The following is a 47,689-nucleotide window of genomic DNA, read 5'->3' as shown; positions in this document are numbered from 1 at the left end:
CACTCTTCAAGACTTGATATTTTTTCGAACCCGAAGGTTCTGGATATCGTCTTGTGGAGTGCCCACACAGATTGTCTGATAAATTGTTAAAGAGCAGTGAGTTAGCCGCCGTAGCTTGCTATCTCGAGGTGGCGTATATTACGCTTTCCTCTTTCAGAGTCAACCCCTAATTTTCAGGATTTTTTCTCTTTCTTCCCGGCCGCTATGTGAAGTGAATCACTTGCGCCGTGTCGATGGAGGCGCATTATAGGGAACCGAGTTTTTTGCACAACCCCTTTTTTGATCTTTTCTTACTGTTTGCACACTTTTCGGCCCTTTCGGGTGGATCTTGCGCGATCAGGGCCGTTTTCCGCAGGATCCATCACTTCAGTTGGTTGTAATTCCACCGCCAACGTCTAGTATTGCCGGTAAATATGATCCCGATGCGAGGCTATTACCATGTCTGATGCAGTACGTTCTTATCTTCATTACTCTCCTAAACTGGGCCTGCGCGTCATGATCGACCCTTCCAGTGTAGTGATCGGTAACGTTGAGCTGGCCGATGACGTCAGTATCTGGCCGTTGGTTGCTATCCGCGGAGATGTGAACGCAGTAAAAATCGGTGCACGCAGCAATATTCAGGATGGCAGCGTGTTACACGTAACCCATAAGTCTGAATATAACCCTGAGGGTTACCCATTATTGATCGGTGAAGACGTTACTGTTGGGCACAAGGCCATGTTGCATGGCTGCGCGATTGGCAATCGGGTGCTGGTAGGTATGGGATCGATCCTGTTGGATGGTGCAGTAATAGAAGATGATGTGATGATTGGTGCCGGCAGCCTGGTTGCACCGGGTAAACGCCTGGAGAGTGGTTATCTCTATATGGGCAGCCCGGCACGCCAGGTTCGCCCATTGACCGCTGCGGAACGGGAAGGGTTGCTTTACTCTTCTACTAACTATGTACGTTGGAAAGACGAATATTTGTCAGAGGATATCTGACAGGCGCCCGTTCCCGCTCAGGGGAACGGGCTCAGAGTTACACTGCCAGTTCGTGACGCAGCTGGCGTAATACCGGTTCGATCTCCGGCATCACACCATGCCACAGCAGGAACGCATGCGCGGCCTGCCCCACCAGCATCCCTAAACCGTCGGCATATTCTGTGGCACCCTGTTGCTGCGCCCAGGCCAGAAACGGAGTTAATCCCTGCTGATAAAACATGTCATAACAACGCGTATGGCCATTGACCGTACCAACCGGTAGCGCCGGGATGTCACCGCTGATACCGGATGCCGTAGCGTTAATCACTAAATCAAACCGCTGTTGATCAAGTTGATCCAGGGGTAACGCGGATATTTCACCCAGATGCTGGAACACCTGCGCCAATGTCTGCGCACGGCTAAAAGTACGGTTGGTGATCACCACTTCACAACCAAAAGACAGTAGCGGCAAGATAGCGCCACGTGCCGCGCCACCAGCCCCCACCAACAGGATACGATCCTTGGGTTGGATCAACCCCTGACGTTCAAGATCGGTCAGCAGGCCGATCCCGTCAGTGTTGTCACCCAGTAACCCACCGTCTGGCAGTATCTTCAAGGTATTTACCGCACCGGCCAGCGAGGCTCGTTGACTCAGTTCGGTCGCCGCTTCATAAGCATTTTCTTTAAAAGGGACCGTGACGTTCGCTCCCTTGCCACCCGCCTGAATGAACGTCTGCAAAGTGGTTTCGAAACCATCCAGTGGCGCCAGCACAGTGCCATAGGGATGTTCTATCCCTGTTTGCGCGGCAAATAGCGCATGAATACGCGGTGACTTGCTGTGGCCGATAGGGTTACCGAATACTGCAAACTTCTCCATGCACGTTGCCTCTAGCCTTGACGGATCTGCTCACCGGTCAGGACATCTCTGATTTCGGAAGGATTAAGACGGCCACCGACGCTACCGGCCAGCACCGGGAAAGCGGCACCAAACTGCTGCTGCACTTCATCGGCACTACGGCAAGGCTCTTGCCCGCTGAGATTGGCGCTGGTCGATACCAGCGGTTTGCCAAACTGCCGACAAAGTTGCTGTACCAACGGATGATCGCTAACACGTACCGCCAACGAATTGAAACGGCCGGTCAGCAAACGCGAGGTTTCCGACCGGGCAGGGATCACCCAGGTCACCGGCCCCGGCCAGCTGGCAAACATCGTAGCGCGTTGCTGTTTGTTCAACGCGGTGTCATCTATATAAGGTGTTAACTGTGCGTAATCCGCTGCAATCAGGATCAATCCTTTTTCCCATGGGCGCTGTTTCAGTGCCAATAAGGCATTAACCGCCTGCTCGCTGTCGGGATCGCAACCCAGGCCAAACACCGCCTCGGTCGGATAGGCAATGACCTGTTGATTATGCAGTGCGTCAATAATTGGCGTGAAGATGGCTGTGGATTCTGAGCTCATGATGTCATTATTCTGTGGTTACTACGGGTTTCCCGCAAAGTTTACTGGCACAGCAAAGGGTTGGACCTTTCGCCGTGCGCTTTTCCATCAGCAACGGATAGTGGCAGTACTCACACTCACCGGCAACGGGTTTGAAATTGAGAACAAACTGGCATTCCGGGTAGCGATCGCATGAGTGGAACACTTTGCCATAGCGCGATTTCCGCTGCAGCAATTTGCCCTGTTCGCACTGCGGACAGCTGATACTGGTTTCGTCAGGTTTATCGATAACCTCGGTGTGGTCGCACTCCGGGTAGTTACTGCAAGCGATAAACATGCCGTAACGTCCCTGGCGCAAGGCCAGCGTCGCCTGGCATTTTGGACATTCCTGTCCATCCAGCATTTTGACGATATGGCCATCGGCCTGCGCTTTCAGCGGCCGGATATGTTGGCATTCAGGGTAACGGGTACAGCCGAGGAAGGGGCCGTGGCGACCACTGCGGATCACCAGCTCGGCCCCGCATTCCGGACAGGGTTCATTTTGCCTGGCGGCAAAAATCGCGGCTTTTGTCATAACTTCTTCTATGCATGTTATCGGCTCAGTGCAGATAACCTTCGTTTACTTCAAACAACAGTTCTTCCATTTGCTGATAGGCACTTTCATATCCGGGAATATTAAACAGCACCATCAGCACCACCCATTTCAGATCTTCGAGATCGAATTCCGTGTTATCCAAAGCCATAACACGATCGATAACCATTTCACGGGTTTCGAGGTTCAATACCTGAATCTGCTCCAGGAACAGGAGGAAACCACGGCAACTGGCATCCAAACGCACGCCTTCTTCTTCGGTGTAAATCCGCATTGCCAGCGGATCGGCATCCATAAAATACGGCGCATTTTCGCCTTCCTGCAGGTCGGCGAGTTTTTCAAGCCAATTCAACGCGTTGTAGATATCATCCCGATGAAACCCCGCCTGAGCGAGATCATCAGTCAGTTGATCCTGATCGACGCGCATCTCTGGTTCATTGTGGATATAAGTTTCAAACAAGTACATCAGTACGTCGAACATGGCCTGCCCTCCTTATTCGGACATAGCCGCCGGGTACAGCTGCGATCCACCCTGCTAACTCCAGATCGAGTAATTTGATTACCACCTCTGGCACAGGTTGGCCGGCACGTTCAGCGACGACGTCAACAGGTGTCACCTCATCTCCTACGTTAGCCAACACATCGGCAAATGGCAATTCAACTTCGGCCTCTGACGCACAAATAGTTGTATTTTCGTTCAGTGACAGCCAATGCAGCCCACTTCCCAGTTGTTCAGCGATCTCTTTCGGGCCAGTTACCAGATAGGCTCCCTGTTGGATCAACCAATGCGTGCCCTCGCTCATCGGGTTGCCCAGCGCCCCAGGTAAAGCGAACACTTCACGCCCCTGCTCCAGCGCATAACGCGCGGTAATCAGCGTTCCACTGCGCAAAGAGGCTTCAATCACCACCACACCCAGACTCAACCCACTAATGATACGGTTACGACGAGGAAAATGATCCGGCATCGGCAGATCGGTGACCAGATATTCAGAGATCAACGCCCCACCGTTCTCGACAATTCGTTCTGCCAGACGGCGATGTCGGCGCGGATAGATGTTATCCAAGCCGCTGCCTAATACGGCGACCGTTCCTCCTTCCGCCGCCAGCGCCGCGCGGTGGCAAATACTGTCAATGCCAAGCGCCAGCCCACTGGTGATGGTAAACCCGCAGTGCACTAATCCGGTGGCAAAGTAATTAGCCCAGTGTTCACCGTAATGACTAAACTGACGGCTACCTACCATGGCGATTTGCGGCTGCTGCGCAGCAGCCGGATTCCCCTTTACCAGCAGCAACAGCGGAGCATCATCGATAGGGAGCAATAGTTCTGGGTAACCAACCTCACCGTAGACCCACATCAAGTTGCCGGGCTGTTCCAACCAGGCAAGCGTAGCCGCCAGATAGCGCGGATCGGCCTGACGAAACTGGGCCTGCTGTCGGTCATTCAACCCCAATTCCCGTAACAGGAGATAAGGCTCTCCTCCCGTCGCCACCATCTGCCGTATTATCTGGCTGGCCTGCGCCGCCCCCAGCCCGGTGACCCCACGCATCCGTAAGCCGATTTCCTGTGCCTGCATCGCCTGTTCCCTCGCAGAAAATGGTGGTATTACCAATTCGAGCAATTGGTGCGCAATGCTGTCAATCAGGCTGGGAAATGTCTAGAATAGAAGCTAAACCTCGTTTATCACTCGGATACAGATCTCAAGATATATGTCAGTATTGCAGGTATTACATTACCCAGATGACCGGCTGCGCAAAGTCGCGGCCCCGGTAAAAGAAGTCAATGCGAATATCCAGCGCATCGTGGATGATATGTTTGAAACCATGTACGCAGAGGAAGGCATTGGCCTGGCTGCGACACAGGTGGATATCCATCAGCGCATTATCGTCATTGACGTTTCTGAGAACCGCGATCAGCGCCTGGTGCTGATCAACCCGGAACTGCTGGAAAAAAGCGGTGAAACCGGGATTGAGGAAGGCTGCCTTTCCATTCCTGAACAACGAGCTTTAGTCCCGCGTGCCGCTGCTGTGAAAATCAGAGCGCTGGACCGTGACGGCAAACCTTTTGAGCTGGAAGCCGACGACCTGTTGGCCATCTGTATCCAGCACGAGATGGACCACCTGGTAGGCAAGCTGTTCGTCGATTACCTGTCGCCACTCAAGCGCCAGCGTATCCGTCAGAAACTGGAAAAAATGGCCAAGCTTAACGCCCGCGCCTAACCGATCAGGAAATCAACGTGTCTGACTCTTTACGGATTATTTTCGCCGGAACTCCAGACTTCGCAGCGCGTCATCTTGACGCGCTGTTGTCATCTGGGCACCAGATTGTCGGGGTTTTCACTCAACCCGACCGCCCTGCGGGTCGCGGCAATAAGCTGACGCCCAGCCCAGTCAAGGTTCTGGCCGAGCAGCACCATTTACCGGTGTTTCAGCCCAAATCACTGCGCCCGGAAGAGAATCAGCACCTGGTTGCCGATCTCAACGCCGATGTCATGGTGGTCGTGGCTTATGGTCTGATTCTGCCCAAAGCGGTGTTGGATATGCCGCGACTCGGTTGCATTAACGTCCATGGTTCACTGCTGCCTCGCTGGCGTGGAGCCGCACCGATCCAACGTTCACTGTGGGCCGGCGATCATGAAACCGGCGTTACCATCATGCAGATGGACGTGGGTTTGGACACCGGCGATATGATGCACAAGATTGCCTGCCCGATCGAAGCCGATGACACCAGCGCCAGCCTGTACGATAAACTGGCGCAGCTCGGCCCGCAGGGCATGCTGACCACGTTGCAGCAGATGGCTGCAGGTACGGCGAAACGTGAAGTGCAGGATGAATCGCTGGTCACCTATGCCGAAAAGCTGAGCAAAGAAGAAGCCCGCCTGGACTGGAACCTGCCCGCCGTGCAGCTTGAACGCTGCGTTCGTGCCTTCAACCCGTGGCCAGTCAGTTACTTCACCATTGACGATCAACCGGTGAAAGTGTGGCAGGCAACGGTGCTGGCACAAAATGCGGATGCAGAACCTGGCACCATCATCCATGCCGACAAGCACGGTATTCAGGTGGCGACCGCCGAAGGCATTCTTAACCTGACTCAACTGCAGCCGGCAGGCAAAAAACCCATGTCTGCTCAGGATTTGCTGAACTCACGTCGTGAATGGTTTACGCCGGGCAACCGGTTATAAACCGCCCCCACTGCCCGGCCAATAATCGCCGGGCTGTTTCTTTCTTAATGCCGATCGTTATCAGCTTTAGCCTATGAAAAACAATTACAATCTCCGCAGCATCGCAGCCATTGCCATCGGTCAGGTGTTGGATCAGGGCCAGTCACTCAGTACTGTCCTGCCGTCACTGCAAAAAACCATTTCTGACAAGGATCGTGCTCTGCTGCAGGAACTGTGCTTTGGCACCCTGCGCGTCCTGCCACAGTTGGAATGGTGTATTCAACAATTAATGGCCAAGCCAATGACCGGCAAGCAGCGCACGCTGCACTATTTGTTGATGGTCGGCTTATACCAACTGCTGTATACCCGTATCCCCGCTCATGCGGTGCTGGCGGAAACCGTAGAAGGCGCAGTAGCGCTGAAACGCCCGCAGCTTAAGGGCCTGATCAACGGCGTATTGCGCCAGTTCCAACGCCAGCAGGAAGAATTACTGCAACGTGCTGCCAATAATGACAGCAGCTATCTGCACCCGAGCTGGCTGTTGAAACGTATCCAGCAGGCCTATCCCGCACAGTGGGAGCAGATCATCGATGCCAATAATCAGAAGCCGCCAATGTGGCTGCGCGTCAACCGTTTGCATCATACTCGCGAAGACTACTTGCAGTTGATGGAACAGGCGGGCATTGCCGCGGAACCTCATGCCGAATATCGCGATGCGGTACGTTTGCTGGCACCCTGCGCCGTTACCGACCTGCCAGGCTTTGCCGACGGCTGGGTCACCGTGCAGGATGCCTCCGCGCAGGGCTGTGTCGATCTGCTGGATCCGCAAGACGGGGAACAGATCCTCGATTTGTGTGCGGCTCCCGGTGGAAAAACTACCCATATTTTAGAGGCGGCACCCAAAGCCCATGTGATGGCCGTCGATATCGATGAACAGCGCCTGAAGCGGGTCAAAGAAAACCTGCAACGTCTGCGTTTACACGCCGAAGTAAAGCAAGGCGATGGCCGCACTCCGCAACAATGGTGCGGCGACAAGCAATTCGATCGCATTTTGCTGGATGCTCCTTGCTCTGCCACCGGTGTGATCCGCCGTCACCCAGATATTAAATGGTTGCGACGCGACAGTGATATCGCTGAACTGGCCGCACTGCAGGCCGAGATTATTGAGGCCATCTGGCCGCATCTCAAAAGCGGAGGAGTGATGGTGTATGCCACCTGCTCCATCTTGCCGGCAGAAAATGCTGAGCAGGTTAGCGCCTTCCTCCAGCGTCATGCCGATGCCCGTCTGGTTGAGACCGGCAACCAGCAGCAGCCTGGCCGACAGAATCTTCCGCATCCAGAGGATGGGGATGGCTTCTTTTACGCTAAGCTGATTAAAATGTAGCTGTTCAGTACTCTGGGCGCGGCTGTTGCGCCCTTTCAGATAATCTTCAGCGGTTTCAGTGTGAAGCAGAGAAGCGAATGAAAATAATTATTCTTGGCGCGGGTCAGGTTGGCGGGACACTGGCAGAAAACCTGGTGGGTGAAAATAACGATATTACCGTCGTGGATACCGATTCCGGCCGCCTGCGTCAGTTACAGGATAAGTTCGACCTGCGGGTCGTTCAGGGCTACGGCTCTCATCCACGTGTACTCCGGGAAGCGGGGGCGGAAGATGCCGATATGCTGGTTGCCGTCACTAATTCGGACGAAACCAACATGATTGCCTGTCAGATTGCCTACTCACTGTTTAATACACCTAACCGAATCGCCCGTATCCGTGCGCCAGAATATATCCGCGAGTCAGAGAAGCTGTTTCACCCTGAAGCGGTACCCATCGACCACCTGATCTCACCAGAACAGCTGGTTATCGACTACATCTATAAATTGATTGAGTATCCGGGTGCGCTGCAGGTGGTCAACTTTGCAGAGGGCAAGGTCAGCATTGCCGCGGTAAAAGCCTACTACGGTGGGCCGTTGGTGGGTAATGCCTTGTCTTCAATGCGCGAGCATATGCCGCATATTGATACTCGCGTCGCCGCTATCTTCCGTCAGGATCGACCGATTCGTCCGCAGGGCTCCACCATTATCGAGGCTGGCGATGAAGTGTTCTTTGTAGCTGCATCACAGCATATCCGTGCGGTAATGAGTGAGTTGCAACGACTGGAAAAGCCCTATAAACGCATCATGATTGTTGGCGGTGGCAACGTCGGCGCAGGCCTGGCGCAAAGGTTGGAGAAATCTTACAACGTGAAGCTGATTGAACGTAATCAGCAACGTGCCGCAGAGCTGGCCGAACAACTGCATGACACCATCGTATTTTATGGTGATGCTTCTGACCAGGAGCTGCTGGCAGAAGAACATGTTGATCAGGTGGATGTTTTTATCGCCATCACCAACGATGACGAAGCAAATATCATGTCCGCCATGCTCGCCAAACGTATGGGGGCCAAAAAGGTAATGGTGCTGATTCAGCGTCGTGCCTATGTTGACCTGGTACAAGGCAGCGTCATCGACATTGCAATTTCTCCACAACAAGCCACCATTTCAGCGCTGTTGGGCCACGTGCGGAAAGCAGATATCGTCAGCGTTTCCTCACTCCGTCGCGGCGTCGCGGAAGCCATCGAAGCCATTGCGCACGGCGACGAAAGTACTTCAAAAGTGGTCGGCCGCACCGTTGAAAATATTAAATTGCCGCCAGGTACTACTATTGGCGCCATTGTGCGCGGTGATGACGTTATTATTGCCAACGGTAACAGCAAAATCGAACAGGGCGATCACGTCATTATGTTTATAACCGATAAAAAGTTCGTTCCTGACGTTGAGCGGCTGTTCCAGCCAAGTCCTTTCTTCCTGTAGAACAAATGTAGTAATGAATGGTCTATAATTGCGAGGTTGTTCTCTGCCATAGAAAGAGATAAAACTTTTCGCTCCTTTTGTGGCAAAGGGAAATTGCTTTGTTAAACTTGAGTTATTAAATTCTGCAAGGGGTGCGTTCTATGAGTATGATGAAAGAGTTCCGCGAATTTGCCATGCGTGGCAACGTGGTTGATTTGGCAGTGGGTGTAATTATTGGTGCGGCGTTTGGTAAGATCGTATCGTCTTTCGTTGCAGATATCATCATGCCACCGCTAGGCTTGCTGATCGGTGGTGTTGATTTCAAACAATTCCACCTGGTATTGCGCGAAGCTCAAGGCGCGGTTCCTGCAGTAGTGATGAACTACGGTTCATTCATCCAAACCATTTTCGATTTCGTGATTGTTGCCTTCGCTATTTTCCTGGCAATTAAATTAATGAATAAAGTACGCCGTAAACAGGAAGAAGCGCCAGCAGCGCCGCCTGCGCCAACTGCAGAAGAAAAATTGCTGACTGAAATTCGCGATTTACTGAGCCAACAGCAACAGCCAAAACTATAAAATAGTTTATCTGGGATTACTAAAAAGCCATCTTATTCAGATGGCTTTTTTAATGCCTTAAAACCAGAAGGCCAGTGGTAAATTATCCTTTGATAGTTTACCACTGGCCTCCCAGTTACCGCCTTTTGCGTGTTTGTCTTTACGCCGGTAGCTGCCTTTCCCTTTGGTATTTTTCTCAATCCTTTGGCGGAATAACGGATCGTGCAACAGTGCCTCAATGGCATTGTCCTGTATCTGGCCTTTGGTATGACGGTATTTAGTCATGGTAATTCTCCTTGTTTATGTATGGATATAAATCACGGCGATAATACTGCTGCCCGTGTAAAAATTAAAGAGCCGCCAGCCCTTTCAGGCATCTTTTTTTGCCTTTTCATCACTGGCACCCTGTTCTAGCGCTTCCAAAATCGAGCAATAATTGCTGGTATGCGCGCTACCGCAGCAAGCATCGCTGAGGCGCTTTAGCGACTCACGCATCCGAGTCAGCTCTTTAAGCTTATTCTCTACTTCACTGAGCCGCGCATCGACGATCGACTTCGACTCCCGACAGGTATGATGTACAGGGTCAACCCGGATAGATAATAGTTCAGCAATGGTTTCCAATGTAAAACCGAGTTGTTTGGCATAACGGATAAAACGTAGCCGCTGCAAGTCTTGCTGGCTATACAACCGATAACCGCCCTCGGTACGGATGTTATGATCCATCATTCCCTGCTTCTCGTAGTAACGCACGGTGTCAGGGGTCACGTCAGCAAGCTTTGCCAGTTGGCCAATTTTAAGCATCACTCTTTCTCCGGTGAAAATTTTCCACTCAGTGCACGTTGATATTCACCATGCAAGAAATCGGTACTCATGTTAATAGCGTTAGCATAGCGGATAGAGACGGGGATCTTAAGTCTAGCGGGGAAAGAACGCACGTTTGGCTGACGATAGACGTAAAAAAACCGGGCAAGCCCGGTTTTTTCACGCGTCCACAGATTACTCTGCAGTTGCTACTTCTGCTTGAGACTCAGCACGATCAACCAGCTCGATGTATGCCATCGGCGCATTGTCGCCTGCGCGGAAGCCACACTTCAGAATGCGAGTGTAACCACCGGCACGGCTCGCGAAACGCGGGCCCAGCTCGTTAAACAGTTTTGCCACGATCTCGTTATCACGAGTACGGGCGAATGCCAGACGACGATTAGCTACGCTGTCGGTCTTGGCAAGAGTAATCAGCGGCTCAACAACGCGACGCAGCTCTTTTGCTTTTGGCAAGGTCGTCTTGATGATCTCATGACGAACCAAAGAGCCGGCCATGTTACGGAACATAGCCTGGCGATGGCTGCTGTTACGGTTCAGTTGACGACCACTCTTACGATGGCGCATGACCTTATCCTTCTCAGTAAAACCTTAACCTGTGATCCGGTTACTCGTCAGCAATGCTTGCCGGTGGCCAGTTTTCCAGGCGCATGCCCAGTGACAGTCCACGGGAGGCCAGCACGTCTTTAATCTCAGTAAGAGATTTTTTACCCAGGTTCGGCGTTTTCAGCAACTCAACCTCGGTACGCTGTACCAGATCACCGATGTAGTGGATAGCTTCTGCCTTAAGGCAGTTAGCAGAGCGGACAGTCAATTCCAGATCGTCAACAGGGCGCAGCAGAATCGGATCGAATTCTGGTTTCTCTTCTTTAACTTCTGGTTGACGAACATCACGTAAGTCAACAAAAGCTTCAAGTTGTTCAGCCAGGATGGTAGCCGCACGGCGGATCGCCTCTTCAGGATCGATCGTGCCATTGGTTTCCATTTCGATGACCAGCTTGTCCAGGTCAGTACGCTGTTCTACACGCGCTGCTTCAACATTGTAGGCAATACGCTCTACAGGGCTATAGCAGGCGTCAACCAACAGACGACCGATCGGGCGCTCATCTTCTTCCGAATGAATTCGGGCAGAAGCCGGCACATAACCACGACCACGTTGAACTTTGATACGCATGCTGATAGCAGCGTTTTCATCGGTCAGGTGGCAGATCACGTGCTGAGGCTTGACGATTTCGACATCACCATCATGGGTAATGTCGGCAGCGGTCACAGGGCCAATGCCAGATTTATTCAGGGTAAGGATAACTTCATCTTTCCCTTGAACTCTCACCGCCAGCCCTTTCAGGTTGAGCAGGATCTCCAGGATATCTTCCTGTACGCCTTCTTTGGTGCTGTACTCATGCAGTACACCATCAATCTCAACCTCGGTCACCGCGCAACCCGGCATAGACGAAAGCAGAATACGGCGCAGTGCATTGCCGAGAGTATGGCCAAAGCCACGCTCTAACGGCTCAAGGGTCACCTTGGCGTGCGTCGAACTGACTTGCTCGATATCTACCAGGCGCGGTTTTAGAAACTCTGTCACAGAACCCTGCATTGTGTCCTCTCTTTGGTACTAAGCCTTACTTGGAGTAAAGCTCGACGATCAGGTGTTCGTTAATGTCCGCAGACAGATCGGTACGTTCAGGCATACGCTTGAACACGCCTTCCATCTTAGCAGCATCAACTTCAAGCCAGGTCGGCTTTTCACGCTGCTCAGCCAGCTCCAGAGAAGCTTTAACACGAGATTGCTTTTTAGCCTTCTCGCGGATGCTGACTACGTCATTCGGAGATACCTGATAAGAAGCGATGTTAACAACGCGACCATTTACCATAATTGCTTTGTGGCTAACCAACTGACGTGACTCTGAACGAGTAGCGCCGAAGCCCATACGGTAAACAACGTTGTCCAAACGACCTTCCAGCAGTTGCAACAGGTTTGCACCGGTGTTGCCCTTCAGGCGTGCTGCTTCTTTGTAATAGTTACGGAATTGACGCTCCAGAACACCGTACATACGGCGAACTTTTTGCTTCTCACGTAACTGTACACCATAGTCAGACAGACGCGGTTTACGCGCACCGTGTTGACCAGGCGGTTGCTCAATTTTACACTTGGTATCGATCGCGCGAACGCCAGACTTCAGGAACAAGTCTGTGCCCTCACGGCGGCTAAGCTTGAGCTTAGGACCCAAATATCTTGCCATTTTCTTTCTCCAACAAACCTAAAAGCTTACGTTATACGCGGCGCTTTTTCGGCGGACGACAACCGTTGTGAGGGATAGGAGTCACATCAGTAATATTAGTGATGCGGAAACCAGCGGCGTTCAGAGCACGAATAGTTGATTCGCGGCCTGGACCCGGTCCCTTAACCATAACTTCCAGATTCTTGATACCGTATTCTTTTACTGCGTCAGCACAACGTTCGGCTGCAACCTGAGCTGCAAACGGAGTTGACTTACGAGAACCACGGAAACCAGAACCACCGGCAGTTGCCCAACCCAATGCATTACCCTGACGATCGGTAATAGTCACAATGGTGTTGTTGAAAGACGCATGGACATGAGCCACGCCGTCAGAGACTTGTTTTCTTACACGCTTACGTGTACGAACAGGTGCCTTTGCCATTATTCAATCACCCTGATTATTTCTTGATTGGTTTACGCGGACCCTTACGGGTACGTGCGTTGGTCTTAGTACGCTGACCGCGAACTGGCAGACCACGACGATGACGCAAACCACGGTAAGTACCAAGATCCATCAGACGCTTGATGCTCAGGGTAACTTCACGACGCAAATCACCTTCTACAGTGAATTTGGCGACTGCTTCACGCAGCTGTTCAATTTGCTCTTCAGACAGCTCACTGATCTTAACATGTTCAGCAATACCCGTAGACGCACAGATAGACTGTGAGCGGGTTTTACCGATTCCGAAGATCGACGTTAAGGCGATTACGGTATGTTTATGATCAGGAATGTTAATGCCTGCTATACGGGCCACTATGCACTCCTACTATTTTATACGGCAACACCATTCTGAAAAGCCCGTTTTCAGGATACTCAAATAATGTTGCAGCTACATACAAAAGATTGGCTGGCTAATCTAGCCAGCTCAACCCAACTTTGCAAGAAAAATATGCGAGATAATCAGCCTTGACGCTGTTTATGCTTCGGCTCGGCGCTGCAAATCACACGAACGACACCGTTACGCTTAACGATTTTGCAGTTACGACATAATTTCTTGACGGAAGCACGAACTTTCATTTTTACTCTCCGTAACTTCTCAAACGAACCTGTTAGCGGTTATAGCCTTTCAGGTTTGCTTTCTTCAATGCAGACTCGTACTGACTTGACATCATCAGAGTTTGCACTTGAGCCATAAAGTCCATGATGACGACAACCACGATCAGTAGCGAGGTACCACCAAAGTAGAATGGTACTTTCATTGCATCACGCATGAACTCCGGGATCAGGCAGATGAAAGTAATGTACATCGCGCCCACCAGGGTTAAACGCGTCATTACTTTATCGATATACTTCGCCGTTTGCTCTCCCGGACGAATTCCTGGTACGAAGGCACCGGACTTCTTCAGGTTATCTGCTGTCTCACGCGGGTTGAAAACCAACGCCGTGTAAAAGAAACAGAAGAAGATGATTGCAGACGCATAGAGTAACACATAAAGCGGTTGCCCTGGCTGCAAATACAGCGAAATCGTTGTCAGCCAGTTCCAACCGGTACCGCCCCCAAACCATGATGCAATCGTGGCCGGGAACAGAATAATGCTGGAAGCGAAGATTGCCGGGATAACCCCTGCCATGTTCACTTTCAACGGTAAGTGTGTGCTCTGTGCTGCATAAACACGACGACCTTGTTGACGTTTCGCATAGTTAACGACGATACGACGTTGACCACGTTCGATGAAAACAACGAAGAAGGTTACTGCAAACACCAATACTGCAACCAACAGCAACAGGAGGAAGTGCAGGTCGCCTTGCCGGGCTTGTTCGATAGTATGGGCCACAGCCGGCGGGAGTCCCGCTACAATGCCTGCAAAGATAATGATCGAGATACCGTTACCGATACCACGTTCAGTAATCTGTTCACCCAGCCACATCAGGAACATTGTCCCGGTAACCAAGCTCACTACTGCAGTAAAGTAGAACGCAAAGCCTGGATTTAACACCAGACCTTGCATACCAGGCATATTCGGCAAACCGGTAGCAATACCGATCGACTGGAATATAGCCAACACCAGCGTACCGTAACGGGTGTACTGACTAATCTTGCGACGGCCAGCCTCCCCTTCTTTCTTGATTTCTGCTAACGCTGGATGAACCACCGTTAACAGCTGGATAATGATCGACGCCGAAATATACGGCATGATCCCCAGGGCAAAGATAGAAGCACGGCTGAGGGCACCACCAGAGAACATGTTAAACATTTCAATGATAGTGCCTCTCTGCTGCTCGAGCAATTTGGCAAGCACAGTGGCATCGATACCAGGAATCGGAATAAAAGAGCCGATACGGAAGACAATCAGCGCGCCGATTACAAACAAAAGTCTGCGCTTCAGCTCGCCGAGCCCGCCTTTAGCACTTTGAAAATCTAATCCTGGTTGCTTAGCCATCTGCTACTTATTCCTCAATTTTACCGCCAGCAGCTTCGATAGCAGCACGAGCGCCTTTGGTGACACGCAGACCACGCAGGGTAACCGGACGAGCGATTTCGCCAGAAAGCATAACTTTCGCGAATTCGATCTGGACACCAACAACGTTAGCGGCTTTCAGCGTGTTCAGGTCGATTACGTCGCCTTCAACAAGAGCCAGTTCAGACAGACGAACTTCTGCCGTGATCATAGCTTTGCGAGAGGTGAAGCCGAATTTCGGCAAACGACGATATAAAGGCATCTGACCACCTTCAAAACCACGACGTACGCCACCGCCAGAACGTGAGTTCTGACCTTTGTGACCACGACCAGCGGTTTTACCCAGGCCAGAACCAATACCACGACCTACACGCTTAGGCGCATGCTTGGCACCTTCAGCCGGAGACAGAGTATTTAAACGCATCTGTTACTCCTCAACCTTAACCATGTAGGAAACCAAGTTGACCATACCACGTACAGCAGGAGTATCCTCACGCTCTACAGTATGACCAATACGACGCAGACCTAAACCGAGCAAGGTTGCCTTGTGCTTTGGCAAACGGCCGATGCTGCTTTTTGTTTGAGTTACTTTAATAGTCTTTGCCATGGTTATTTCCCTAGAATTTCTTCGACGGACTTACCACGCTTGGCAGCGACCATTTCTGGGGATTTCATATCTTCCAAAGCAGCAATAGTTGCACGAACCACGTTGATCGGGTTAGTAGAACCATATGCTTTAGCTAATACGTTATGAACCCCTGCAACTTCCAGGACGGCGCGCATTGCACCACCGGCGATGATACCGGTACCTTCGGAAGCTGGTTGCATGAACACGCGAGAACCCGTGTGAGCACCTTTAACAGGGTGCTGCAGAGTACCGCTATTCAAAGCAACATTAATCATAGCGCGACGGGCTTTTTCCATCGCTTTCTGGATCGCTGCCGGAACTTCGCGTGCTTTGCCGTAGCCAAAACCAACGCGACCGTTACCATCACCAACTACTGTCAGTGCGGTAAAGCTGAAAATACGGCCACCTTTTACGGTTTTAGATACGCGGTTTACCGCGATCAGCTTTTCCTGCAGTTCGCCAGCTTGTTTTTCGATGTGAGCCATCTTAAACCTCTTCCTTAGAACTGAAGGCCAGCTTCACGGGCAGCATCTGCCAGTGCCTGGACTCGACCATGATATTGGAAACCGGAACGGTCAAAGGATACTTTAGAGATCCCTTTTTCCAACGCGCGCTCAGCCAGAGCTTTACCTACGGCTGCTGCTGCGTCTTTGTTACCGGAATACTTCAATTGCTCTGTGACAGCTTTTTCTAAAGTAGAAGCAGCTACCAGTACTTCAGAACCATTTGGAGCAATTACCTGTGCGTAAATGTGACGCGGGGTACGATGTACCACCAGGCGGGTTGCACCCAGTTCTTTGATCTTACGGCGTGCGCGGGTCGCACGACGGATACGAGCAGATTTCTTATCCATAGTGTTACCTTACTTCTTCTTAGCCTCTTTGGTACGCACGACTTCGTCGGCGTAACGGACACCCTTGCCTTTGTAAGGCTCAGGACGGCGGTAGGCACGCAGATCTGCAGCAACCTGGCCAATAACCTGCTTATCAGCGCCTTTCAGCACGATTTCAGTTTGGCTTGGGCATTCAGCAGTAATACCTGCTGGCAGCTGGTGATCGACCGGGTGAGAGAAGCCTAAGGCTAAATTCACCACGTTGCCTTTAACAGCAGCACGATAACCAACACCTACCAGTTGAAGCTTCTTGGTGAAGCCTTCGGTAACACCAACAACCATTGCGTTCAGCAGAGCGCGCGTAGTACCCGCTTGGGCCCATGCGTTAGCAAAACCTTCGCGCGGGGCGAAAGTCAGTGCGTTAGCTTCTTGCTTCACTTCAACGGCGTTGTGGACAGTACGAGTCAGCTCGCCGTTCTTACCCTTAATCGAAATAACCTGACCGTTGAGTTTTACCTCTACGCCGGCAGGAATGACGACGGGTGCTTTTGCAACACGAGACATTCTTTCCTCCCGAATTAAGCTACGTAGCAGATAATCTCGCCACCAAGACCTGCTTGGCGAGCTGCACGATCGGTCATAACACCTTTAGAGGTAGAAATAACAGCAATACCCAAACCAGCCATAACTTTTGGCAGTGCATCTTTTTTCTTGTAGATGCGCAGACCAGGACGGCTAATTCGTTGAATGCTTTCTACCACTGCCTTGCCCTGGAAGTACTTCAGTACCAGTTCCAGAACAGGCTTGGTGTCGCCTTCGATTTTGAAATCTTCAATAAAACCTTCTTCCTTCAGCAGGTTGGCAATTGCCACTTTCAGCTTGGAGGAAGGCATGGTGACCGCAACTTTGTTCGCGGCTTGACCGTTACGGATACGGGTCAGCATATCCGCGATCGGATCTTGCATGCTCATCTGTCTTTACTCCCGTGATTCAATTGGTAATTACCAGCTAGCCTTTTTCAAGCCTGGTACTTCACCGCGCATAGCGGCTTCACGTAACTTGATACGGCTCAACCCGAATTTGCCCACATAACCATGTGGACGGCCAGTTTGGCGGCAGCGTTTACGCTGACGAGACGGGCTGGAATCACGCGGCAGAGTTTGCAGCTTGAGAACAGCATCCCAACGATCTTCGTCGGAAGAGTTCACACCAGAAATGATAGCCTTCAGTTCCTCGCGTTTAGCGCGGTACTTTTCAGCCAGTTTCACGCGAACGACTTCGCGTGCTTTCATTGATTGCTTAGCCATCAGTAACCCTGCCTTACTTACGGAACGGGAAGTTAAAAGCAGCCAACAGCGCGCGGCCTTCATCATCAGATTTCGCAGTAGTGGTAATGGTAATATCCAAACCACGAACGCGATCGACTTTGTCGTAGTCGATTTCTGGGAAGATGATTTGCTCACGCACACCCATGCTGTAGTTACCACGGCCATCGAATGACTTAGCGGACAAGCCACGGAAGTCACGGATACGTGGAACAGCAATGGAAATCAGTCGCTCAAAGAACTCCCACATGCGTTCGCCACGCAGAGTTACTTTACAGCCGATCGGATAGCCCTGGCGGATTTTGAAGCCTGCAACAGATTTGCGTGCTTTGGTGATGAACGGCTTTTGACCGGAGATTGCTGCCAGATCCGCTGCTGCATTATCCAGCAGTTTCTTGTCAGCGATCGCTTCACCAACACCCATATTCAGGGTGATCTTCTCGACCCGAGGGACTTGCATGACAGAGTTGTAATCAAACTGAGACATCAGTTGTTTGACTACCTCGTCTTTGTAGTAATCATGCAGTTTCGCCATCGTATTACTCCAAATTACTTGATAGTTTCGCTGTTAGATTTGAAGAAACGGACTTTTTTCCCGTCTTCGAATCTAAAGCCTACACGGTCAGCCTTACCGGTAGCCGCGTTGAAGAGAGCAATGTTAGAAACTTGAATTGCAGCTTCTTTTTCAACAATGCCACCTGGTTGGTTCAGGGCCGGGACCGGCTTCTGATGTTTCTTAACCAGGTTGATACCTTCAACAATGACCTTACCAGCAGACAGGACATTTTTTACTTTACCGCGTTTACCTTTGTCTTTCCCGGTAAGCACGATAATTTCGTCATCACGACGGATTTTCGCTGCCATGTTTCGCTCCTTAGAGTACTTCTGGTGCCAGAGAGATAATTTTCATGAACTTCTCATTACGCAGTTCACGAGTTACCGGCCCAAAAATACGCGTACCGATAGGTTGCTCGCTGTTATTGTTTAAAATAACGCATGCATTACCATCGAAGCGAATGACAGAACCGTCCGGGCGACGTACACCCTTCTTGGTGCGCACCACTACCGCCTTCAGCACATCGCCTTTCTTCACCTTACCGCGAGGAATTGCTTCCTTGATGGTAATTTTGATGACATCGCCAATGCCTGCGTAGCGACGGTGCGAGCCACCTAGAACCTTGATACACATTACGCGACGTGCACCGGAGTTGTCGGCCACGGTCAGCATAGTCTGTTCTTGGATCATGTTAGTGCTCCGCTAATGTCAACTACAACTTTAGGACCTATTACTAGATCGTTGAAAAGCCCCATAACCAAGGGCGCAGCATTATAACACCGCTTCCAGAGTATGGGTAGAAAAAATAAACGGCTCATTTTCTGAGCCGTTTATAAGTTAGAGCCAGCTACTCTATTACAGAATCGCTTTCTCTACAACGCGAACCAACGTCCAGGACTTAGTCTTGGACAGTGGACGGCATTCGCGGATTTCTACCACGTCACCGATACCACATTCGTTGTTCTCGTCATGTACGTGCAGCTTGGTCGTACGCTTGATGAATTTCCCGTAGATCGGGTGCTTCACCGTGCGCTCGATAGCAACAACCATGGATTTCTCCATTTTGTCACTAATAACACGACCCTGCAGAGTACGGTTAATATCAGTCATTTACACACCCGCCTTTTCAGTCAGTAAAGTCTTAACGCGTGCGACATTACGACGCACTTGTTTCAACAGGTGAGTTTGTTGCAGCTGGCCACTTGCCGCCTGCATGCGCAAGTTAAATTGCTCACGCAGCAGGTTGAGCAGCTCAGTGTTCAGCTCTTCAACGCTTTTTTCACGCAGCTCTTGTGCTTTCATTACATCACCGTCTTAGTTACAAAGGTGGTTTTGATCGGCAATTTAGCTGCAGCCAGCTTGAATGCCTCACGGGCGACCTCTTCTGGTACACCGTCCATTTCGTACAGGACTTTCCCAGGTTGGATCAGGGCAACCCAATATTCCACGTTACCCTTACCTTTACCCATACGCACTTCGAGCGGCTTCTCGGTAATTGGTTTGTCCGGGAATACACGGATCCAAATTTTACCTTGACGCTTAACTGCACGAGTCATTGCACGACGAGCTGCTTCGATTTGACGAGCAGTCAGACGGCCACGGCCAACAGCTTTCAGACCGAAAGTGCCGAAGCTAACATCCGTACCCTGCGCCAGACCACGGTTGCGGCCTTTGTGCATCTTACGGAATTTTGTACGCTTTGGTTGTAACATCAGCGACTCTCCTTACTTGCGGCCTTTACGCTGCTGCTTTTTAGGTTGAGCAGCCGGTTCCGGTTGTTCAACTGCAGCCATACCACCCAGGATCTCACCTTTGAAGATCCATACCTTAACGCCGATTACACCATAAGTGGTGTGCGCTTCAGATGTGTTGTAATCGATATCCGCACGCAGTGTATGCAACGGAACACGACCTTCACGGTACCATTCGGTACGCGCGATTTCAGCACCGCCAAGGCGGCCGCTTACTTCAACTTTGATACCTTTAGCGCCAAGACGCATTGCGTTCTGTACAGCACGCTTCATAGCACGACGGAACATAACGCGACGTTCCAACTGTGAAGTGATGCTGTCAGCAACCAATTTAGCGTCAAGTTCCGGTTTACGGACTTCGGCGATGTTAATTTGCGCAGGAACGCCAGCGATGTTCGCTACGACCTTACGCAGTTTTTCGACATCTTCACCTTTCTTGCCGATAACGATGCCTGGACGAGCAGTGTGAATAGTCACACGGATGCTCTTCGCAGGACGCTCGATAACGATGCGAGAAACGGAAGCTTTCGCCAGTTCCTTAATCAGGAATTGGCGAACTTTAAAGTCGCTGTCCAGGTTGTCAGCGAATTCTTTGGTATTCGCATACCAAGTAGAGTTCCAAGGTTTGACAATACCCAGGCGAATACCATTAGGATGTACTTTCTGACCCATTGCTAGTCTCCAGAGTCTCAGCGATCGGACACAACCACAGTAATGTGGCTGGTGCGCTTCAGGATGCGATCTGCACGACCTTTTGCACGCGGCATAATGCGCTTCATGCTTGGGCCTTCGTCTACGAAGATTTTCGTGACTTTCAGATCATCGATGTCAGCGCCATCGTTGTGTTCTGCGTTAGCAATGGCAGACTCCAGCACTTTCTTAACCAGACCAGCAGCTTTCTTGTTGGTGTAGGCCAGAGTTTCCAGAGCTTGCGACACTTTCTTACCGCGGATCAGGTCTGCAACAAGGCGGACCTTCTGTGCAGAAGAACGAGCGTGGCGATGTTTAGCGATAGTTTCCATCTCTTCCTCCTACCTTAGCGCTTTTTAGCTTTTTTATCAGCCGCATGGCCGCGATAAGTGCGAGTCGGCGCGAATTCACCCAGTTTGTGACCGACCATTTCATCGGAAACGAACACTGGTACGTGCTGACGACCATTATGGACAGCGATGGTCAAACCGATCATGTTAGGAAAGATCGTTGAACGACGGGACCAAGTGCGCAAAGGCTTCTTGTCACCGCTTTCCACCGCTTTCTCTACCTTCTTCAGCAAGTGCAGGTCAATAAAAGGACCTTTCTTGAGAGAACGTGGCATGGCTTATCCTCTAATTATTTTTTGCTACGGCGACGTACGATGAACTTATCAGTACGCTTGTTGCTGCGGGTTTTCTTACCTTTGGTCTGAACGCCCCATGGTGTTACTGGGTGTTTACCAAAGTTTTTACCCTCACCACCACCGTGCGGGTGATCTACCGGGTTCATCGCCGTACCGCGAACGGTAGGACGAATACCACGCCAACGTGCAGCACCTGCTTTACCCAGAACGCGAAGCATATGTTCAGCGTTACCGACTTCACCCAGGGTGGCGCGGCAATCAACTGGAACTTTACGCATTTCGCCTGAGCGCAGACGCAGAGTTACGTAGGAACCATCACGTGCAACGATCTGAACGTAGGCACCAGCAGAGCGAGCGATTTGACCGCCTTTACCTGGTTTCATTTCTACGTTATGAACCGTTGAACCCACTGGGATGTTGCGCATTGGCAGGGCGTTACCTACCTTGATTGCAGCATCAACGCCAGATTGGATCTGGTCACCAGCTTTCAGACCTTTCGGCGCCAGGATATAACGGCGTTCGCCGTCTTTGTACAGAACCAGCGCGATGTTCGCGGAACGGTTCGGATCGTACTCCAGACGCTCAACCACTGCAGCCACACCGTCTTTGTTGCGTTTGAAGTCAACCAGACGATAATGTTGCTTGTGGCCACCACCGATATGACGGGTGGTGATACGGCCATTGTTGTTACGGCCACCGCTTTTGCTCAGTTTCTCAAGCAGCGGGGCATGAGGTTTACCCTTGTGCAGCTCAGGGTTAACCACTTTAACAACGTGGCGACGACCCGGAGATGTAGGTTTACATTTAACAATTGCCATTGTTCTTACTCCTCCGACTTACTCTGCGCCGCCGATGAAGTCCAGATTCTGGCCTTCTTTCAGGGTGACGTAAGCTTTTTTCCAGTCGCTACGACGACCAACACGCTGACCGTGACGCTTCACTTTCCCTTTAACTACCAGGGTGTTAACGTCTTCGACTTCGACTTCAAACAGTTTCTGCACTGCAGCTTTAATTTCTGCTTTGGTCGCGTCTTTGGCAACTTTGAGAACGATGGTGTTAGTTTTTTCCATCGCAGCGGATGCTTTTTCAGATACGTGCGGTGCACGCAGCACTTTCAGCAGACGTTCTTCACGGATCATGCCAGCATCTCCTCAACTTGCTTCACAGCATCAGCAGTCATAACCACTTTGTCGAAGGCGATCAGGCTAACCGGGTCGATACCTGCTACATCGCGCACGTCAACCTTGTACAGGTTGCGAGCAGCCAGGAACAGATTCTCATCCAGTTCGCCGGTTACGATCAGCACATCTTCCAGAGCCATATCTTTCAGTTTCTGTGCCAGCAGCTTAGTTTTAGGCGCTTCTACAGAGAACTTCTCGACAATGATCAGACGATCTTGACGTACCAGTTCGGACAGGATGCTTTTCAGCGCGCCGCGGTACATCTTTTTGTTTACTTTCTGACTGTGGTCCTGAGGCTTCGCAGCAAAGGTCACGCCACCTGAACGCCAGATCGGGCTCTTTACAGAACCTGAACGCGCACGGCCGGTACCTTTCTGGCGCCACGGTTTTTTACCGGAACCAGTTACTTCAGCACGGGTCTTCTGAGCACGAGTACCTTGACGGGCACCTGCTGCATAAGCAACAACAACCTGGTGTACCAGCGCTTCGTTAAAGTCACGACCGAAGGTAGTTTCGGAAACAGTCAGCGCGCTTTGCGCGTCTTTCAATACTAATTCCATTGCTATCCCCTTACGCCTTCACAGCTGGTTTAACGATCAGGTTGCCACCGGTTGCGCCCGGTACAGCACCCTTAACCAGCAGCAGGTTGCGCTCAGCGTCAACACGTACTACGTCCAGGCTTTGAACGGTTACACGCTCGTCACCCAGGTGGCCAGCCATTTTCTTGCCTTTGAACACTTTGCCCGGAGTCTGGTTCTGACCGATAGAACCCGGAACGCGGTGAGACAAGGAGTTACCGTGGGTAGCGTCTTGGGTACGGAAGTTCCAGCGCTTTACAGTGCCAGCAAAACCTTTACCTTTAGAAGTACCGGTAACATCGACTTTTTTAACCTCAGCGAAGATTTCTACGCTGATGTTTTGACCTGCAGTAAATTCTTCACCTTCAGCAGTGCGGAATTCCCACAGACCACGGCCAGCTTCAACGCCAGCTTTAGCGAAATGGCCCGCTTCCGGCTTGGTTACGCGGTTAGCTTTTTTGCTACCGGTAGTAACCTGCACAGCACGGTACCCGTCGTTAGCCAAGTCTTTGACCTGAGTCACGCGGTTCGCTTCAATTTCAATCACGGTTACTGGGATAGAAACGCCATCTTCAGTGAAGATACGAGTCATGCCCAATTTCTTACCGACTAAACCAATCATTGTTTCAACCTCTCAATCGCTCAATGACCTGATTAACCCAGGCTGATCTGCACGTCTACACCAGCAGCCAGATCCAGACGCATCAGAGCATCAACGGTTTTCTCGGTTGGCTCAACGATGTCAACCAGACGCTTGTGAGTGCGAATTTCGTACTGATCACGCGCGTCTTTGTTAACGTGCGGAGAGATCAGAACGGTAAAGCGCTCTTTGCGAGTTGGCAGCGGGATCGGACCACGGACTTGCGCACCAGTGCGCTTAGCAGTCTCGACGATTTCCGCGGTTGATTGATCGATAAGACGATGATCAAACGCTTTCAGGCGGATACGGATTCTTTGGTTCTGCATGAGACCAGAGCTCCAATTATTTATAAACGTAAATAATTACTCCTCACACCCATTTCGATTGATGGGGGAGTGTAATCGTCAACATATAACCCCCATATCGGGAGTATTGTTCGAAGGGCAAAACAAACTTGCCTATCGACTGATTCGCTAAAATCAGGCTTACCAAGATTAGGTAAGCCCGCGCATTATACGCAAAACAGAGCGAGAAGCAAGGCGCAGATGGAAATATGCTCAGGATATCGACATTTAATACAGTTTTAGGTCTTGGATGACGATTCGGTAAGCTGTGGGCATTGGCTTGCGAGGAAATTAGTGGGACGTTGAGGCTGCTCCCCCTACCCTGCCGGAGATAAAACATGCCGGCAGGGAAGCATTGTTGTTAAGTGGGAGAAACAGCTTTTACATTGCTAAAGTTGGGCTTGTGCGTAGTTCTGAATACCCAGGCGGTCGATCAAATCAAGTTCTGTTTCCAGCCAGTCGATATGCTCTTCCTCATCTGCCAGGATCTCTATCATCAAATCACGGCTGACGTAGTCATGGATGGAATCGGCGTAAGCTATAGCTTCACGCAGCCCCTTGGCACCGTCCAACTCCAGAGTCAGATCTGAACGCAACATTTCTTCAATATCTTCGCCAATATTCAACTTGCCGAGGTCCTGCAAGTTCGGGATACCTTCCAGAAACAAAATACGTTCGATGTAACGATCGGCATGCTTCATTTCGTCGATCGACTCGTGGTATTCCTTATCATTGAGGCGAGTTAAACCCCAGTTCTTGAACATTCGGGCATGCAGGAAATATTGATTGATGGCAACCAGCTCGTTGCCGAGCAGTTTGTTGAGGTGAGCAATGATCTTTTTATCGCCTTTCATAGGTAATTCCTCCTGGCCAGTTCTAAAAGTGTAGAAGCTGAAAGCCAAGAGTCAAAAAATAACCTTACCTTTAGTTAGGCAACTTCGTGCATATGGATAATGGTTCCGCTTTCCTCCACCATAATCTGTCTCGCCTGGCGAATGCACTTTCCACAATCGGTACCAATAGGTACAAGTTCACGCAGTTGTTTCATGGTATGCGGATTGTGCTGACGCACGGCCTTGCGGATCGCTTTGTCAGTCACGGCATTACACAGACATACATACATAGAGGGACTCACTTCTTAACCAATGCTGTAAGTCTAAATAGGAATGCTTTTTATTTCAATTAAGATTTGGAAAAATTGCATAAAAAAAGGGGCACCGAAGTGCCCTCTTTTTGTGTCGAAAAATTATTCGCGATTAAGCGATAACTTTAGCAACAACACCAGCGCCTACAGTACGGCCGCCTTCACGGATTGCGAAACGCAGACCGTCGTCCATCGCGATTGGGTGAATCAGGGTAACAACCATGTTCACGTTATCGCCAGGCATTACCATCTCAACGCCTTCTGGCAGTTCGATGGTACCGGTCACGTCAGTTGTACGGAAGTAGAACTGTGGACGGTAGCCTTTGAAGAATGGAGTATGACGACCACCTTCTTCTTTGCTCAGGATGTAAACTTCTGAGTCGAATTTGGTGTGTGGCTTGATAGAACCTGGTTTAGCCAGTACCTGACCACGTTCGATGTCTTCACGCTTGATACCACGCAGCAGAACACCAACGTTCTCACCAGCACGGCCTTCGTCCAGCAGTTTGCGGAACATTTCAACGCCAGTACAGGTAGACTTAACGGTGTCTTTGATACCAACGATTTCAACTTCTTCGCCAACTTTAACGATACCGCGCTCAACACGACCGGTAACAACAGTACCACGGCCGGAGATGGAGAATACGTCTTCGATTGGCAGCAGGAACGGCTTGTCGATAGCACGCTCTGGTTCTGGGATGTAAGAATCCAGGTAGCCAGCCAGCTCGATGATTTTAGCTTCCCACTCAGCTTCGCCTTCCAGTGCTTTCAGCGCTGAACCACGAACAACCGGCAGGTCATCACCAGGGAAGTCATAAGCAGACAGAAGTTCACGAACTTCCATTTCTACCAGTTCCAGCAGCTCTTCATCATCAACCATGTCACATTTGTTCATGAATACGATGATGAAAGGAACGCCAACCTGACGACCCAGCAGGATGTGCTCACGGGTCTGAGGCATAGGGCCGTCAGTCGCAGCAACAACCAGGATAGCGCCGTCCATCTGAGCAGCACCGGTGATCATGTTTTTAACGTAGTCGGCGTGCCCTGGGCAGTCAACGTGCGCGTAGTGACGGCTTGGGGTGTCATATTCAACGTGAGAAGTGTTGATGGTGATACCACGAGCTTTTTCTTCTGGCGCGTTATCGATCTGGTCGAAAGCACGTGCAGAACCGCCGTAGGTTTTAGCCAGAACGGTGGTGATTGCTGCAGTCAGGGTAGTTTTACCGTGGTCAACGTGGCCGATAGTACCAACGTTAACGTGCGGTTTGGAACGTTCAAATTTTTCTTTAGACACGGCTATATTCCTTACTCTTATGCTCTCCCCTCATGGAGAGAGCACTGATCAATGTGTTAAACCCGAAAGCTTATTTACCACGGGCTTCAATAACGGCCTGAGCGACGTTGTTCGGCGCATCATCGTACTTCAGGAACTCCATGGAGTAAGAAGCACGGCCTTTGGTCAGAGAACGCAGTTGAGTTGCGTAGCCGAACATCTCGGACAACGGAACTTCAGCGTGAATCTGAACGCCAGTAGCGTTGGATTCCTGACCTTTCAGTTGACCACGACGACGGCTAAGGTCACCGATGACGTCACCAGTGTTCTCTTCCGGCGTTTCAACTTCAACCTTCATGATTGGCTCAAGCAAAACAGGTTTCGCTTTCTTAAAGCCATCTTTAAAGGCGATAGAAGCGGCCAGTTTAAACGCCAATTCGGAGGAGTCAACATCGTGGTAAGAACCGAAATGCAGACGCACACCGAGATCAACTACCGGGTAACCGGCCAGCGGACCAGACTTAAGCTGCTCCTGGAGGCCTTTATCAATGGCACCGATGTATTCCGTTGGGATTACACCACCTTTAATGTCATTGATGAACTCGTAGCCTTTCGGATTTGAGCCCGGCTCCAGTGGGTACATGTCGATCACAACGTGACCATACTGACCACGACCACCAGACTGCTTGGCGTGTTTACCTTCGATATCGGTAACTTTCGAACGAATCGCTTCACGGTAAGCAACCTGAGGTTTGCCCACGTTTGCTTCAACGTTGAATTCACGACGCATACGGTCAACCAGGATGTCCAGGTGAAGTTCACCCATACCTGCGATGATAGTCTGACCTGATTCTTCGTCAGTCCATACGCGGAATGATGGATCTTCCTTCGCCAGACGGCCCAGAGCCAGACCCATTTTTTCCTGGTCAGCTTTGGTTTTTGGTTCAACTGCAACGGAGATTACCGGCTCAGGGAACTCCATGCGCTCCAGAATGATCACGTTGTTCGGATCACACAGAGTGTCACCGGTAGTCACGTCTTTCAGACCGATAGCTGCAGCGATGTCGCCTGCGCGAACTTCTTTGATCTCTTCACGCTTGTTAGCATGCATCTGAACGATACGGCCCAGACGTTCACGCTGAGATTTCACTGGGTTAAATACAGTGTCACCTGAGTTAACAAGACCGGAGTAAACACGGAAGAACGTCAGGTTACCCACGAATGGGTCAGTAGCGATTTTGAACGCCAGAGCAGAGAACGGCTCAGCATCGTCAGAACGACGAACTGCTGGAGTGTCTTTACCGTCATCCAAAATGCCGTTGATTGCTGCAACGTCAGTTGGTGCCGGCAGATACTCAACAACAGCATCCAGCATTGCCTGTACGCCTTTGTTTTTAAACGCAGAACCACAGGTAACCAGGATGATTTCGTTGTTCAGAACGCGCTTACGCAGAGAAGTTTTGATCTCTTCTTCAGTCAGCTCTTCGCCACCAAAGAATTTCTCCATCAGCTCATCAGAACCTTCAGCAGCGGACTCAACCAGCTTCTGACGCCATTCTTCAGCCAGTTCTTGCATATCAGCCGGGATCTCTTCGTATTCGAAGGTCACGCCCTGATCGGCTTCGTTCCAGTTGATGGCTTTCATTTTCACCAGGTCAACAACACCGGTGAATTTCTCTTCTGCGCCGATAGCCAGCTGCAGAGGGACCGGAGTTGCGCCCAGACGTTTTTCAATCTGATCAACAACTTTCAGGAAGTTAGCACCCATGCGGTCCATTTTGTTAACGAACGCGATGCGTGGAACTTTATATTTGTTAGCCTGACGCCATACGGTTTCAGACTGTGGCTGAACGCCACCAACTGCACAGTAAACCATTACCGCGCCATCAAGAACACGCATGGAACGTTCTACTTCGATGGTGAAGTCAACGTGTCCTGGGGTGTCGATGATGTTGATGTGGTGTGCGTCGAACTGCTTAGCCATACCAGACCAGAAACAGGTAGTCGCAGCGGACGTGATGGTAATACCACGTTCCTGCTCCTGCTCCATCCAGTCCATGGTAGCTGCGCCGTCGTGCACTTCACCGATTTTGTGGTTTACACCGGTGTAGAACAAAACACGTTCGGTAGTGGTCGTTTTACCGGCGTCGATGTGAGCGCTGATACCGATGTTACGATAGCGCTCAATGGGTGTTTTACGAGCCATTTGATTCCTCTATTGCCTTAGGCGTTCAAGTTCAGTTAACCCAAGCGGGTTGGCTTCTTGAAGCGCCCGCTTGGTTAGCATAACTACTGCGTGGCAATTACCAGCGGTAGTGGGCGAACGCCTTGTTGGCTTCTGCCATACGGTGAACGTCTTCACGTTTCTTAACAGCAGAACCTTTGTTCTCAACTGCATCAGAAAGTTCGTTCGCCAAGCGCAGAGCCATGGATTTATCACCGCGTTTACGAGCAGCATCAACGATCCAGCGCATTGCCAGAGCATTACGACGGACCGGGCGGACTTCAACTGGTACCTGATAAGTAGAACCACCAACGCGGCGCGACTTAACTTCTACAGTCGGGCGAACGTTGTCGAGAGCTACTTCAAAAGCTTCCAGGTGATCTTTACCAGAACGCTGAGCCAGGGTTTCCAGCGCGGTATAGACGATTGCTTCTGCAGTAGATTTTTTACCATCTACCATCAGGATGTTTACAAATTTGGCCAACAGTTCGGATCCGAACTTAGGATCTGGAAGGATTTTACGTTGGCCGATTACGCGACGACGTGGCATGGAAATACTCCGTTGTTAATTCAGGATTGTCCAAAACTCTACGAGTTTATTTTGACATTAAAGTGAAAATGTTTGGCCTTACTTAACGGAGAACCATTAAGCCTTTGGCTTCTTCACGCCGTACTTGGAACGAGCTTGCTTACGGTCTTTAACACCGGAGCAGTCAAGTGCACCACGGACGGTGTGGTAACGCACACCTGGCAAGTCTTTTACACGACCGCCACGGATCAGGATCACGGAGTGTTCCTGCAGGTTATGACCTTCACCGCCGATGTAGGAGGTAACTTCAAAACCGTTAGTCAAACGCACACGGCATACTTTACGCAGTGCGGAGTTTGGTTTCTTAGGAGTGGTGGTATATACGCGAGTACATACGCCACGTTTCTGCGGGCAAGCTTCCAGCGCTGGAACGTTGCTTTTAGCAGCCTTCACAGAGCGTGGTTTGCGTACCAGCTGATTAATTGTTGCCATTAAAAAGCTCCTGGTTTTTGCTTCGTTTGTTGCTTCGTAAACATGTGATAAATCCCCCCGTATGCACTACAGGCAAAGTACGGGACGCAGAATTTTATGGCTGAGCAGTAGAGGTGTCAAGAAATATACAACATTACTCTCATCACCAGGACATTTGACTGCGATGCTTTTCGGTTAATTCAACGAAGTGATTATAGCCGATGACAGTGATTTTGTGTGAAAAATGACCAGTCAAGCCTCTGGCTTCCAGGTCATCTTGCAGTGCATAAAGGGATATGGGGGCATTAAGCAGCAATTCAAGATGCGCACTACCGGCCAGGCCGGCCAGCACACCATCCTGTAGCAGCAGCAGGTCGTCGCCCGCTGCCGTCAGGCGCAGCAGCGCAGGCAAATCGCATTGAGTGGGGGAACGGCTAAGGGTATACAGCATCAGGTTTCCTAAAAAGTCATCACCGCATCATAGCCGGCCAATAGTTGGCCCAGCGCGTCCGGTGCCAATACCTCGGCGTCCAGCACCCAGTCAGTCACCTGACTCAGACCGCGTTCCTGCAAGGATGCCTGGCACAGATAGCAGCGTTCAACGTCATACAATGGCAGTACACCAAAGGTGGCGATGTAATTGCGAGCCAGAATTTTTTCCGGTTGCTGCCCCGGCAATAGCTGCAATACGCCGTCACCGATAAAAAACACGCCCAGATCTTCGCTCAGCGCCGAGGTGGCCAGTAACGCATCCAGCCCTTCCCTGCCGCCGGCGTTGCCGTGAGGTCCCTGGGTAAAAACAAAAGCAACTCGTTTCATAAATTCTCTCAGAACTGCACCAGGCGGTCACTGCTCAGCGCAGCCTCGGCCAGTGAGCCCAACCCGCTGAGGATAAAACCCGGTTGGAGGTTTGCCGCGGGCAACCCCTGTTGTGCAGCCTCCTGCTCATCGGTCACCCCACGTCGCAACGCAGCGGCAACGCAGACATTGAGCTCGATGCCATGCTGCTGCGCCAATTGTACCCAGCCACGGACCAAATCAAACTCATCACCGGCAGGCGCCGTCAGCTGGTTGGCGTTCAACACCCCTTCACGGTAAAAAAACACGCTGGAGAGGCGGTGCCCTTTCGCCAATAGAGCCTGAGCAAACTGATAGGCGCTACTGGCCTGCTGGGTGCCATACGCCGGACCGGTGACCACAAGGCAGTAATCCAGCATCAGCGTTCAGTTCCCAACAGATCGCCGCTTTTGAACTGGCGGATATACAGATAGACGGTGTGCTTGGAGATATTCAGACGATCCGCCACCTGATTAATCGCATCCTTGATATCAAAAATGCCCTTCTCATAGAGGTTCAGCACCACCTGACGATTTTTGGCATTGTTGGAGACGTTACGATCGGCATTAACTTCTTCGATGGTGAACTCCAGCGTTTGTGCCACCAGATCGTCAACGGAGGACGCAAAGTTGACCGAAGGGGCCACTTCCTGGGTTTCCGGCGGCATAAATGTCTGCATCACCTGCGAGAAAGGCACGTCGAGGTTCATGTTGATACACAGCAGGCCGATCACTCGCTGCTCGCGATTGCGGATGGCGATAGTCACCGACTTCATCAGCACACCGCTCTTGGCGCGAGTAAAATAGGCCTGCGATACGCTACTGTCATTGCCGGCCATATCGTGCAACATGCGCAGCGCCAGATCGGTAATCGGCGAACCGATTTGCCGCCCGGTATGCTCACCGTTGGCAATACGTACCGCCGAGCATTTCAAATCTTCCAGTGCGTGCAGCACGATCTCACAGTGCCCGCCGATCAACATCGCCAGGCCATCAACTACCGCTTCGTAAGACTTCAAAATTTCATGATCCGTTTGGGTAAACGGACGTTCGTTCAGCAAATCAAGTTCGCTGGCTTCGCTGGATAAAAGCGAATTAGACATCGAAAATACCACCCTCAAAGATCGCCTGTGCCAGGGGGCGCAGCTAAAACTGCTCGTGCGGGTTCCCTTCCACAGGCGGCACACCCTTGTGAATACGCAGGGTGGCTGGCTGATATCAGTCTGAAACAGCACGATGTGCGTCCGCCGGCCTTGACGACCAGGAACAGTTTTAGGTACACGCCCTAAGGGGCAGGCGCATGACTTATAAGTCCGGATAATTAGTCTAGCAAAACAGCCAGAGTAAAGTCCTTGCGTTTGCGCGTGGTATTGACGTTAAGCCCGATGCCCGGCAGGCGTCAAGCGATCAGTGGGGGAGGAAGTGAAAGTTACGCCTGATTTGGCAGGTTGAAATGAACACCGCCGCGAAGAATGTTCGCGGCGGTGTGGGGCTCAGGCAGACTTACTGCGCTTTGGCATCAGCCGCTGCGTCAGCCGGTTTCTCAGCCTTGGCGTCCGCTTTCGGCGCGGCTTTCACATCCAGCAGCTCAACGTCGAACACCAGAGTGGAGTTAGCCGGAATACCCGGGACGCCAGTTTTACCGTAGGCCAGCGCCGGTGGGATAACCAGCTTGATTTTGCCGCCTTTCTTGATGTGTTTCAGGCCTTCGGTCCAGCCTGGGATCACACCGTCCAGACGGAATGACAGTGGCTCACCACGGGTGTAGGAGTTGTCAAACTCGGTACCGTCGGTCAGGGTGCCCTTGTAGTTCACCACAACGGTATCGCTGTCTTTAGGCGCCGCGCCGGTACCTGGCTTCTCTACCTGATACAGCAGGCCAGACTCGGTTTTCTTCACGCCTTTTTCTTTAGCGAAGGTATCACGGTACTTGGTGCCTTTCGCTTCGTTATCTTTCGCATCCTGCTCCATCTTCGCCTGAGCGGAAGCCTTCACGCGTGCTTCAAAGCTTTGCAGGGTTTTTTCGATATCTGCATCGTTCAGCTTGCTCTTGTTGGCAAAAGCGTCCTGAACGCCTGAGATCAACTGGTCTTTATCCAGTTTGATGCCCAGTTTTTCTTGCTCTTTCAGCGAGTTGTCCATGTAACGGCCCAGGGATGCACCCAGTGCGTAAGCCGCTTGCTCGTCATCGTTCTTGAACTTGCCAGTGCTTGGTGCCGCGTCGGCAGCTTTAGCCGCTTCTGCTGGTTTAGCTGCATCAGCAGCCATAACCTGGGTCGCATTCAAAGCAAAAGCCATGGTGGTTGCCAGAAGCGTGACTTTAAACAAAGATTTCATCCATTTCTCCAGTGTCTGAAGCGATGCCCCAAACAATCATTAAGTAAGATAACCGGGCTACTATAGCTGTCCGAAACAAAACAAAACAGTCACACAGGTAACCAATCGAGTCAAAGTGTGACTCCAGCTTTAAACAGAAGTTTCGTTTAATGTGCTACCCGTATGATAAATCAGATTTTTCCATCATCCGACGCCCAACGGTAACAAATCCGCCCATGGTAAGCGCTCTATTTTTCAGCACTTTACACAGTGCTCTGACGCGTGCGGTTATCGCCCCCATGAAACGGGGTGAAATAGCGCAGCGCAAAGCCGGCGGCAGCTGTTAACATAGCGTCAGATTCAGGATTAAACCGCGTCAGAGGTAGCACCATGCACAACGCCGATAACCACAGCCTGTTACTGCGGCTGGAAGAGCTGGAGAGCCGCCAGGCCTTCCAGGAAGTCACCATCGAAGAGCTCAATCAGATCGTGGTGCAGCACCAGTTTGAAATGCTGAAATTACAAGAGCACCTGCGCGTGCTGACCGATAAACTGCGTTCGAGCCAGACGTCGATGATAGCTTCGCAGTCGGAAGAGACTCCGCCGCCACATTATTGATAAACAATAAAAAAGGGCAGCCCCAGGGCCGCCCTTTTTTTTGCCGTTACAGCATTGCGATTAGTGGCAACCGCAACCGCCGTTACCGCAACCGCCTTTCTTGGCCGGAGCCTGGTCATGTGCATGGTCATGATCGTGGTCATGGCCATGACCGCCGCAGCAGCCTTCACCGTGTTCATGGTCGTGATGATGATCGTGCTCGCCATGTACGTGGCCGTGCGCCAGTTCTTCAGCGGTAGCTTCGCGGATCGCGACAACTTCCACGTTGAAGTTCAGGTTCTGACCCGCCAGCATGTGGTTACCGTCAACCACTACGTGGTCGCCGTCCACTTCGGTGATTTCGACTGGCACTGGGCCCTGATCGGTATCAGCCAGGAAGCGCATACCCACTTCCAACTCGTCAACGCCCATAAAGACGTCTTTCGGCACGCGCTGCACCAGGTTTTCGTCGTAGTTGCCGTACGCATCGTTAGCGCCAACATTCACGTCAAAACGATCGCCCGCTTCGTGGCCTTCGAGTGCTTTTTCCAGACCCGCAATCAGTGAACCATGCCCATGCAGATAGTCCAGCGGCGCACTCACCGGAGACTCATCAACCAACACACCGTCTTCTGTACGTACTTGGTAAGCCAGGCTGACCACCAAGTCTTTTGCTACTTTCATGATATCTCCTACCGTTGGATACTTGGACGCAACCGTCATGGGGGCCGCGCCTTAACCGGACAGATTGTATCGGAAATCTTTCCCGCTGTACCCTTCAGCATAAAAAATCGCGCCCGATAACGCTACTCCGGATGGAAAATACCGATCACCTGCTCCTGCGGCCGGACGTGCTTTTCCACCTGTTCTTCGGTCTGTCGCTGGTGATGGCCGCACTTGACGCACTCCACCACTTCGACCTGGTCTTCACGCCAAACTGCCAGCGTATCCATAGCCTTACAGCTCGGGCAGACTGCTCCGGCGATAAATCTTTTACGTGTTGCAGACATCTCAGTGCTCCAAATTATTCGTATTCATCCCAGCCGTCGAACTGGCGACTCTCTTTTTGCATTTCTCGGTGGAAAAGTTCTTCCAACTCACGCCGCGCTTCTTTCACGCGGGAAATTTGCGCCACATCGCCGTGATGCGGCGGCATCAATTCACGCAGCATACGCATGTCCAGCCGGCGGAAGTGCTGTTGCGCACGATAGGCCTGATGCGGATGCATACCTAACTCCATCAGTGCCTTTCGCCCCAGTTCCAGCGCGCTGGAGAAGGTTTCGCGGCTGAACTGCTTGACCCCGGCCTGCAGCAATTCGTGCGCTTCAACACGACCGCGTGCTCGCGCCAAAATGCTCAGATCGGGGAAATGCTGCTGACACAGCCGCACAATTTCCATAGTGTCTTCCGGCTCATTACAGGTGATCACGATCGACCTGGCCTTCGCCGCACCGGCCGCACGCAGCAGCTCCAGCTCGGTGGCGTCGCCGTAATATACCTTGTAACCGTAGCGGCGCAGCACGCCAACGGCGCTGACATCGCGCTCCAATACGGTGATGCGCATCTTGTTGGCCATCAGCAATCGGCCGATCACCTGACCAAAACGCCCGAAGCCGACGATGATCACCTGCGGGTCATCGTCCTCCACATAGGGTGTCTCTTCGTCTTCATCCCTGGCGTTGTATCGGCGCACCAGAATACGGTCAATAATTTGCATCAACAGCGGCGTAGTCATCATCGACAAGGTCACCACCACCAGCAACAGCGCGAGTTGATCGGGCTGCAGCACCTTCTGCGTGCCCGCCGCCGAAAACAGTACGAAGGCAAACTCGCCGCCCTGGCTAAGCACGCCGGCAAACTGCAAACGCACCGAACTGCGCAGGCCAAAAATACGCGACAGCGAATACAGGACGCCCGACTTGATCGCCACCAGCAGCACCACGCCCAGCAGCACTTCGGCCAGATGGGTATAGAGTACGCCGATATTCAGCGCCATGCCCACCGAGATAAAGAACAGCCCCAGCAGCAGCCCCTTGAATGGCTCGATTGAAATTTCCAGCTCATGGCGATATTCACTCTCCGCCAGCAACACGCCGGCGATAAAGGTGCCGAGCGCCATCGACAGGCCGAGCGCATCCATAAACATCGCCGCCCCCAACACCACCAGCAGAGCGGCAGCGGTGAAGATTTCGCGTACTCCGGAAGAGGCGATATAGCGGAACAGTGGCCGCAACAGGAACCGCCCGCCAATCAGCATGCCGCCGAACGCCGCCACCTTGAGTGCAATTTGTGCCCAGTCGTCACTGCTGCCCCCGGCCCCGGCGAGGATCGGGATCAGCGCCAGCGCCGGGATCACCGCCATATCCTGGAACAGCAGCACCGAGAACCCCAGTTGGCCGCCCTCATTGCGGTTCATGCCCTTCTCGCGCATTAGCTGCAACGCCATGGCGGTTGACGACATCGCCAGCCCGATACCGCCTATCACGGCGGCCTGCCAGGCAAAATGGGTCAGATAAAGCAAGGCCCCCAGCACCGCGGCGGTGATCAGCACCTGTCCGGCACCGACGCCAAAGATTGAACGCCGCAACTCCCACAGCTTGCTGGGGTTCAGCTCCAGGCCGATGATAAACATCAGAAACACCACGCCCAGTTCGGAAAAGTGCAGGATCTCGTCGACGTCGCGAATGAAGCCCAGCCCCCAGGGGCCGATGGCAATGCCGGCGATCAGGTAGCCCAAGACCGCGCCAATACCCAGGCGGCGTGCAATCGGCACCGTGACCACCGCAGCGAACAGAAACAGTAAAATTGCGGTCAGTAAGGTTGAGCCTTCCATGTTTACCTCCCTCCGTGTGGCAGCGGGTTGCGCAACCAGTCGCCATACGCCGTGGCATGGCTTTCCAGCACCTCTGGCTTCTGCCGACGCGCCCAATACACCAGCATCGGCGTCAGCCAGTGCATATGGCACATGGCGGCGGTCAATTCAAACGGGCGTAAAATATCTTCTATCGGATAGCGGTTATAACCGCCGGTACGGTAGGCGCCCTCCGGTTCACCGGTGGTGATCACCGAACGCCAGTATTTTCCCGCCAGCGCATTGCCCCCCATGCCGCTGGCAAAACCACGCGACAGCACGCGATCCAGCCATTCTTTCAGCAGGGCCGGGCAACTGTAGGTATAGAGAGGATGTTGAAAAACAATGACCTGATGTTCACGCAGCAGTTGTTGTTCGTGGTGAATATCAATAAAAAAATCAGGATAGTGCGCGTATAAATCGTGCACGGTGACATGTTCCAACTGCTGTGCCGGTCGAAGCAAAACCCGATTCGCGACCGAGTCCTGGGATTCCGGATGGGCATACAGCAGCAAGACCTTCGGCGGCTGCGACATCATTCCCCTCCAAAGCGTCGTCAGGGTAGCGGTTTTCCGTTACCATGCTCCGCAAAGACTAATAATAGGACAGTCTGCGTCCTGTTAACTTAGAACTCACTCAATTTAACATACTCTGAACATACGGCACTTTATGATTGTATTTTCCTCGCTACAAATCCGACGCGGCACCCGCGTCCTGTTGGACAACGCCACGGCGACGGTTAATCCAGGTCAGAAGGTCGGCCTGGTGGGTAAAAACGGCTGCGGCAAATCCACGTTGCTGTCATTGCTGAAGGGCGAGATGGCCGCGGACGGCGGCAGCTACACCTTTCCAAGCAACTGGGCCCTGGCCTGGGTTAATCAGGAAACACCGGCGCTGGACGTCCCTGCGCTTGAGTATGTGATCGACGGCGACCGCGAATTCCGCCAGCTTGAAGCCGAATTGCAGGTGGCAAACGATAAAAACGACGGCCACGCCATCGCCACATTGCACGGTAAACTGGATGCCCTTGATGCCTGGACCATCCGTTCTCGCGCCGCCAGCCTGCTGCACGGCCTGGGCTTTTCCAACGAACAGTTGCTCAATCCGGTACGCGCCTTCTCGGGCGGCTGGCGTATGCGCCTTAACCTGGCACAAGCGTTGGTCTGTCGTTCAGACCTGCTGCTGCTCGACGAACCGACCAACCACCTGGATTTGGACGCGGTGATCTGGCTGGAACGCTGGTTGAAAAGCTACCCAGGCACGCTGGTGCTGATTTCGCACGACCGCGATTTCCTTGATCCGATCGTCGATAAGATTCTGCATATCGAACAAGAAACCATTAACGAATATACCGGTAACTATTCCTCGTTCGAACGTCAACGTTCGACCAAACTGGCACAGCAGCAGGCGCTGTACCAGAACCAACAGGAGAAAGTGGCGCATCTGCAAAGCTACATTGACCGCTTCCGCGCGCAGGCCACCAAGGCCAAGCAGGCGCAAAGCCGTATCAAAATGCTTGAACGCATGGAGCTGATTGCACCGGCCCACGTCGATAACCCGTTCAGCTTCAGCTTCCGCCAGCCGGAAAGCCTGCCGAACCCGCTGCTGCGCATGGAGAAGGTCAGCGCCGGTTATGGCGACAAGGTGATCCTGAACTCGATCAAACTGAACCTGGTGCCCGGCTCACGTATCGGTCTGCTGGGCCGTAATGGCGCCGGTAAATCCACCCTGATCAAAATGCTGGCCGGTTCGCTGGAGCCGCTCAGCGGTGAGATTGGTCTGGCGAAGGGCATCAAGCTGGGTTACTTCGCCCAGCATCAGTTGGAGTTCTTGCGCGCCGACGAATCCCCGTTGCAACATCTGAGCCGCATCGCCCCTCGGGTGCTGGAACAGCAGCTGCGCGACTATTTGGGCGGTTTTGGCTTCCAGGGCGATAAGGTCACCGAGATTACCGAACGTTTCTCCGGTGGCGAAAAGGCGCGGTTGGTGCTGGCGCTGATTGTCTGGCAGCGCCCTAACCTGCTGCTGCTCGATGAACCGACCAACCACCTGGATCTGGATATGCGTCAGGCGCTGACCGAAGCGCTGATCGACTTTGAAGGCGCGTTAGTGGTGGTCTCGCACGACCGTCACCTGTTGCGCTCCACCACTGACGATCTCTATCTGGTGCACGATGGCCAGGTGGAAGTGTTCGACGGCGATTTGGACGACTATCAGCAATGGCTGGTTGACCTGCAACGTCAGGAAAACCAGCAGGACGCGCCGGACAAGGAAAACAACGCCAACAGCGCGCAGGCCCGTAAAGATCAGAAACGTCGGGAAGCCGAGTTCCGCAGCCAGACTCAGCCGCTGCGCAAGCAGATCGCCAAGCTGGAACAGCAGATGGAAAAACTGAGTGCCGAACTGGCGGCGGTGGAAGAGAAGCTGGCGGATTCCGCGTTGTACGACATCAGCCGCAAGGCCGATTTGACGCGTTGTCTGCAACAGCAAAGCCAGGCCAAGTCCGCGTTGGAAGAAACGGAAATGACCTGGCTGGATGCGCAAGAGCAGTTGGAACAGTTCACCAACGAGTTTGACCTTTAAGCCTTATAAAAAGGCTTGTCCCCCAGAATGGTCGCGCGGTGCATAATGCGCCGCTGCGGCAGATAATCCGCGTTGGCGTAATGCTGCGTCACGCGGTTATCCCAGATGGCAATGTCATTTTCCTGCCAACGCCAACGCACCTGAAACTCCGGCTTGGTGATGTGGGCGAACAGAAAGTTCAGCAGCGCGTCGCTTTCCTTCGGTGCCAGATCAACAATCCGCGTCGTAAAACCTTCATTGACGAACAGGGCCTGCCGGCCGCTGACCGGATGCGTGCGCACTACCGGATGCAGCAACGGCGGATTTTTCTGTACCGCTACCTGCCAGCGCTGGCGCTCTTCTTCGCTGCCGCGATGCTTGTGTTCCGGGAATGACTTGGTGAAATCATGCTCCGCCTTCAGCCCGGCCAGCAATTGCCTGAACGGCTCAGACAGCGCTTCATAGGCCGCAATACCACTGGCCCATAGCGTATCGCCACCGGTGGAAGGCAGGGTTTTCGCCGCCAGAATCGCCCCCAGCGGCGGATTCTCGATAAAGGTCACGTCGGTATGCCAGTTATCATTGTCCGGCGGATTATGGTCATGGGTATCCAGCACGATAATCTCTTTCACATCGGCGGCTTGCGGATAGACCGGATGGATATGCAGGTCGCCGAAGCGACCGGCCAAATTCCGCTGTTGCAACGGGGTGATCGGCTGATTACGCAGAAACAGCACCTGATGTTTCAGCAACGCATGGTAGAGCTGTTCGAATTGGCCATCACCCAGGGGGCGTGCCAGATTAACGTTTTCCACCAGCGCACCGATATAAGGCCCCAATGGGGTGATATTTAAACGTTCGTTCATTGGTTTACTCCGTGCCACGGGGTCAATCGGCGCTGCAGGGCACGCAGCCCCAGCTCCAGCCCAAATGCAATAATCGCAATCACACCGATACCGGCCAGCACCACGTCGGTAGCCAGAAACTCACCGGCGGATTGCACCATAAATCCCAGGCCGCGGGTGGCGGCGATCAGTTCTGCGGCCACCAGCGTCGACCAACCGACCCCCAGCCCAATTCGGATGCCGGTTAAAATCTCCGGCAAGGCACTAGGCAGCACCACAAAACGCAGCAACTGCCAACGGTTGGCCCCCAGCGCACGGGCGGCCCGCACACGAACCTGCGCCACACTGCGCACACCGGCTACGGCAGACAATGTCACCGGGGCGAAGATCGCCAGATAAATCAGCAAGATTTTCGAGGTTTCGCCAATGCCGAACCAAATCACCATCAGCGGTAAATAGGCCAGCGGCGGCACCGGGCGGTAAATTTCAATCAACGGATCGAGAATGCCGCGCACCGTATCATTCAGCCCCATGGCGATACCCACCGGTACACCGATAATCACCGCCGCCAACAGCGCCACCAGAATGCGCCCCAGGCTGGCGGCCAAATGCTGCCATAGCGTGGCGTCCATAAAGCCTTGCGGGCTGGCGATGGTAATCAGTTGATGCAGCACCTGCTGCGGTGCCGGTAGAAATAACGGGCTGATCAGGTTCAGCGCGGTCACGCCCCACCAGATGGCCAATACCACCAGCAGGGTGGCGCTGCTCAGCCAGAGGTTACGCGGTACGCTAAAACGGCGCGTCGGGGCTGCAGCCTGCGGCTGAACAACTTCTTTGAGGGCGGAATGCAGGCTCATAGCAAGGCCTCGCGCTGTTGGAAGACTTTGCCCAGCACATATTCGCGCTGCGCGATAAATTCAGGGTCGGACTTGATCGAACGGCACGCCTCGCCGTTGGCATAACGTTGGCCGAAGTTAAGCGCCAGGCGTTCCACCACCTGCCCCGGTCCCGGCGACAGCAACAGCAGTTCACTGGCCAGAAACACCGCTTCTTCAATATCGTGGGTGATCAGCAGCACCTGTTTGCCGGTATCCCGCCAGATGGTCAACAGCAGTTCCTGCATTTGTTCGCGGGTAAATGCATCCAGCGCGCCAAACGGCTCATCCAGCAACAACAGGCGCGGATCGGCAGCCAGCGCACGGGCAATCCCTACCCGCTGGCGCATGCCGCCGGAGAGTTGCCAGATAAAGTGCTGTTCATAGCCGGCCAATCCGACGCGTTGCAACATCTCTTGTGCCACCTGACGTCGCTGCTGTTTGCCGACGCCGGCCAGTTGCAGACCAAACTCCACGTTATCCACCACGTTGCGCCACGGCAGTAAACCTTCATGCTGGAACACCACGCCCCGTTCGGCTCCGGGGCCTTTTACGGGAACTTCGTCAAGCGTGATGCTGCCAGCTGAAGGCTCGATAAACCCGGCGATCAAATTCAGCAGCGTGGTTTTGCCGCAGCCCGAAGGGCCAAGCACCACCACCAGTTGCCCGGCGTCAATCTGGAACGAGACGTCGCGCAGCGCAGGGCGCCCCTGATACTCTGCTGAAAGGTGATTAACGTTTAACATGCTGCTCCCCTACGACTGCGGCGCAGCCTGCACCTGTTTCACAAAGCGATCGGTGACGTAGGCACTGTAATCACCGTCGACCTGCGGAATTTTGCCCTGCTGTTTAAGGAACTCGGCGGTATCACGGATAGCCTTGTCCACCGGCTGGCCAAGTTGGGTTATTTGCTCCGCCACCGGCAAATAGGTATTGCCCTTCACCAGCACCGGTATCTGTTCTTCCGGCACGCCGCTCAAACGGGACAGCGTGTTGAGATTGCCTTTATCCTTCAGCCACTGCTCCGGCTGCGCCAGGTAGGCTTTTTGGGCGTTCAACGCGCTGGCGGCAAAGGCGGTCACCACTTCCGGGTGTTTTTCGGCAAAGTCCTTGCGCACCACCCAGACGTCAAGCGTCGGCGCGCCCCATTGTCCAACCTGGGCGGAATCGGTCAGTACCTTGCCCTGCTTGGCTAATTCATTGACTACCGGCGCCCAGACGTAGGCTCCGTCGATGTCACCGCGCTGCCATGCGGCGGCAATGGCCGGCGGTTGCAGATTGAGAATTTTGACCTGCTCAGGCTTGATGCCCCAGTGTTTGAGCGAGGCCAGCAGACTGTAGTGGGTGGTTGAGATAAAGGGCACGGCGATTCGCTTGCCGATCAAATCCTGCGGGGTTTTGATCTCTTTCTTCACCACCAGGGCTTCGGAGCTGCCGAGCTGGGAGGCGATCAGGAAGACTTCGATAGGGAGTTTTTGGCTGGCGGCCACCGCCAGTGGGCTGGAACCGATATTACCGATCTGCACGTCACCGGAGGCCAACGCGCGTAGCACGCTGGAGCCGCTGTCGAATTTACGCCAGTCAACGGTGGCACCAGACTGTTTGGCGAAGCTGTTTTCCGCCTGCGCCACCTTGGCAGGTTCCGCCGAAGTCTGGTACGCCACGGTCACGTCCACCGCATAGGCGTTAGCCGCAGCAAGTGATAACACCAGCAGTGCCGCGCCGCGTAATGAAAAGTGTTTGCTCGCCATGATCGCTCCGTTGATAAAAGTCTGTTCAGTTGCTGACAGTTTTATCTGAGCGGTGACGAGCTATAAAAGAATAAAAAAAACTGCGTTATTACTTATGGGAATATAAATTAATTCAGGTCGATCCATTGCCCGCCGGCAGCACTGCTACGTTGGGCTGCATCGATAAATGCCATGCCCTGCACCCCGGTCTCAATCCCCGGTAACAGGGGAGCCGCCTGCGGCCCATTCCGCAATCGTGCCGCCGCCTCGCGGTAAATCTGACCAAATCCTTCCAGATAGCCTTCAGGATGCCCTGCCGGTACCCGTGCCAGTGAACGGTTCTCCACATACTGGAATGAAGAGGCGCGGGTTATGCAATAGGCTGGCGCATCCCGGGGCCGCATCCGCAACTGATTCGGTTGTTCCTGACAAAATTCCAGGCTGCCGTCGCTACCATAGACTCTCAACCGCAGGCCGTTCTCATGGCCACAAGCCACCTGACTGGCCCACAGTCGGCCTCTGGCACCGTTGGCGTAGCGCATCTGCACCCGCACATCGTCGTCTATCTGGCGCCCAGCAATAAACGCAGTGAGTTCGGCGCTGATCGCCTGCGGCAACAGGCCGCTGACAAAGTGCGCCAACTGCCAGGCATGGGTACCCACATCACCAATACAGCCGGCCCCGGCCTTTTCTGGCTGGGAACGCCAGCCAGCCTGCTTGTTGTCGGTCAGTTCCAGCGGCTGCGCCAGCCATTCTTGCAAATACTCCACCTCGATAAAGCGGATCGCCCCCAATTCACCGGCTAATACCCGACTACGCGCCTCGCGCACCAACGGATAGGCACTGTAGTTATGGGTCAATATCAGCTGCTTTCCGCTACGCTGCACCGTCTCGGCCAACTGCAACGCCTCGGCATAGCTGTTGCACAGAGGCTTGTCGCAGATGACGTCGATGCCGGCGTTAAGAAACGCGGTCGCCACCGGCGCATGCAGATAATTGGGGGTGACGATAGCCACCACATCGATGCCGTTTTCGCGCGCCGCCTCTGCCTGCGCCATCTGCTTAAAATCGTGATAGCAGCGCTGTGGGTCGAGGTGTAGCCGTTCGCCGGTGCGGCGACAGTTTTCCCAATCAGCAGAGAAAGCCCCGGCTACCAGCTCAAACTCATCGTCCATCCGCGCCGCCAGACGATGCACTGCGCCGATAAAGGCCCCTTCGCCACCGCCGACCATCCCCAAGCGTAATCTCATGGTTGCTCTCCCATACCCAACATCTGTCTGACCTGTTTGCGTTCACCGCTGACGGCGGCAAAATCATCAAACGCCCTCTCAGCGACCGGAATAATATGGCGGGCGATAAACTCAGCCCCTTCCCGCGCACCGGCCTCCGGCGATTTCAGACAGCACTCCCACTCCAGCGTGGCCCAGCCGGGAAAATCGTACTGCGCCAGCTTGCTGAAAATTGCCGGGAAGTCGATCTGCCCATCGCCGAGTGAACGAAAGCGTCCGGGTCTTTCCAGCCACGGCTGATAACCGCCGTACACGCCGCTGCGAGCATTGGGCCGATATTCAGCATCCTTGACGTGAAACGCCCGAATGCGCGGGTGATAAACATCAATAAAGCCAAGATAGTCCATCTGCTGCAAATGCAGATGGCTGGGGTCATACAGGATATGGCAACGCGGGTGATTGCCAACCTGCCGTAGAAAGCGCTCAAAGGTCACACCGTCATGCAGATCCTCCCCTGGGTGAAGTTCATAGCAGAGGTCAACACCGACGTCGTCAAAAGCATCGAGGATCGGCCGCCAACGCTGTGCCAGTTGCCCGAAGGCTTCCTCCAGCAACAGCGCATTGTGCGGTGGCCAGGGGTAAAAATAGGGCCAGGCCAGCGCGCCAGAAAAAGTCACGTGTGCGGCTAATCCCAACCTCTGCGATGCCTGCGCTGCCATCAGCAATTGCTCCGTTGCCCATGCTTGCCGGGCCTGAGAATTGCCGCGTACCTGAACCGGAGCAAAGCCGTCAAAAGCCGGATCGTAAGCCGGATGCACCGCCACCAGTTGCCCCTGCAAATGGGTGGATAACTCGGAGATCGTCAGGCCGTGCCCCGCCAGCAACGCGCGCACCTCGTCACAATACTCCTGACTGTGGGACGCCCGCTTGAGATCAAAAATAGCAGGGGACGTGGTCGGGATCTGCAGGCTTTTAAACCCCAGCCCGGCGGCCCAAGCGGCCAACCCGTCCAGCGAATCAAACGGCGCCTGCGGGCCGATAAACTGGGCCAGAAACAGCCCCGGCCCCTGAATGGTTTTCATGCTGATGACCTCCCTAACATTACTGTTTGCCGGCTGCGCACCGCTTCGTCCGCCGCCAGTACCACCCACAGGCTGTTCAGGGCATCCTGCCAATGCCGGTCGAGATCCAACCCGTCCTGGATCGCCTGAAGAAAATAGCGCTGCTCGCTCAGGCACAGCGCCAAATGGTCCGGTTCGTCCTGACAGTCAATCCAGCGGTCCGACTGGAGAAACTGATTAGTGCTATCCAACGCCGCGCTGTGGATACGCAACGAGTCGGTACGGGTGTGGCCGTCGACGTTATCTGAATCCGCATCCGCCTGCCGCGCGACGATCGAGACTGAGCCACGCGGTCCAATCACGTCTTTGACGAAGTAGGCGGTTTCGCTGATCATCGGCCCCCAGCCGGCTTCGTACCAGCCAACGGAGCCATCGGCAAAACGCACCTGTAACTGGCCATAGTTGTACATTTCCGGCGGCAGCTCCTCACTCAGTCGTGCTCCGATGGCGCTGACGCTGACCGGCTCCGACTGGGTCATCTGGCACATCACGTCAAGGTAATGCACGCCACAGTCGACAATCGGCGACAGCGACTGCATCAAATTGCGGTGCACATCCCACATCGCACCGTGACTCTGTTGATTGAGGTTCATGCGCATCACCAGCGGTTTGCCCAGGTCACGGGCCAATTCGACAAATTGTTGCCATGACGGATGGTGACGCAGAATATAGCCGACCACCAGTTGCCGCCCGGCGGCCCGCGCGGCGGCAATCACTCGCTCCGCACCGACCAAGGTAGTGGCGAGCGGTTTTTCAATGAACAGATGGCAACCGGCAGCCAGCGCCGCCAACGCGTAGGCTTCATGGGTATCTGGCCAGGTGGTCAGGCAAACCGCATCCGGACGCGTCACCGTCAGCGCCTGGGCGAAATCACTGAACACCGGGTAACCGCCCCCCAACCGGGTATTGAGCCGATGCCGCGAATCACCGCGCGCCACCAAGCCGCAAATCTCGACGCCGTCCATATCGTGATAGGCTTCAGCATGTGAAGCCCCCATATTGCCGCAGCCCACCACCAGCACACGCAAATCAGTCATCGCGTTGCTCCCCCTGCGGGATTTCCCGGTAATTGAAGGTGAAGAAGAACAGTGCCGCGATCGCCAGCGCACCGATGGCCGGATACCACCAGAAACTCTGCCACTGTGGCAGCGCTGCCGCCCCTTCCGCCGTCACCAAACGATTGAACAGTGCACCGCTGATTTGCGAACCGATCAACATGCCCAGACCATAGGTGAACAACACCAGCAGACTCTGGGCCTGGCCCTTGACCTTGTCACCGGCCACCTTGTCGGTGTAGATAAAACCGATCACGAAAAAGAAGTCGTAGCACATACCGTGCAGAATGATGCCGAGGTAAATCATCCAGCGCAGTTCTTCGGTAATCCCCAGCGCAAACATCACGTAGCGCAGGAACCACGCCAACATGCCAATCAACAGCATCACCTTGATGCCCAGCCGTACAAACAGAAACGGGATCAGCAGCATAAAGAACAGTTCGGACATCTGCCCCAGCGACATCACCCCGCCGACATTGCTGAAACCGGTCGCCGCGATGAAAGGCGCGGCATAGGCATAGTAGGCCGCCAGCGGGATAGAGATCAGCGTCGCGCAGATGATAAACACCAGGAAGTGCCGCTGCTTGAGCATGGCGAAAGCATCGGCACACAGCAGGTCACGCATTTTTATCGGTTTGCCGCGTTCCGGTGCCGGGGTGTGTGGCAAGGTGAAGCTGTAAATGGCCAACACCAACGAGGCCACCGCCGCCAGTGTGAAAATACCGGTACTGTCTGACAATCCGCTGGCACCGACGATCAGCCCAGCGACAATCCAGCCAAAGGTGCCGAACGCCCGCACCACAGGAAAGGCTTTTTCGCTGTTGCTCAGGCTATAAAACGCCACGTTGTTGCTGAGAGCGATAGTCGGCATATAACACAACATATAACCGAAAATGATCCACAACAGGCCGCTCTGTCCACTGCTGAAGAAGCCGGGCATCAGCCACAACAACCCGGCACCGATCAGATGCAGCACCCCCAGCACCTTCTGCGATGCGAAGAAGCGATCGACCAGCATGCCCAGCACAAACGGTGACAGAATCGAAGCGATCGGCCCGGTCGAGTAAGCATCGCCGATGATCGCCGCCAGGCCGAACTTACCCATCACTACGCCGAGCGTGACGTACCACGCCCCCCAAACAAAGAACTGCAGAAACATCATCAGTGCCAACCGCGGCACCACCCATTTGAATGTGACGCTTTTGGTCCCCAGGACCGCGCTGTCAGTTTGCATAATTCCCCCATTGGTCTTGTTGTGGTGTTGTCTAACCGCTTTCCGGCAGGAAGGACGGCATAACCACACCGCCGGGTTGTAGCGCACGGCCTTTCACCTGCGCCAAATGCAATTCACAAATCCGCCCGCCCCACTGCAACAGCACCTGGCTGAGGGCGGAACGTTGCGCCGGTACCAGCACCACAGGCGTGGTACCGCGATGGTGGCGATCCAGCATCCAACCGATCAACTCCAGGGCAATCTCTTCGCTGTGGCTACAGCCCGGCCCCAACAGGCGGGAAGCCGGATGCGCCACCGAAGCCAGATAACCGCCCATGCTGCCGTCAAGTTCCCACACGGCAGTGCGCCATAGCCCGCTGGCGTCATTGAGGAAGTAGTCAATATCGCGCCGACGTTCGATGCCCAACAGCATTCGTTCCAACTGCAGGATGCCGGGCAGATCATCTGGCTGGGCGGCGCGCACTCTGCCGCGCGTCAGACTGGGGAAGGAAAATCCCTCTACCGGCACCGGGATCGCCATATCCTGATAAATCGCATAGGGCATGAAGCCGGCACGGTGGTACAACGCGTAGGAGTCCAGATTTAACGCGCTGGAAATCAG

At 53.2% G+C, this 47,689-nt stretch carries 67 protein-coding genes (1 of these 67 cut by a window edge); 8 read left to right on the top strand and 59 right to left on the bottom strand.

Translation table 11 applies throughout. From position 1 onward, the window contains the following. Window positions 1-438: 438 nt before the first annotated feature. The gene (locus M2406_RS21670) at window positions 439-981 is read left to right on the top strand and encodes a gamma carbonic anhydrase family protein (RefSeq protein ID WP_012147199.1); all 543 of its coding nucleotides are present in this window, start codon (window positions 439-441) and stop codon (window positions 979-981) included. A 37-nt stretch (window positions 982-1,018) separates the two neighbouring features. Here the strand turns inward: M2406_RS21670 and aroE are convergent, their stop codons facing one another. From aroE to dprA, 5 genes are read right to left on the bottom strand one after another with little or no spacing between them, the layout of a single operon-like run. Next, window positions 1,019-1,837, bottom strand: a complete 819-nt coding sequence (gene aroE / locus M2406_RS21665; protein ID WP_012147200.1) for a shikimate dehydrogenase — start codon at window positions 1,835-1,837, stop codon at window positions 1,019-1,021. A gap of 11 nt (window positions 1,838-1,848) precedes the next feature. Further along, on the bottom strand, window positions 1,849-2,418 hold the full coding sequence (tsaC, locus tag M2406_RS21660; protein WP_259191338.1) for an L-threonylcarbamoyladenylate synthase type 1 TsaC: 570 nt from the start codon (window positions 2,416-2,418) through the stop codon (window positions 1,849-1,851). A gap of 7 nt (window positions 2,419-2,425) precedes the next feature. Further along, the gene (locus M2406_RS21655; RefSeq protein WP_012147202.1) at window positions 2,426-2,971 is read right to left on the bottom strand and encodes a type I DNA topoisomerase; all 546 of its coding nucleotides are present in this window, start codon (window positions 2,969-2,971) and stop codon (window positions 2,426-2,428) included. A gap of 25 nt (window positions 2,972-2,996) precedes the next feature. After that, on the bottom strand, window positions 2,997-3,470 hold the full coding sequence (smg, locus tag M2406_RS21650; RefSeq protein WP_012147203.1) for a DUF494 family protein Smg: 474 nt from the start codon (window positions 3,468-3,470) through the stop codon (window positions 2,997-2,999). Then, the gene (gene dprA, locus M2406_RS21645) at window positions 3,442-4,563 is read right to left on the bottom strand and encodes a DNA-protecting protein DprA (protein WP_259191337.1); all 1,122 of its coding nucleotides are present in this window, start codon (window positions 4,561-4,563) and stop codon (window positions 3,442-3,444) included. Before dprA ends, smg begins: the two co-directional genes overlap by 29 nt. Before the next feature lie 133 nt (window positions 4,564-4,696). Between dprA and def the strand changes: the two genes are divergently transcribed. From def to mscL, 5 genes are all read left to right on the top strand, one after another. Beyond that, the gene (gene def / locus M2406_RS21640; RefSeq protein WP_012147205.1) at window positions 4,697-5,206 is read left to right on the top strand and encodes a peptide deformylase; all 510 of its coding nucleotides are present in this window, start codon (window positions 4,697-4,699) and stop codon (window positions 5,204-5,206) included. A gap of 17 nt (window positions 5,207-5,223) precedes the next feature. Continuing rightward, complete coding sequence (fmt, locus tag M2406_RS21635; RefSeq protein WP_012147206.1) at window positions 5,224-6,168, top strand: methionyl-tRNA formyltransferase; 945 nt, start codon at window positions 5,224-5,226, stop codon at window positions 6,166-6,168. Between the two features lie 73 nt (window positions 6,169-6,241). Then, window positions 6,242-7,531 (top strand): 16S rRNA (cytosine(967)-C(5))-methyltransferase RsmB, encoded by a 1,290-nt coding sequence (gene rsmB / locus M2406_RS21630; RefSeq protein WP_112363681.1) that lies wholly within the window; start codon window positions 6,242-6,244, stop codon window positions 7,529-7,531. Between the two features lie 77 nt (window positions 7,532-7,608). Further along, window positions 7,609-8,985, top strand: a complete 1,377-nt coding sequence (gene trkA, locus M2406_RS21625; RefSeq protein ID WP_012147208.1) for a Trk system potassium transporter TrkA — start codon at window positions 7,609-7,611, stop codon at window positions 8,983-8,985. A 140-nt stretch (window positions 8,986-9,125) separates the two neighbouring features. Beyond that, window positions 9,126-9,542, top strand: coding sequence for a large-conductance mechanosensitive channel protein MscL (gene mscL, locus M2406_RS21620; protein WP_012147209.1), 417 nt, complete (start codon window positions 9,126-9,128; stop codon window positions 9,540-9,542). 57 nt (window positions 9,543-9,599) lie between these two features. Here mscL and M2406_RS21615 read toward each other — a convergent pair whose 3' ends face one another. The 41 genes from M2406_RS21615 to fkpA all read right to left on the bottom strand — a co-directional run bounded on the left by M2406_RS21615 (window position 9,600) and on the right by fkpA (window position 33,010). Then, window positions 9,600-9,806: an alternative ribosome-rescue factor A gene (locus M2406_RS21615; RefSeq protein ID WP_012147210.1), complete on the bottom strand. Its 207-nt coding sequence runs from the start codon at window positions 9,804-9,806 to the stop codon at window positions 9,600-9,602. An 84-nt stretch (window positions 9,807-9,890) separates the two neighbouring features. Next, on the bottom strand, window positions 9,891-10,322 hold the full coding sequence (gene zntR, locus M2406_RS21610; protein ID WP_012147211.1) for a Zn(2+)-responsive transcriptional regulator: 432 nt from the start codon (window positions 10,320-10,322) through the stop codon (window positions 9,891-9,893). 195 nt (window positions 10,323-10,517) lie between these two features. Continuing rightward, the gene (gene rplQ / locus M2406_RS21605) at window positions 10,518-10,907 is read right to left on the bottom strand and encodes a 50S ribosomal protein L17 (protein ID WP_004929726.1); all 390 of its coding nucleotides are present in this window, start codon (window positions 10,905-10,907) and stop codon (window positions 10,518-10,520) included. 40 nt (window positions 10,908-10,947) lie between these two features. Continuing rightward, entirely contained in the window at window positions 10,948-11,937 is a 990-nt protein-coding gene (locus tag M2406_RS21600) for a DNA-directed RNA polymerase subunit alpha (RefSeq protein ID WP_002919219.1), read from the bottom strand. 25 nt (window positions 11,938-11,962) lie between these two features. Continuing rightward, window positions 11,963-12,583, bottom strand: coding sequence for a 30S ribosomal protein S4 (gene rpsD, locus M2406_RS21595; protein WP_012147212.1), 621 nt, complete (start codon window positions 12,581-12,583; stop codon window positions 11,963-11,965). Between the two features lie 31 nt (window positions 12,584-12,614). Continuing rightward, window positions 12,615-13,004, bottom strand: coding sequence for a 30S ribosomal protein S11 (rpsK, locus tag M2406_RS21590; RefSeq protein WP_004951128.1), 390 nt, complete (start codon window positions 13,002-13,004; stop codon window positions 12,615-12,617). Window positions 13,005-13,020: 16 nt separating this feature from the next. Then, complete coding sequence (gene rpsM / locus M2406_RS21585) at window positions 13,021-13,377, bottom strand: 30S ribosomal protein S13 (protein WP_012147213.1); 357 nt, start codon at window positions 13,375-13,377, stop codon at window positions 13,021-13,023. Window positions 13,378-13,523: 146 nt separating this feature from the next. After that, on the bottom strand, window positions 13,524-13,640 hold the full coding sequence (rpmJ, locus tag M2406_RS21580) for a 50S ribosomal protein L36 (protein ID WP_002227352.1): 117 nt from the start codon (window positions 13,638-13,640) through the stop codon (window positions 13,524-13,526). 32 nt (window positions 13,641-13,672) lie between these two features. Beyond that, complete coding sequence (secY, locus tag M2406_RS21575; RefSeq protein ID WP_004929740.1) at window positions 13,673-15,004, bottom strand: preprotein translocase subunit SecY; 1,332 nt, start codon at window positions 15,002-15,004, stop codon at window positions 13,673-13,675. 7 nt (window positions 15,005-15,011) lie between these two features. After that, window positions 15,012-15,446 (bottom strand): 50S ribosomal protein L15, encoded by a 435-nt coding sequence (gene rplO / locus M2406_RS21570; protein WP_012147214.1) that lies wholly within the window; start codon window positions 15,444-15,446, stop codon window positions 15,012-15,014. A 3-nt stretch (window positions 15,447-15,449) separates the two neighbouring features. After that, the gene (gene rpmD / locus M2406_RS21565; RefSeq protein ID WP_012147215.1) at window positions 15,450-15,629 is read right to left on the bottom strand and encodes a 50S ribosomal protein L30; all 180 of its coding nucleotides are present in this window, start codon (window positions 15,627-15,629) and stop codon (window positions 15,450-15,452) included. Window positions 15,630-15,631: 2 nt separating this feature from the next. Next, window positions 15,632-16,135: a 30S ribosomal protein S5 gene (gene rpsE, locus M2406_RS21560; protein WP_004951140.1), complete on the bottom strand. Its 504-nt coding sequence runs from the start codon at window positions 16,133-16,135 to the stop codon at window positions 15,632-15,634. Between the two features lie 14 nt (window positions 16,136-16,149). After that, window positions 16,150-16,503, bottom strand: a complete 354-nt coding sequence (rplR, locus tag M2406_RS21555) for a 50S ribosomal protein L18 (RefSeq protein WP_012147216.1) — start codon at window positions 16,501-16,503, stop codon at window positions 16,150-16,152. A 9-nt stretch (window positions 16,504-16,512) separates the two neighbouring features. Next, window positions 16,513-17,046 (bottom strand): 50S ribosomal protein L6, encoded by a 534-nt coding sequence (rplF, locus tag M2406_RS21550; RefSeq protein WP_012147217.1) that lies wholly within the window; start codon window positions 17,044-17,046, stop codon window positions 16,513-16,515. 14 nt (window positions 17,047-17,060) lie between these two features. After that, on the bottom strand, window positions 17,061-17,453 hold the full coding sequence (rpsH, locus tag M2406_RS21545) for a 30S ribosomal protein S8 (RefSeq protein WP_004951149.1): 393 nt from the start codon (window positions 17,451-17,453) through the stop codon (window positions 17,061-17,063). A gap of 30 nt (window positions 17,454-17,483) precedes the next feature. Further along, window positions 17,484-17,789: a 30S ribosomal protein S14 gene (gene rpsN / locus M2406_RS21540; protein WP_012147218.1), complete on the bottom strand. Its 306-nt coding sequence runs from the start codon at window positions 17,787-17,789 to the stop codon at window positions 17,484-17,486. 13 nt (window positions 17,790-17,802) lie between these two features. Beyond that, window positions 17,803-18,342, bottom strand: a complete 540-nt coding sequence (rplE, locus tag M2406_RS21535) for a 50S ribosomal protein L5 (RefSeq protein ID WP_004951155.1) — start codon at window positions 18,340-18,342, stop codon at window positions 17,803-17,805. A gap of 14 nt (window positions 18,343-18,356) precedes the next feature. Then, window positions 18,357-18,671, bottom strand: coding sequence for a 50S ribosomal protein L24 (rplX, locus tag M2406_RS21530; RefSeq protein ID WP_004951158.1), 315 nt, complete (start codon window positions 18,669-18,671; stop codon window positions 18,357-18,359). Between the two features lie 10 nt (window positions 18,672-18,681). Beyond that, complete coding sequence (rplN, locus tag M2406_RS21525; RefSeq protein ID WP_004951161.1) at window positions 18,682-19,053, bottom strand: 50S ribosomal protein L14; 372 nt, start codon at window positions 19,051-19,053, stop codon at window positions 18,682-18,684. A 165-nt stretch (window positions 19,054-19,218) separates the two neighbouring features. Next, window positions 19,219-19,473 (bottom strand): 30S ribosomal protein S17, encoded by a 255-nt coding sequence (gene rpsQ, locus M2406_RS21520; RefSeq protein ID WP_012147219.1) that lies wholly within the window; start codon window positions 19,471-19,473, stop codon window positions 19,219-19,221. Then, entirely contained in the window at window positions 19,474-19,665 is a 192-nt protein-coding gene (rpmC, locus tag M2406_RS21515; RefSeq protein WP_004951169.1) for a 50S ribosomal protein L29, read from the bottom strand. Continuing rightward, entirely contained in the window at window positions 19,665-20,075 is a 411-nt protein-coding gene (gene rplP, locus M2406_RS21510; protein WP_004951171.1) for a 50S ribosomal protein L16, read from the bottom strand. Before rplP ends, rpmC begins: the two co-directional genes overlap by 1 nt. 12 nt (window positions 20,076-20,087) lie before the next feature. Continuing rightward, window positions 20,088-20,786, bottom strand: coding sequence for a 30S ribosomal protein S3 (gene rpsC / locus M2406_RS21505; protein WP_012147220.1), 699 nt, complete (start codon window positions 20,784-20,786; stop codon window positions 20,088-20,090). Window positions 20,787-20,803: 17 nt separating this feature from the next. Continuing rightward, window positions 20,804-21,136 (bottom strand): 50S ribosomal protein L22, encoded by a 333-nt coding sequence (gene rplV, locus M2406_RS21500; RefSeq protein WP_004391423.1) that lies wholly within the window; start codon window positions 21,134-21,136, stop codon window positions 20,804-20,806. A 14-nt stretch (window positions 21,137-21,150) separates the two neighbouring features. Next, on the bottom strand, window positions 21,151-21,429 hold the full coding sequence (gene rpsS, locus M2406_RS21495; RefSeq protein ID WP_004929772.1) for a 30S ribosomal protein S19: 279 nt from the start codon (window positions 21,427-21,429) through the stop codon (window positions 21,151-21,153). A gap of 14 nt (window positions 21,430-21,443) precedes the next feature. After that, on the bottom strand, window positions 21,444-22,268 hold the full coding sequence (gene rplB / locus M2406_RS21490; RefSeq protein WP_012147221.1) for a 50S ribosomal protein L2: 825 nt from the start codon (window positions 22,266-22,268) through the stop codon (window positions 21,444-21,446). Between the two features lie 18 nt (window positions 22,269-22,286). Next, window positions 22,287-22,589, bottom strand: a complete 303-nt coding sequence (gene rplW, locus M2406_RS21485) for a 50S ribosomal protein L23 (RefSeq protein WP_012147222.1) — start codon at window positions 22,587-22,589, stop codon at window positions 22,287-22,289. Next, window positions 22,586-23,191, bottom strand: a complete 606-nt coding sequence (rplD, locus tag M2406_RS21480) for a 50S ribosomal protein L4 (protein WP_012147223.1) — start codon at window positions 23,189-23,191, stop codon at window positions 22,586-22,588. Before rplD ends, rplW begins: the two co-directional genes overlap by 4 nt. A gap of 10 nt (window positions 23,192-23,201) precedes the next feature. Further along, window positions 23,202-23,831 carry a 50S ribosomal protein L3 gene (gene rplC, locus M2406_RS21475; protein WP_012147224.1) on the bottom strand — a complete coding sequence of 210 codons (630 nt, stop codon included), beginning with the start codon at window positions 23,829-23,831 and terminating at the stop codon, window positions 23,202-23,204. Between the two features lie 32 nt (window positions 23,832-23,863). Beyond that, window positions 23,864-24,175, bottom strand: a complete 312-nt coding sequence (rpsJ, locus tag M2406_RS21470; RefSeq protein ID WP_001181005.1) for a 30S ribosomal protein S10 — start codon at window positions 24,173-24,175, stop codon at window positions 23,864-23,866. Between the two features lie 407 nt (window positions 24,176-24,582). Then, window positions 24,583-25,047 carry a bacterioferritin gene (gene bfr / locus M2406_RS21465; protein WP_017894250.1) on the bottom strand — a complete coding sequence of 155 codons (465 nt, stop codon included), beginning with the start codon at window positions 25,045-25,047 and terminating at the stop codon, window positions 24,583-24,585. Window positions 25,048-25,121: 74 nt separating this feature from the next. After that, entirely contained in the window at window positions 25,122-25,316 is a 195-nt protein-coding gene (bfd, locus tag M2406_RS21460) for a bacterioferritin-associated ferredoxin (RefSeq protein ID WP_017894251.1), read from the bottom strand. A gap of 133 nt (window positions 25,317-25,449) precedes the next feature. Next, a complete protein-coding gene (gene tuf, locus M2406_RS21455; RefSeq protein WP_012147227.1) occupies window positions 25,450-26,634 on the bottom strand; it encodes an elongation factor Tu in 1,185 nt (394 codons plus the stop codon). Window positions 26,635-26,704: 70 nt separating this feature from the next. Then, window positions 26,705-28,819 carry an elongation factor G gene (fusA, locus tag M2406_RS21450; protein ID WP_012147228.1) on the bottom strand — a complete coding sequence of 705 codons (2,115 nt, stop codon included), beginning with the start codon at window positions 28,817-28,819 and terminating at the stop codon, window positions 26,705-26,707. A gap of 97 nt (window positions 28,820-28,916) precedes the next feature. Beyond that, on the bottom strand, window positions 28,917-29,387 hold the full coding sequence (gene rpsG, locus M2406_RS21445; RefSeq protein ID WP_012147229.1) for a 30S ribosomal protein S7: 471 nt from the start codon (window positions 29,385-29,387) through the stop codon (window positions 28,917-28,919). A gap of 96 nt (window positions 29,388-29,483) precedes the next feature. Next, on the bottom strand, window positions 29,484-29,858 hold the full coding sequence (rpsL, locus tag M2406_RS21440; protein ID WP_004930426.1) for a 30S ribosomal protein S12: 375 nt from the start codon (window positions 29,856-29,858) through the stop codon (window positions 29,484-29,486). Between the two features lie 142 nt (window positions 29,859-30,000). Then, entirely contained in the window at window positions 30,001-30,288 is a 288-nt protein-coding gene (gene tusB / locus M2406_RS21435) for a sulfurtransferase complex subunit TusB (protein ID WP_012147230.1), read from the bottom strand. An 8-nt stretch (window positions 30,289-30,296) separates the two neighbouring features. Continuing rightward, complete coding sequence (tusC, locus tag M2406_RS21430) at window positions 30,297-30,656, bottom strand: sulfurtransferase complex subunit TusC (RefSeq protein ID WP_012147231.1); 360 nt, start codon at window positions 30,654-30,656, stop codon at window positions 30,297-30,299. A gap of 8 nt (window positions 30,657-30,664) precedes the next feature. Further along, window positions 30,665-31,054, bottom strand: a complete 390-nt coding sequence (tusD, locus tag M2406_RS21425; protein ID WP_017894253.1) for a sulfurtransferase complex subunit TusD — start codon at window positions 31,052-31,054, stop codon at window positions 30,665-30,667. Continuing rightward, window positions 31,054-31,776 (bottom strand): transcriptional regulator, encoded by a 723-nt coding sequence (locus tag M2406_RS21420; protein ID WP_012147233.1) that lies wholly within the window; start codon window positions 31,774-31,776, stop codon window positions 31,054-31,056. Before M2406_RS21420 ends, tusD begins: the two co-directional genes overlap by 1 nt. 400 nt (window positions 31,777-32,176) lie before the next feature. Then, window positions 32,177-33,010 carry an FKBP-type peptidyl-prolyl cis-trans isomerase gene (gene fkpA / locus M2406_RS21415; RefSeq protein WP_012147234.1) on the bottom strand — a complete coding sequence of 278 codons (834 nt, stop codon included), beginning with the start codon at window positions 33,008-33,010 and terminating at the stop codon, window positions 32,177-32,179. 369 nt (window positions 33,011-33,379) lie between these two features. Here fkpA and M2406_RS21410 point away from each other — a divergent pair, with 369 nt between their 5' ends. Continuing rightward, on the top strand, window positions 33,380-33,607 hold the full coding sequence (locus M2406_RS21410) for a SlyX family protein (protein WP_012147235.1): 228 nt from the start codon (window positions 33,380-33,382) through the stop codon (window positions 33,605-33,607). A 60-nt stretch (window positions 33,608-33,667) separates the two neighbouring features. Here the strand turns inward: M2406_RS21410 and slyD are convergent, their stop codons facing one another. The 4 genes from slyD to kefG all read right to left on the bottom strand — a co-directional run bounded on the left by slyD (window position 33,668) and on the right by kefG (window position 36,973). Continuing rightward, window positions 33,668-34,270 carry a peptidylprolyl isomerase gene (gene slyD, locus M2406_RS21405; protein WP_012147236.1) on the bottom strand — a complete coding sequence of 201 codons (603 nt, stop codon included), beginning with the start codon at window positions 34,268-34,270 and terminating at the stop codon, window positions 33,668-33,670. Between the two features lie 122 nt (window positions 34,271-34,392). Continuing rightward, window positions 34,393-34,596: a YheV family putative zinc ribbon protein gene (locus M2406_RS21400; RefSeq protein WP_012147237.1), complete on the bottom strand. Its 204-nt coding sequence runs from the start codon at window positions 34,594-34,596 to the stop codon at window positions 34,393-34,395. Between the two features lie 14 nt (window positions 34,597-34,610). Next, window positions 34,611-36,419 (bottom strand): glutathione-regulated potassium-efflux system protein KefB, encoded by a 1,809-nt coding sequence (gene kefB, locus M2406_RS21395; protein ID WP_012147238.1) that lies wholly within the window; start codon window positions 36,417-36,419, stop codon window positions 34,611-34,613. 2 nt (window positions 36,420-36,421) lie between these two features. Further along, window positions 36,422-36,973 (bottom strand): glutathione-regulated potassium-efflux system ancillary protein KefG, encoded by a 552-nt coding sequence (gene kefG, locus M2406_RS21390; protein WP_012147239.1) that lies wholly within the window; start codon window positions 36,971-36,973, stop codon window positions 36,422-36,424. 133 nt (window positions 36,974-37,106) lie between these two features. Here kefG and M2406_RS21385 point away from each other — a divergent pair, with 133 nt between their 5' ends. Continuing rightward, window positions 37,107-39,020: an ABC transporter ATP-binding protein gene (locus M2406_RS21385; RefSeq protein WP_012147240.1), complete on the top strand. Its 1,914-nt coding sequence runs from the start codon at window positions 37,107-37,109 to the stop codon at window positions 39,018-39,020. Here M2406_RS21385 and tauD read toward each other — a convergent pair. From tauD to M2406_RS21340, 9 genes are all read right to left on the bottom strand, one after another. Further along, window positions 39,017-39,865: a taurine dioxygenase gene (tauD, locus tag M2406_RS21380; RefSeq protein ID WP_012147241.1), complete on the bottom strand. Its 849-nt coding sequence runs from the start codon at window positions 39,863-39,865 to the stop codon at window positions 39,017-39,019. The two genes, M2406_RS21385 and tauD, sit on opposite strands and share 4 nt — an antisense overlap. Continuing rightward, entirely contained in the window at window positions 39,862-40,701 is an 840-nt protein-coding gene (gene tauC, locus M2406_RS21375; RefSeq protein ID WP_012147242.1) for a taurine ABC transporter permease TauC, read from the bottom strand. The genes tauD and tauC overlap by 4 nt, the downstream gene beginning before the upstream one ends. Further along, window positions 40,698-41,465, bottom strand: coding sequence for a taurine ABC transporter ATP-binding subunit (gene tauB, locus M2406_RS21370; RefSeq protein WP_017894259.1), 768 nt, complete (start codon window positions 41,463-41,465; stop codon window positions 40,698-40,700). The genes tauC and tauB overlap by 4 nt, the downstream gene beginning before the upstream one ends. A 9-nt stretch (window positions 41,466-41,474) precedes the next feature. Next, window positions 41,475-42,470, bottom strand: coding sequence for a taurine ABC transporter substrate-binding protein (gene tauA / locus M2406_RS21365; RefSeq protein WP_017894260.1), 996 nt, complete (start codon window positions 42,468-42,470; stop codon window positions 41,475-41,477). A gap of 107 nt (window positions 42,471-42,577) precedes the next feature. Next, a complete protein-coding gene (locus tag M2406_RS21360; RefSeq protein WP_259191317.1) occupies window positions 42,578-43,699 on the bottom strand; it encodes a Gfo/Idh/MocA family protein in 1,122 nt (373 codons plus the stop codon). Beyond that, window positions 43,696-44,760, bottom strand: coding sequence for a sugar phosphate isomerase/epimerase (locus M2406_RS21355; protein WP_259191316.1), 1,065 nt, complete (start codon window positions 44,758-44,760; stop codon window positions 43,696-43,698). The genes M2406_RS21360 and M2406_RS21355 overlap by 4 nt, the downstream gene beginning before the upstream one ends. Continuing rightward, the gene (locus tag M2406_RS21350; RefSeq protein ID WP_259191315.1) at window positions 44,757-45,836 is read right to left on the bottom strand and encodes a Gfo/Idh/MocA family protein; all 1,080 of its coding nucleotides are present in this window, start codon (window positions 45,834-45,836) and stop codon (window positions 44,757-44,759) included. The genes M2406_RS21355 and M2406_RS21350 overlap by 4 nt, the downstream gene beginning before the upstream one ends. Further along, window positions 45,829-47,088 (bottom strand): MFS transporter, encoded by a 1,260-nt coding sequence (locus M2406_RS21345; RefSeq protein ID WP_115183622.1) that lies wholly within the window; start codon window positions 47,086-47,088, stop codon window positions 45,829-45,831. Before M2406_RS21345 ends, M2406_RS21350 begins: the two co-directional genes overlap by 8 nt. A 31-nt stretch (window positions 47,089-47,119) precedes the next feature. After that, on the bottom strand, window positions 47,120-47,689 hold the 3' portion of the coding sequence (locus tag M2406_RS21340; protein ID WP_126501841.1) for a GNAT family N-acetyltransferase. 348 nt of this gene lie beyond the right edge of the window; 570 of the gene's 918 nt are visible here — the last part of the coding sequence; the start codon falls outside the window, past its right edge; its stop codon occupies window positions 47,120-47,122.

The sequence above is a fragment of the Serratia sp. BIGb0163 genome, assembly GCF_024809935.1.
GTDB lineage: Bacteria > Pseudomonadota > Gammaproteobacteria > Enterobacterales > Enterobacteriaceae > Serratia > Serratia quinivorans.
Note: the sequence above shows the minus strand (reverse complement) of the source record. Positions and strands in the feature narration are given on the sequence as shown.

Bases quoted from the DNA above. Each gene is read 5' to 3' on its own strand.
- tauA (WP_017894260.1), bottom strand. From the start codon at position 42,470: ATGGCGAGCAAACACTTTTCATTACGCGGCGCGGCACTGCTGGTGTTA.
- rplF (WP_012147217.1), bottom strand. From the start codon at position 17,046: ATGTCTCGTGTTGCAAAAGCACCCGTCGTCATTCCTGCCGGCGTAGAG.
- M2406_RS21345 (WP_115183622.1), bottom strand. From the start codon at position 47,088: ATGCAAACTGACAGCGCGGTCCTGGGGACCAAAAGCGTCACATTCAAA.
- rpmJ (WP_002227352.1), bottom strand. From the start codon at position 13,640: ATGAAAGTTCGTGCTTCCGTCAAGAAATTATGTCGTAACTGCAAAATC.
- rpsH (WP_004951149.1), bottom strand. From the start codon at position 17,453: ATGAGCATGCAAGATCCGATCGCGGATATGCTGACCCGTATCCGTAAC.
- M2406_RS21670 (WP_012147199.1), top strand. From the start codon at position 439: ATGTCTGATGCAGTACGTTCTTATCTTCATTACTCTCCTAAACTGGGC.
- rplC (WP_012147224.1), bottom strand. From the start codon at position 23,831: ATGATTGGTTTAGTCGGTAAGAAATTGGGCATGACTCGTATCTTCACT.
- tauC (WP_012147242.1), bottom strand. From the start codon at position 40,701: ATGAGCCTGCATTCCGCCCTCAAAGAAGTTGTTCAGCCGCAGGCTGCA.
- rpsL (WP_004930426.1), bottom strand. From the start codon at position 29,858: ATGGCAACAATTAATCAGCTGGTACGCAAACCACGCTCTGTGAAGGCT.
- slyD (WP_012147236.1), bottom strand. From the start codon at position 34,270: ATGAAAGTAGCAAAAGACTTGGTGGTCAGCCTGGCTTACCAAGTACGT.
- rpsC (WP_012147220.1), bottom strand. From the start codon at position 20,786: ATGGGTCAGAAAGTACATCCTAATGGTATTCGCCTGGGTATTGTCAAA.
- M2406_RS21410 (WP_012147235.1), top strand. From the start codon at position 33,380: ATGCACAACGCCGATAACCACAGCCTGTTACTGCGGCTGGAAGAGCTG.
- M2406_RS21400 (WP_012147237.1), bottom strand. From the start codon at position 34,596: ATGTCTGCAACACGTAAAAGATTTATCGCCGGAGCAGTCTGCCCGAGC.
- kefB (WP_012147238.1), bottom strand. From the start codon at position 36,419: ATGGAAGGCTCAACCTTACTGACCGCAATTTTACTGTTTCTGTTCGCT.
- rpsK (WP_004951128.1), bottom strand. From the start codon at position 13,004: ATGGCAAAGGCACCTGTTCGTACACGTAAGCGTGTAAGAAAACAAGTC.
- rplB (WP_012147221.1), bottom strand. From the start codon at position 22,268: ATGGCAATTGTTAAATGTAAACCTACATCTCCGGGTCGTCGCCACGTT.
- rplR (WP_012147216.1), bottom strand. From the start codon at position 16,503: ATGGATAAGAAATCTGCTCGTATCCGTCGTGCGACCCGCGCACGCCGT.
- dprA (WP_259191337.1), bottom strand. From the start codon at position 4,563: ATGCAGGCACAGGAAATCGGCTTACGGATGCGTGGGGTCACCGGGCTG.
- fkpA (WP_012147234.1), bottom strand. From the start codon at position 33,010: ATGAAATCTTTGTTTAAAGTCACGCTTCTGGCAACCACCATGGCTTTT.
- smg (WP_012147203.1), bottom strand. From the start codon at position 3,470: ATGTTCGACGTACTGATGTACTTGTTTGAAACTTATATCCACAATGAA.
- bfr (WP_017894250.1), bottom strand. From the start codon at position 25,047: ATGAAAGGCGATAAAAAGATCATTGCTCACCTCAACAAACTGCTCGGC.
- rplQ (WP_004929726.1), bottom strand. From the start codon at position 10,907: ATGCGCCATCGTAAGAGTGGTCGTCAACTGAACCGTAACAGCAGCCAT.
- tusD (WP_017894253.1), bottom strand. From the start codon at position 31,054: ATGCTGGATTACTGCCTTGTGGTCACCGGTCCGGCGTATGGCACCCAG.
- zntR (WP_012147211.1), bottom strand. From the start codon at position 10,322: ATGCTTAAAATTGGCCAACTGGCAAAGCTTGCTGACGTGACCCCTGAC.
- M2406_RS21600 (WP_002919219.1), bottom strand. From the start codon at position 11,937: ATGCAGGGTTCTGTGACAGAGTTTCTAAAACCGCGCCTGGTAGATATC.
- tsaC (WP_259191338.1), bottom strand. From the start codon at position 2,418: ATGAGCTCAGAATCCACAGCCATCTTCACGCCAATTATTGACGCACTG.
- def (WP_012147205.1), top strand. From the start codon at position 4,697: ATGTCAGTATTGCAGGTATTACATTACCCAGATGACCGGCTGCGCAAA.
- rplW (WP_012147222.1), bottom strand. From the start codon at position 22,589: ATGATCCGTGAAGAACGTCTGCTGAAAGTGCTGCGTGCACCGCACGTA.
- rpsG (WP_012147229.1), bottom strand. From the start codon at position 29,387: ATGCCACGTCGTCGCGTAATCGGCCAACGTAAAATCCTTCCAGATCCT.
- tusC (WP_012147231.1), bottom strand. From the start codon at position 30,656: ATGAAACGAGTTGCTTTTGTTTTTACCCAGGGACCTCACGGCAACGCC.
- rplP (WP_004951171.1), bottom strand. From the start codon at position 20,075: ATGTTACAACCAAAGCGTACAAAATTCCGTAAGATGCACAAAGGCCGC.
- rpmD (WP_012147215.1), bottom strand. From the start codon at position 15,629: ATGGCAAAGACTATTAAAGTAACTCAAACAAAAAGCAGCATCGGCCGT.
- rpsJ (WP_001181005.1), bottom strand. From the start codon at position 24,175: ATGCAGAACCAAAGAATCCGTATCCGCCTGAAAGCGTTTGATCATCGT.
- rplE (WP_004951155.1), bottom strand. From the start codon at position 18,342: ATGGCGAAACTGCATGATTACTACAAAGACGAGGTAGTCAAACAACTG.
- bfd (WP_017894251.1), bottom strand. From the start codon at position 25,316: ATGTATGTATGTCTGTGTAATGCCGTGACTGACAAAGCGATCCGCAAG.
- kefG (WP_012147239.1), bottom strand. From the start codon at position 36,973: ATGTCGCAGCCGCCGAAGGTCTTGCTGCTGTATGCCCATCCGGAATCC.
- rplO (WP_012147214.1), bottom strand. From the start codon at position 15,446: ATGCGTTTAAATACTCTGTCTCCGGCTGAAGGTGCCAAGCATGCGCCT.
- rpsS (WP_004929772.1), bottom strand. From the start codon at position 21,429: ATGCCACGTTCTCTCAAGAAAGGTCCTTTTATTGACCTGCACTTGCTG.
- M2406_RS21420 (WP_012147233.1), bottom strand. From the start codon at position 31,776: ATGTCTAATTCGCTTTTATCCAGCGAAGCCAGCGAACTTGATTTGCTG.
- rpsD (WP_012147212.1), bottom strand. From the start codon at position 12,583: ATGGCAAGATATTTGGGTCCTAAGCTCAAGCTTAGCCGCCGTGAGGGC.
- M2406_RS21385 (WP_012147240.1), top strand. From the start codon at position 37,107: ATGATTGTATTTTCCTCGCTACAAATCCGACGCGGCACCCGCGTCCTG.
- rplN (WP_004951161.1), bottom strand. From the start codon at position 19,053: ATGATCCAAGAACAGACTATGCTGACCGTGGCCGACAACTCCGGTGCA.
- fusA (WP_012147228.1), bottom strand. From the start codon at position 28,819: ATGGCTCGTAAAACACCCATTGAGCGCTATCGTAACATCGGTATCAGC.
- tauD (WP_012147241.1), bottom strand. From the start codon at position 39,865: ATGAACGAACGTTTAAATATCACCCCATTGGGGCCTTATATCGGTGCG.
- M2406_RS21355 (WP_259191316.1), bottom strand. From the start codon at position 44,760: ATGAAAACCATTCAGGGGCCGGGGCTGTTTCTGGCCCAGTTTATCGGC.
- rplX (WP_004951158.1), bottom strand. From the start codon at position 18,671: ATGGCAGCGAAAATCCGTCGTGATGACGAAATTATCGTGCTTACCGGG.
- M2406_RS21655 (WP_012147202.1), bottom strand. From the start codon at position 2,971: ATGACAAAAGCCGCGATTTTTGCCGCCAGGCAAAATGAACCCTGTCCG.
- secY (WP_004929740.1), bottom strand. From the start codon at position 15,004: ATGGCTAAGCAACCAGGATTAGATTTTCAAAGTGCTAAAGGCGGGCTC.
- rsmB (WP_112363681.1), top strand. From the start codon at position 6,242: ATGAAAAACAATTACAATCTCCGCAGCATCGCAGCCATTGCCATCGGT.
- rpsN (WP_012147218.1), bottom strand. From the start codon at position 17,789: ATGGCTAAGCAATCAATGAAAGCACGCGAAGTCGTTCGCGTGAAACTG.
- rpsE (WP_004951140.1), bottom strand. From the start codon at position 16,135: ATGGCTCACATCGAAAAACAAGCTGGCGAACTGCAGGAAAAGCTGATC.
- trkA (WP_012147208.1), top strand. From the start codon at position 7,609: ATGAAAATAATTATTCTTGGCGCGGGTCAGGTTGGCGGGACACTGGCA.
- tauB (WP_017894259.1), bottom strand. From the start codon at position 41,465: ATGTTAAACGTTAATCACCTTTCAGCAGAGTATCAGGGGCGCCCTGCG.
- M2406_RS21350 (WP_259191315.1), bottom strand. From the start codon at position 45,836: ATGACTGATTTGCGTGTGCTGGTGGTGGGCTGCGGCAATATGGGGGCT.
- rpsQ (WP_012147219.1), bottom strand. From the start codon at position 19,473: ATGACTGATATTAACCGTACTCTGCAGGGTCGTGTTATTAGTGACAAA.
- rplV (WP_004391423.1), bottom strand. From the start codon at position 21,136: ATGGAAACTATCGCTAAACATCGCCACGCTCGTTCTTCTGCACAGAAG.
- tusB (WP_012147230.1), bottom strand. From the start codon at position 30,288: ATGCTGTATACCCTTAGCCGTTCCCCCACTCAATGCGATTTGCCTGCG.
- M2406_RS21615 (WP_012147210.1), bottom strand. From the start codon at position 9,806: ATGACTAAATACCGTCATACCAAAGGCCAGATACAGGACAATGCCATT.
- rplD (WP_012147223.1), bottom strand. From the start codon at position 23,191: ATGGAATTAGTATTGAAAGACGCGCAAAGCGCGCTGACTGTTTCCGAA.
- rpmC (WP_004951169.1), bottom strand. From the start codon at position 19,665: ATGAAAGCACAAGAGCTGCGTGAAAAAAGCGTTGAAGAGCTGAACACT.
- M2406_RS21360 (WP_259191317.1), bottom strand. From the start codon at position 43,699: ATGAGATTACGCTTGGGGATGGTCGGCGGTGGCGAAGGGGCCTTTATC.
- mscL (WP_012147209.1), top strand. From the start codon at position 9,126: ATGAGTATGATGAAAGAGTTCCGCGAATTTGCCATGCGTGGCAACGTG.
- aroE (WP_012147200.1), bottom strand. From the start codon at position 1,837: ATGGAGAAGTTTGCAGTATTCGGTAACCCTATCGGCCACAGCAAGTCA.